This window comes from Thalassospira alkalitolerans (genome assembly GCF_002115745.1).
Lineage (GTDB): Bacteria > Pseudomonadota > Alphaproteobacteria > Rhodospirillales > Thalassospiraceae > Thalassospira > Thalassospira alkalitolerans.
Map to the genome: position 1 here is coordinate 173,014 of NZ_JFKB01000009.1, position 57,671 is coordinate 230,684.

Here is a 57,671-nt window from a genome sequence, read left to right on the forward strand (position 1 = left end):
CCGCCGTCACATTATCGGGGATAACCGCACCAAATGATTCGTCATCACGTTTTGCGTTGGCACGCATTTCCACCCGGCCCAGATTTTCACGGATCGCAACAAATTCCATTTCCGCAGTAACAATTCCAGCACGTGCATAAGCAAGCTGGGTGATCGCCCGACCATCAATCGCACGTAACGGCGCATGATTTTCGGGGAACAGCGGCACCGCATGACTTTCGCTTTCAACAAAGCCGTTATCTGCGGGTTTGATGCTACGCCCGGCATAACGTTGCGTATCGGCACGTGCGGCGATCCAGTTGCGGCGCAACCGCGGCAGGCCCCTTTCTATATCAATCACAATATCAGGATCAGTATAGGGCCCGGACGCATCATAAACTTTAAGCGGCGGCTCCCCCGATGTTGGATGAACTGAAATTTCGCGCATCGGCACGCGAATATCGGGATGATACGATCCGGCAATATGCAACTTGCGCGATGCGGGCAATGGCCCGGTAGTGACATCGGTTTTCGACGTTTTAACAGACATAAAAGGCCCCTTTGCAATCAAAGCAATGGAGACCCAGTTCTGCGATAAGGTGTCTGATGAGAAATGCCAACAAAACACCAACGAATGGACGTTGGGCCCATGATCACAAAACAGACTTTACCATGATGTGAAAACAGGTTTGAAAATGCCGGCATCTGCACCATCCCTACGCCAGTATGAACTGGATCAGGTTCAAAGGGTCACTGCGCTGCAAAGCCAGCAGAATCTCAGCCCCTTGTCGGAGCCCCCCTGGTGATCGATTGCACGATTGCAATTTATGCGGGTTATGTCAATCGGTGTCGCGCGCCAATACTATATCCGAAACTCTTTGGACTAGACCGCTTGGAAGCTTGGCCGCTAGCGGCCCATCGCCATTTCGCCGCTTGAAACAGGAATATCTTCCTGACCGGCCTTGCGCGCACGTCCAGTGTGCCAGAATTCCGGGTCTTCGGTATAACCAGTGAATTCATCAAGATGGATATCTTCGGGCGGCTCAGGGTGAATGGTGATATCAAGATCGGGATATTCTGATCGAATATTATCCATCACCTGATGGCAGATGGTATGTGCATCACGCATCAGCATCCCACCATCCATGATTAGCTCAATCTCGGCAAAACGGTGAACGCCCGATGATCGAGTCCGCAACCGGTGAATACCGATCACCGACGCATTTTTCATTGTCAGTTCAATAATCCGCTGGCTATCCGAATCGGGCAATTCCTGATCCATCAGGACCGAAACGGAATTCCGTCCGACTTTGACCGCAGAATACAAAAGAAACAGCGCAACCAATCCACCAATCAACGGATCGGCCCAATTGAAACCGGAAAATCCGGCAACAAGGGCAATAATCACCGCCAGATTGGCAAAAATATCGCTGCTGTAATGCAGGGAATCGGCATCAACCGCCAACGAACCGGACATGCGCACCGCTTTTCGTTGCAGCAACACCAAACCAACCGTCATCACCACCGACACTGCCATGATCCAGACACCTTCGATGGCAAATTTGACCGGCTGGGGTTCACTGATGCGCGATGCGGCCTCGGCCAAAACCAAAATTGCCGCACCGATCATAAAAGCAGACTGAAAAAGCCCGGCCAGTGGTTCGGCCTTGCCATGCCCAAAACGGTGATCGTGATCGGCGGGCCGCCATGCGCTTCGCACCGCCATGAAGTTGATCACAGACGTACCGACGTCAAGCATGCTATCGATCATGGATGATAACAGGCTAACCGAATCGGTCAGGAACCAGCCCACGGCTTTGATTGCAATCAGCGTCGCAGCTATGACAATGGAGGCCGTCGTTGCCCGACGTGCCCACATTTCCCTTTGCGCGATGTCAATGACAGGACATTGCATCATACTCTACAGACCCTTGGTCTTCATTTTCCGCTCGCTGATCGCGATTTTATATCGTGAATTAACGTAATATGTAATGACTATTGACATACTTTGACCTTCGTCTGCGCAGCAAATAGCGCATATTTGATATTCCGCAAGGTTTCCAAACCCGTGCCAAGCGATTATATCAGCCATACAGGCGGATAAGAAAAAACAACAGGTCCACTTATGATTGTTGAAATCGGACACTATGCTCTTGTGCTGTCACTTGTGATGGCAATGGCACAATCGACCATACCATTTATTGCCGCATCCCGACGCGATATTGTTCTTCTCAAAATAGCACCGCGTCTGGCAATTGCCTGCTTTGCACTGGTTGGAACCAGCTTTGCGGCTCTGACCTATGCCTATGTCACGTCCGATTTTTCAGTCGTCAATGTGATCGCCAACAGCCATACATCCAAACCACTGATCTATAAAATCACCGGCGTCTGGGCCAATCACGAGGGCTCGATGTTATTATGGGTGATGATCCTGACGCTGTTTGCGTCCGCCGTTGCCGCCTTTGGCCGCAACCTGCCGCCCAGCTTGCTGGCGCGCGTCATTGGCGTGATGGGCATCATCGCACTTGGCTTCCTGTTGTTCATCTTGCTGACATCAAATCCGTTTGAACGCGTGGTCAATCCGCCGCTAAATGGCGAAGGCATGAACCCCCTGTTGCAGGATCCGGGCATCGCCATTCACCCGCCCTTCTTGTACCTTGGCTACGTCGGTTTTTCGGTCGCCTTTGCCTTTGCGGTGGCGGCCCTGATCGAAGGCCGGGTTGATCCGGCATGGGCGCGCTGGGTCCGACCATGGACATTGGCGGCATGGGTCTTTTTAACGGCCGGGATCGGCCTTGGATCATGGTGGGCCTATTACGAACTGGGCTGGGGCGGCTGGTGGTTCTGGGATCCGGTTGAAAACGCATCCTTCATGCCATGGTTGGCCGGTACCGCCCTTTTGCATTCGGCCATTGTTGTTGAAAAGCGCGACGCTCTTAAAAGCTGGACAATCTTTCTGGCGATCCTTGCCTTTTCCTTCTCGTTGCTGGGGACCTTCCTTGTGCGTTCCGGCGCGCTGACATCGGTTCACGCCTTTGCCACCGATCCGACGCGCGGGGTGTTTATCCTGTTCCTACTCTGTCTGACAGTCGGTGGGTCGTTAATGCTATATGCTTGGCGCGCCCCAACCCTTAAGGGCGGCGGACTGTTTCAACCGATCTCACGCGAAGGGGCATTGGTGTTTAACAATGTCCTGCTGTCGATTGCCGCTGCCATGGTGCTGCTCGGAACACTCTATCCGCTGTTGCTGGAAACCGTGACCGGAGAAAAGATTTCAGTCGGCGCGCCATTCTTTAATTCGACATTCGTTCCGATCATGACTCCGGCCATTATCGCCATGGTCTTTGGCCCGTTAATGCCATGGAAACGTGCCGATCTGTTCGCCGTCCTGGGCAAGCTCAAGATCGCCATTGCCGCCGTTATACTGGTACTGCTGGTAACTTACTGGCTTGCCGGTGGACCGGCCTTTGCCCTGTTCGGTATGGGACTGGCCACATGGCTGTTTGTCGGCACTATTCTGGAATGGACAAGCCGCATCAAACTGTTCCGCGGACCGCTTAAAACCAGTTTGCGGCGCATGCGTAATTTGCCGCGCTCGGCCCATGGTACGATGCTGGCCCATGCCGGGGTCGCAATTGTTGTTGCGGGCATCACCGGGTCACAAGCCTGGACCGAAGAATCGGTTCAATCGCTCGGCATTGGCGACAGCACCGTGCTTTCGGGCCATACCTTTACACTCAGCAGCCTTCGCGAATACGAGGGGCCAAACTTTGTTGCCCGCGAAGCCACCATTACCATTGCAACGCCCGGCGAACGCACCATCACCCTGACCCCGGAAAAACGGGTCTATACGGTTGAAGGCATGCCAACGACCGAGGCCGGCATTCAGTCTGGCATCACCGGCGATATCTATGCAGTGATCGGTGACGAGGATGCCAATGGTAAATGGGTCACCCGCTTCTATGTCAAACCGATGATCCCCTGGATGTGGACTGGCGGATTGGTCATGGTTCTGGGTGGATTGATGTCATTATCAGACCGTCGTTATCGTGTCGGCGCACCGGCACGCTCCACCAAAGCCGCCCCTACTGTCCCGGCTGAATAAAGCGTTAGGAATTTCGATGACGATCTGGATTGTTCTTGGCGCCCTGACGCTTCTGGTGGGCGGTTATATTCTCTGGCCACTCTGGCGCGGAAATACAGTTTCTGCGCCAGATGCACCCGATACTGATAACGACGAATTGCAGCGCGATCTTGCCGTTTACCGTGATCAGCTTGCCGAAATTGACCGCGATATTGATCGTGGTGTTTTGACCACCGAACAGGCCGATGCGGCAAGAATTGAAGTCCAACGCCGCATTCTTTCTACCGATCAGCGCATCCAAAGCCGCAGCCTATCGGGCGAAGCAATGGCGCATGTCTCACGCCTGCGCCCAGTTGTTGCGGTGTTCACACTTGTCCTGCTTGTCGTCGGGATCGGGTTTTATATCAATCTTGGTCGACCGGATTTACCGGATCGCCCAATCGCCAGCCGTGGCGATGAAATCATGGCCGCCCGGCAGGCGCGCGACGTCGATTCCAACCGGACAACGGCATTTAACCGTGCTGTTCAGGATTTGTCTAACCGACTGCTTGAAAATCCCGATGACCTCAAAGGCTGGGAGCTTCTTGGCGCCAGCTTGATGGCGCTCGGCCGCGCCGAAGAAGCGCAAACCGCCTTCCTTGAAGCGGTAAAACGATCCGGTCGCGACGGAGACTATCTGGCAATGTATGCCGAAAGTGTCATTCGCGCCGAAAACGGGCAAGTCAACGTCATCGCACGCGGTGCATTGGAAGAAGCCGCCAAATCCGGCAGCAAGGATCCGCGCATCCAATATTTCCTGGGCCTGGCAGACGCACAAAATGGCAATGTTGCCGCAGCCATTGATCGCTGGATCATGCTGGTCAATGCGGCACCGGCCGATGCCAGCTGGCTTCCAATGGTTCTTGGCCGGATCGAAGAATCGGCAATTGCACAGGGCATAGATATCGCGGGCCGGATCACCATCACGCCACCAATGGTATCAAATACCCCCTCCGAGACAAACGGCCCCAACCGCGAAGAAATGGAAGCCGCCGCCGAGATGACACCGGAACAACGCCAGGAAATGATCCTTGGCATGGTGTCCCAGCTTGCCGACAGGCTGAAAGAAAACCCCGATAACCCCGAAGGATGGGCGCGTCTGATTCGGGCCTATGCCGTCATCAATAACCCGGACATGGCACAACAGGCCTATGACACTGCCCGTCATCAATTCGCTGACAATTCCGAACTATTGGCACAGTTTTCCAGCCTTGCCGCCGAGCTTGGCATTCCGGTGAACTGACATTGCGTCACGTGCCTTGATGCCGCGGGCTTGCTATAACTTCGCCCGATTCTCGCCATTTCGGCCCCTAAAATAAAGCGCACCGCGGTTCAGGCACGGTGCGCTTTTGCTTTGTCGGATGATATGGGACATGTACGGATTAATACGTAAGCATAGTATTAATCATATTTTTTTGCCCCCTATCCTATTGATTTGTCGTCAGACTTAGTCAATATGAAAACTGAACTACGTTCGAAAAGCTGCCGCACTGACCTACAATGTTGAAATTATTCTGTCTTTTTCTTCATTTTATGACAAAGATTGAGTATAATTTCTGACTATCAAAAGGGGTGCATTCGACAATACCCCATCCAAAAGAATAAGGACGATGCATGATCGCCGGTGCCAACGGGACCGTAAGCAATTTGCTGCTGATTGAAGACAATCCGGGGGACGCCCGGCTGGTTCAAGAAGCTCTGCGCGAATTCACCCATCCGGTTAATCTGCATCACGTCAAAGATGCGATGACAGCCCGTCAGTTCCTGCAACAGGATGGCCCCTATCGCAACGCCCCCAAACCCCGTCTGATTCTTCTGGATTTGAACATGCCGCGCAAGGATGGCCGGGAAATGTTGCGCGAAATCCGCAACGACCCGTCATCGGCATCGATCCCGGTTATCGTCCTGACCACATCCGGGGCTGAACACGATGTCGACCTTTGCTATGCTGCCGGGGCGAATTGCTATTTGCGCAAGCCGGTGGATGTCACCGAATTTATCGACCTTATGAAAATGATTGAATCTTTCTGGCTGGGCTTGGCTCTAACGCCGTCCCCCTGACACCTCGTCATCAGCACTTTGGTCCAGGCATCTTATATCCCCCCAACGTTCAGTGACATACCACGCCTCTGCGCCGCTTGACCGGTGCTGTGGATGGCACCTCCACCGGGATAGTCACTTGCTGACTTCAAATCACAGACTGACATCAAAAAAGGCCGCTGTTTCCACAGCGGCCCTTTCCATAAAATCGAAGATCGATGATCAGTTGGACAATGCAGCAATAAGTGCACGGGCAACGTCAAACGCACGTTCGGCATTTGCCTTGTCATGCGCCGTGGTTGCTGCCTTCAGATCGGCTTCGGCGGCTTCAAGACGCGCCTGGGCTTCATCGGCCTTGATGTCGGAAACCGGAACGGCTTCTTCGGCCAGAATGGTGCAACGTTCGGGGTTAACCTCGGCGACACCTCCGGCGACGAAGATACGCTCGGAAACCTTACCACCTGCATAGATGTCGATGACACCCGGACGAATGGTCGAGATCATCGGCGAATGCTTCGGCAGCACGCCAAAATTCCCGTCCGTGCCCGGAACAACGACCATCTCGACCGGCTCGGATTTGAGCAGGGCAGACGGCGAAACAAGTTCCAGTACAGTCGTATCAGTCATGACAGTCCTCGCTCCCTAGGCGGAGGGGGACCGAAACTGCCTTAGGCAGCTTCGGCCATCTTCTTGGCTTTCTCGATAGCTTCTTCGATGGTACCGACCATATAGAATGCCTGTTCAGGCAGGTGGTCGTATTCACCAGCGCAGATTGCCGCGAATGCCTTGATGGTGTCTTCAAGCTGAACGAACACACCCGGCGTACCAGTAAAGACTTCTGCAACGTGGAACGGTTGCGAAAGGAAACGCTGGATCTTACGGGCACGGGCCACGACCAGTTTGTCTTCTTCCGAAAGCTCGTCCATGCCGAGAATTGCGATGATGTCCTGAAGACCTTTATAGGTCTGCAGAATACGCTGAACTTCACGGGCGGTCTCGTAGTGTTCTTTACCAATAACGCCCGGATCAAGCGCACGCGAGGTACTATCGAGCGGATCAACTGCCGGATAGATGCCAAGCTCGGCAATCTGACGGTTGAGCGTCGTGGTCGCATCAAGGTGGGCAAACGAGGTTGCCGGCGCCGGGTCAGTCAAGTCATCGGCCGGAACGTAAATGGCCTGAACCGAGGTAATAGAACCTTTTTTGGTCGAGGTAATACGTTCCTGCAGCGCACCCATGTCGGTTGCCAGCGTTGGCTGATAACCCACAGCAGACGGGATACGACCCAGAAGTGCGGACACTTCCGAACCAGCCTGGGTGAAGCGGAAGATGTTATCGACGAAGAACAGAACGTCCTGGCCTTCTTCATCACGGAAATATTCCGCCAAAGTCAGACCGGTAAGAGCAACACGTGCGCGCGCTCCCGGGGGTTCGTTCATCTGGCCATAAACCAGTGCTGCTTTGGAAACGCCTTCCGGATTGATAACGCCCGAGTCCATCATCTCGTGATAGAGGTCGTTACCTTCACGGGTACGTTCACCAACACCGGCGAAAACCGAATAACCACCGTGGCCTTTTGCCACGTTGTTGATCAGTTCCATGATGAGAACGGTTTTACCCACGCCCGCACCACCGAACAGACCAATTTTACCACCCTTGGTATACGGTGCAATAAGGTCGATGACCTTAATACCGGTAACCAGGATTTCGGTGTCAGTTGCCTGATCGGTGAAGGACGGTGCTTCACGGTGGATCGGCAATTTCATTTTCGCATTGACCGGACCACGTTCGTCAACCGGCTCGCCGATGACGTTCAAGATACGACCAAGGGTTTCCGGACCAACCGGAACCATAATTGCATCGCCGGTATCGACGACTTTCTGGCCACGCTGCAAACCTTCGGTGGTATCCATCGCGATGGTACGGACGGCATTCTCACCAAGATGCTGTGCAACTTCAAGGACCAGACGCTGGCCATTGTTGTCAACAGTCAGCGCATTCAAAATGGGCGGCAACTCTCCGTCGAACTTAACGTCGACGACGGCGCCCTTTACCTGGGAAATTTTCCCCGTCTTCATATCAGCCATAAGTATTGTCTCCTGCTCGGACAAAACTATCCGTTAGTTCCTGCGACCCGCTTACAAAGCCTCGGCGCCGGAAATGATTTCAATCAGTTCATTGGTGATCTGGGCCTGACGTGAGCGGTTGTACTGGATGCTCAGTCGGTCGATCATATCGCCGGCGTTGCGGGTTGCGTTATCCATCGCGGACATACGCGCACCGTGCTCGGATGCACTGCTTTCCAGCATGGCACCGAAAATCTGGACACCAACATTGCGCGGCAGAAGATCAGCCAGAATGGCTTCTTCGGACGGTTCATAATCATAAACCGCAGAAGAACCGGTTGCTTCTTCCTGCCCGTCGGTTTCCGGCACCGCGAACGGCACCAGTTGCTGTGTGGTAACGACCTGCGAAATGGCTGACACGAACTTATTATAGATGATCGAGCAAACATCAAATTCGCCGGCGTCATACAGCGCCAGAATTTTATCAGCGACATCGGTAGCAGCAGAGAAATCAATCCCCTTCTTGCCTTCGACGCCGATATACCGGGCGACAATTGCGTCACCAAATTCACGCTTGAGCGCATCCGATGCCTTACGGCCAACACAGATCAGCTTCACCGTTTTTCCCGCGGCCTGAAGGGCGCGGACTTTAATACGGGTCGCTTTAATGATCGAAGCGTTGAAACCACCGCAAAGGCCACGATCCGAGGTAAAGACGACGAGCAGATGCACATCTTCTTTCCCTGTACCAGATAGAAGCTTCGGTGCCCCTTGTGATCCACCAACCGCAGCTGCGAGGCGGCCCAGCATCGTCCCCATGCGATCTGCATAAGGACGGGCTGCTTCCGCGGCATCTTGCGACCGGCGGAGCTTAGAGGCTGCCACCATCTTCATCGCCGAAGTAATTTTCTTCGTCGATTTGACGCTGGCAATGCGCGAGCGCAGATCCTTTAAACTAGCCATTGCGTTTCCTCCTTCGCCTTAAGTTCAGACTTACGCGAAGGTTTTCGCGAACTTGTCGAGGAACGCTCTCAGCTTGCTTTCGCTGTCTTCCGACAGAACTTTCTCGGTGCGGATTGCATCAAGAATGTCAGAGCCGGTTGAACGGATATCGTTCAGGAACTGCTCTTCGAATGCACGAATTTTGCCAACAGCTACGCCGTCAAGGTAACCCTTAACACCGGCATAGATCACGACAACCTGTTCTTCCACTTTAAGCGGCGAGTACTGCGCCTGCTTGAGCAGCTCGGTCAAACGTGCACCACGTGCCAGCAGTTTCTGGGTCGCCGGATCAAGATCCGATGCGAACTGTGCGAAAGCTTCCATTTCACGGTACTGCGCAAGTTCCAGCTTGATCGAACCGGCAACCTGTTTCATTGCCTTGATCTGAGCAGACGAACCCACACGCGAGACCGACAGACCGACGTTCACAGCCGGGCGAACGCCCTTATAGAACAGATCGGTCTCAAGGAAGATCTGACCATCGGTGATCGAAATCACGTTAGTCGGAATAAACGCCGAAACGTCGTTACCCTGGGTTTCAATAACCGGCAGTGCGGTCAGCGAACCAGCGCCGTTTTCGTCGTTCATTTTCGCCGCACGTTCCAGAAGACGGGAGTGCAGATAGAAAACGTCACCCGGGAACGCTTCACGTCCCGGTGGGCGGCGAAGCAACAGCGACATCTGACGATAGGCAACAGCCTGTTTCGACAAATCATCATAGAAGATGGTCGCGTGCATGCCGTTATCACGGAAATACTCGCCCATTGCGCAAGCAACAAACGGTGCCAGGAACTGCATCGGCGCCGGATCCGAAGCGGTAGCCGCAACAACGATGGTATTTTCCATCGCGCCGCGCTCTTCAAGAACCTTAACAACCTGTGCAACGGTCGACCGTTTCTGACCAACAGCAACATAGATGCAGAACATCTTGTCGCTGTCTTTTTTCGCAGCATCGTTCACCGGTTTCTGGTTCAGAATGGTGTCGATGATGATTGCGGTTTTACCAGTCTGACGGTCACCAATGATCAGCTCACGCTGGCCACGGCCAATCGGGATCAAAGCATCAATCGACTTGATACCGGTCTGTACCGGCTCATGAACCGATTTACGCGGGATAATGCCAGGTGCCTTGACGTCAGCAAGACGACGCTCTTTTACACCCAGATCACCCTTGCCGTCGATCGGGTTGCCAAGTGCGTCAACAACACGCCCCAGCAGCTCTTTACCAACCGGAGCATCAACGATGGCACCGGTACGCTTAACCTGGTCACCTTCTTTGATCGAACGGTCAGAGCCGAAAATAACGATACCGACGTTGTCTTCCTCAAGATTAAGGGCCATGCCCTTAATCCCACCGGGGAAGTCGACCAATTCACCGGCCTGAACATTGTCAAGACCATGAACACGGGCGATACCGTCACCGACAGAAAGAACCTGCCCGACTTCGGCAACTTCGGCTTCAGCACCAAAATTGGCGATCTGATCCTTAAGAATAGCGGAGATCTCCGCGGCGCGGATTTCCATCACGCAACCCCTTTCATAGCGAGCTCGAGCTTCTGCAATTTGGTGCGAAGCGAGGCATCAAAAACCCGGGAACCGACCTTGACAACAAGGCCGCCAAGAACCGCCGGATCGACATTCAGGTCCACTTTGACAGTGGCACCGACAACTTCTTTAAGAGCGCCGGTAACGGCTTCGATTTGCTCTTTCTTCAGCTCGGCAGCCGAGGTCACCTGTGCGGTCACTTCGCCCTTATGAGCTGAGAGCATGGAAAGGTAGGAATTTATAATGCTCGGCAGAACAAACAGACGGCGTTTCTGACACAGAACACCTACGGTCTTCTTGGTCAGCTCGGAAACACCAAGCTTGTCCAGAAGGGCCGCCATTGCCTTAGCCTGCACATCCCGGGAAATCACGGGACTACGGAGCACATTCCGCAGGTCATCGCTTTCGACGATGGCCTGGTCGAGCACGTCAAGATCGCTTTTGACAACATCAAGCTTATTGGCTGCAAGAGCCAATTCGAACAATGCTGTGGCGTAACGCCCTTGGAGCCCGGTCGCGGCAGTAATTTGGGACACCGTTGAAAGCCCTCAATTCTGGTTATGAGAACGACTCGGATACGTATAAAAAAATGTTCTCTCGGAAGGAGTTCCCGCCGAGAAGCGAGCGTTTGGTAGCACATGTCCATGACAGGGGCAACCCCCGCGCAACCCCATTTGGACCGACTTTTTCATTATGGGCAGAAGTTGGGGCAAATCCGTGCCCTATCTCAGACTTTTCATCGCTTTTTACGACTATTTTATAACACGCCCTCTCGCCCCTGCCGGGGATGTCCCGCCATCAAGATCGCTTTTTCAGGACGAATCCCCGACTTTTCCTGCAAAGCCGTCCGCACAACCCCTGATATTCAGGTGTTTTTCCTATCAACGATTGTAATCGACTTCACATAAAAATCGGCCAGACGACCATTTTGGGCACCGATGTCATCACGCAGAACACCAAAACAATCCGATATTGCCGATTAGATCAGAATGGAACCGCCACATGAACGGGACCCCAGCCCGAACTCCGATCATCAAAGGCCTGTCCGAGGCGCTGCTTAAATGGATGGTCGACAGCACCCCGCGCGGCATTGATATCGACATCATGGCAGAAGTCCTGCACGACATCAGCATTTCAGACCATGAAAAGCGACATTATCCTGACCCTGTCGCAAAATACGGACCGCACCGCATATCTGGATCCCCCACAAGAAGCCCATCTTTTGTTTGATTGGCGATTTGTGGTTCACGTCGAAGACCGGGAATCAATCCCTTTCAACGACTTTTCCGATCTTGCATATCTGCACATCGGTGCTGCCGCCGGATATTCCTAAGCCGAGACCTTTTGGCAATCGGGACTGGATTGATGACCGTCGCAATATCAAAACCAAATACAGGACTTACATAAAACTATAAGGATCGATATCAATTTGCACCCGGACACTGCTCGGTGTTTTGACCTTTGCCAGCCAATCATGGATCATTGCCTGTAGCCGGACCTGCTTATCTGTTCGGATCAAAAACCGCCTGCGATATCGTCCGCGCAGCAATGATAACGGGGCAGGGGCCGGCCCCAACACCATGATGCCATCCCCGCGCGGCGCGGCGCGCCCGATCCGCCAGGCCGCTTCATCGACCTCGTTTTCCTTTTTGCCCGATATGATCAGGGCGGCCAACCGGCCATGCGGCGGCATCCCATGCGTTAAACGTTGCGAAAGTTCGACCTCGTTAAACGCATCGCGATCCCCCGCGGCAATCGCCTTAATCACCCGGTTTGATGGATCGGCGGTCTGTAGCAAAACAGTCCCGGGGCGATCACCGCGCCCTGCGCGCCCGGCAACCTGGGTCATCAATTGATAACTGCGTTCGGCCGCACGTAAATCCCCGCCTGCCAAACCAAGATCGGCATCGACAACTCCGACCAGCGTCAGCATGGGAAAGTGATAGCCCTTTGCCAAAATCTGAGTCCCGATCAAAAGATCAACTTCATGATTATGCACACGATCGATTAATGCGGCCGCGGCCTTGGGACCGGCAATATTGTCCGATGTTGCAACCTCGATCCGCAATTGCGGAAATGTTTCAACCGCTTCCTCATAAAGCCGTTCAACACCGGGGCCACATGCCGACAGCTTTTCCTCTGCCCCGCAGGCAGGGCACGTATCAGGTGTCTTTGCCGTATAGCCGCAATGATGGCATTGCAACTTCCCCCACGCACGATGTTCAACCAACCAGGCCGTGCAATTTGGGCATTGGAACCGATGCCCGCAGGTACGGCATAATGTCAGCGGCGCATAACCGCGTCGGTTTAAAAACAACATCGCCTGTTCACCGGCGGCAAAGGTTTCCGCCAGTCGTTTTTTCAATGTCGGTGTGATCCAGCGTTGGCGTTCCGGTCGGTCTTGGCGGATATCGACAATCTCGACACTTGGCAAAACCGCAACACCGTGGCGCTCGGAAAGTTCCACCGTGCCATATCGCCCGGCCTCGACATTGGCCAGCGTTTCAAGCGACGGGGTTGCTGATGCCAAAATAACCGGAATGGCCCCGATATGGCCGCGCGCCACCGCCATATCACGCGCATGATAAATCACGCCGTCTTCTTGTTTGAAGGCATGTTCGTGTTCTTCATCGACAACGATCAGACCCAAATTGGCATAGGGCAAAAACAGCCCGGAACGCGCGCCAACCACCAATCGCGCCGAACCATCAGCCACCGCACGCCATGTTTCACGGCGGCGCGCCTGCCCAACCTCGGAATGCCACAGGGCCGGTTCAACACCGAACCGGTCTCGGAACCGTTGCAACCATTGCGCCGACAGGGCAATTTCCGGCAACAGGACCACCACCTGCTTGCCCGTTTCCAGTGCGATTCTTATGGCTTCAAAATACACTTCGGTTTTGCCAGACCCGGTCACACCATCAAGCAATGTGACGGAAAACCCATCATCGGCGACCTTGCGGCACAATTCATTGGCCGCATGTTCCTGCGCCTCGGAAAGATGCGGGCGCGGAATATCAAGATCGGGTGGATTAAACGGCGATGGCGGCGCCACCATCAAACGCCGGACAATACCGACCTCGACCAATCCTTTGATCACGCTGGCACCGGCACCGGTTTCGCGCATGATATCGGCCTGCTCCATCGGCGGATGATCGCGCAAAAAGGCCATAACGCGTTTTCGCGGCGGGGTCATGCGAATGCCAGGATCGGTCGACTCGCCATTGGGCTGGGCCAACGTAAAACGAAAAACCGGCTTGGGTGGCTCAAGCGCATCAGGGACACTCATGGCCATGCGCAACACCGCCCCTTGTGGGGACATGGTATAGGCCGAGACCCAATCAATAAATTTTCGGGTGACTTCCGCCATCGGCGGCACCTGCAAAACGCCATAAATCTCGCGCAATTTCGCCGGATCGACATCACCCTTGGCTTTGCCCCAAACAACCCCGCGCTGGGTTTGACGGCCCAGCGGGATTTCGACAAAATCGCCGGGCTGCACATTTAAACCCTCGGGAACAAGGTAATCATATGGCCCAGCCAAAGGCAGTGGCGGCAAGACACTGATTGTCTCGCCCGTCACCTGAAAGGCAGGATCGTCATCAAACAAATTTCCCGATATGGCCTTTGCGGCGCTCATATATTATAAACCCCGTCAGGATGCCTCTGGGTTGGTCGCATAACTATGCATGACCGGCTTGTGGCACAAAGAAAAACGGTCCCACAGCCTAGGTTGTCTGGCACCGTCATTTGAATGGCACCGGACCCTATCAGCTAACCGCATCATCGAACAACGATCTTCAAAAGCTCCCAAGCAGGAAATCCAATGAAGTTTTTCATCGACACCGCCGACATCGACGCGATCCGCGAAATTGCCAAATCCGGCCTCGTGGACGGCGTCACCACCAATCCGTCGCTGGTTGCAAAGACAGGTCAGCCGTTTCTCGAACTGATCAAGGAAATTTGTGACGTTGTTGACGGCCCGGTCAGCGCCGAAGTTGCCGCGACCGATTTTGAAACCATGGTTGCCGAAGGCCGCAAGCTTGCCAAAATCGCCGACAATGTCGTCGTCAAGCTGCCGCTGACCCCGGACGGGCTCAAAGCCTGCCGCACCTTCACCGACGAAGGCATCAAAACCAACGTCACCCTTTGCTTCTCGGTTGGTCAGGCCATCTTGGCTGCCAAAGCCGGCGCAACCTATGTTTCGCCGTTTGTTGGCCGCCTTGACGATATTTCGTCTGATGGCATGCAGCTGATTGCTGACATCGCCGAAGTTTATAACAACTATCCGAACTGGCAGACCGAAATCCTCGTCGCTTCGGCACGCGGTCCGCAACATGTTGTCGACTCGGCCCGTCTGGGTGCTGACGTTGTCACCATCCCGCCGCAGGTTCTGAACCAGTTGTTCAAACACCCGCTGACCGATAAAGGCCTTGAAACCTTTATCGCCGATTGGGCAAAAACCGGCCAGTCTATCCTCTAATACGGATAAACAAGCCCAAAGGCCGACATTATCACCGGCCTTTAACACGCATTTAACCCGGCAGCCCGCATTGTGGCTGCCGGGTTTTTCTTTCACTTTATATTATCGGATCCGATGGAAAAGACAGCATTGCGCGCCGACGACATTGCGGCCTATCTCGCGAAACATCCTGATTTTTTTGCCAACCGGCCGGAACTTCTCGATAGCCTTGACATGCCGGTTCGTGAAATGGGCACGGGCATTGCCGACATGCAGCAATATGTTGTTGCACGCCTACGTGACGAACGCGAAAAGTTACGCGGCGCCACCAGCGAACTGATCAACATTTCCAAATCAAACCTTGAAACTCAAAGTCGCATCCATCGCGCGGTTCTGGCGCTTTTGAACGCCCGCGGCTTCGAAACTTTTGTCGAAGCCTTGCAGGATCTTGTACCCGAGCTTCTTGATCTTGATGCAATTGCGCTTTGCTTTGAAGACAGCGACGAAGCATCCGTACCACGGTGTGGCGGGCGCGTGCGTCGCCTCACCGCAGGCGCCGTTGATCAGGTTCTTGGCGAAGAAAACGATGTCTGGCTGTTGCCTGACAATGCCGGGGACGAGGCCATCTTTGGCCCACAGGCCGATAATATCCGTTCGGCCGCCATTGTTCGCTTGGCCCCATTTTATGGCGATCCGGTTGGTCTGGTGGCGTTTGGCGTGGCCGAACCCGATTATTTCAGCCCGGCACAGGCCCATGATCTGATCATGTTTTTGGCCTCTGTTATTGAATTCGGTGCCCGCAGATGGTTAACCCCGGCGCAATGAAAGGCGGGCTGATCGCCCTGACCCTGCCGCAGGATGTGCGCGATGCCATTGCCGATTGGCGGCAATGGCTATCTGCAGAACGCCGCGCATCCAATCATACCACCGAAAATTATCTGGCCGATCTATATGCGTTCCTTGGTTTTATCCAGGTTCATTTGGGTGATGCGCCCGATATTCGCGACCTATTACGATTAAACCCGCGCGATTTCCGAAGCTGGCTGGCACGGCGCAGCATGGATGGCCTTGCCAAAAGCTCGACTGCGCGTGCGCTATCATCGCTGCGCAATTTTTATCGTTTTCTGGACCGCACCGGGCGCGGCCAGAACGCGGCGGTCAATTCGATCCGCAACCCAAAACTGCCGCAATCCGTGCCCAAACCGCTAAGCCCGCAAGACGCAATGGCGGTCCTTGATAATGCAGGGGCATGGCAGGATGAACCCTGGCTTGCCAAGCGTAATCTGGCGCTTTTTACCCTGCTATATGGCTGCGGTCTGCGTATTTCCGAGGCATTGGACCTGAATGCCAATCAACGTCCAACCGGCGATTCTTTGGTCATTACCGGTAAAGGCAACAAACAGCGTCTTGTCCCGGTGCTGCAAATCGTACGCGACGCGATTGATGATTATGCCAAAACCTGCCCCTATGCACCCGATGGCAACGATCCACTGTTTCTGGGGGCGCGCGGCAAACGTCTGGTCGCACAGGTCGCCCAACGCGAAATGCGCAAAATTCGCGGGCTTTTGAACCTGCCCGATACAGCGACACCGCACGCCATGCGCCATTCCTTTGCCACCCATCTTCTGGCAGGCGGCGGTGATTTACGCACCATTCAGGATTTACTGGGCCACGCATCGCTATCGACCACACAACGTTATACTGCGGTTGATACCGAACGCATGATGGCCGTTTATCAAGGCACGCATCCGCGCGCCCGGCGCTAAGCCAAATCCCCTCGCGGGCCAGATAAGGCGGGTTTTCCTGCTTTCCACAGGCGGTCCAGACAAAGCCCCTCTCAAAAATGGGACCTCGTATATGAAACTCTTCCTAAGCCGCCGCTTTGACGCCAGTTCACGCCACCGCCGGGTCTATAGCGCCTATGAAATCGCCTATACCACGGTCGATTGTCTTGCCGCCCTGCTGTTTATCATCGGCAGCGTCATGTTTCTTTACGATGATCTGATGCGAGCGGGCACATGGCTTTTCATCGTTGGTTCAGTGTTCTTTGCCCTTCGGCCCAGCATCCGTCTGGCACGCGAACTTCACCTTGCACGGCTTGGCAAGGCCGCCCGCCAAAAGATTGGTCGCAACCAAAAAACGGTGCCAACGGTCCGTCCTGAACCAACCCAAAAATGATCCATCGTAATGCATCTTGATAAATCGAAATTTTGGGGTTCTTTGAAATAGCATTTCTCCCTTACACTGCGACCAACTTGTTGAAAAACATCAAAGGAAACCCCCATGATCCTGCGCTCCAGCGATCCCTCGCCCTTTGGCCGCAAGGTTAAAATCACCGCCAAAATCCTTGGCATTTATGATCATCTAACCGTCGAAGCGGCCAATACCAATGACCCCGCCGATAGCCTGCGGGTCCAAAACCCGCTTGGCAAACTGCCGGTCCTGATCCTTGATGACGGCCGCAAAATTTATGATTCACGCGTGATCTGCGAATATCTTGACGCTCAGATCGACGGCAAAACCCTGCACCCGACCAATGGCAACGCCCGCTGGGATGCCCTGACGCTTCAGGCCCTTGGCGATGGCATGATCGATGCCTCGATCCTGCAGGTTTATGAAACCCGGATGCGCCCCGAAGAAAAACGTCATGCCGACTGGCTTTCCTACCAGTCTGACAAGGTCAAACGCGCACTCGATCAACTCGAAGCCAATCCCCCCGCACTTGACGGCGACCTTACCATTGGTCATGTCGCGATTGCCTGCGCGCTGGGCTATCTTGATCTGCGCTTTGATGGCAAATGGCGCTCAAGCTATGGCGGGTTGGTCGCATGGCTTGATGCCTTCCGCGCCCGCGTCCCAGCCTTTGACGCCACCGCGTTCAAAGGCTAACAGTGACAAAGCCACACGATGCAAAGCATGCTGGTGACTTTCAGATTGCATCGCTATTTTAAAAACCATCGGAGATCCCCACAATATGTCACGACTAAACAGCGTCATCCGCCGCCTGCAAGCCCAGCGCGATTGCCTGAACGCGGCGGCAGAAATGATCAAGGGACATGACGGGATCGTGCTTGAAGTCGGGCTTGGCAATGGCCGGACCTTTGATCACTTGCGTGAAATCATGCCGGATCGTGAAATCTTTGTCTTTGATCGCCAGATCGCCGCCCACCCCAAATGCATTCCCGATGATGATCACCTGTTTCTGGGGGATATCTTTGAAACCCTGCCGATGGCGGTTGAACGGTTCAAAGGCAAGGTCGCGCTGGTGCATTCTGATGTCGGCACCGGGGACGAGGCGCTCAACGCCAAAATCGCATCCTTTATCGGTCAAACCCTGCCACCGGCCCTGATCAACGGTGCGATTGTTGCATCCGATCAGAAAATCGATGTTCCGGGCACCATTACCGAACCCCTTCCCGAAGGCGTACCGCAAGATCGCTATTTTTTCCGCCGTTATCAGGGGTAATATCCCTGATCGTGATCCGCTTCAGATGCCGGGATTAATAAACGGCTCCACCATCAGGAATTCTTCTCGTGTCCACAGAAAATGCCCCGACCAGTTCATCACCCAGCGGATCAAACATCACCGAGGCAGAGGCTTTTCTGGCAAAATACCCTGATGTCGAAGCCATCGATATCATACTGACCGATTTTCATGGCATTGGCCGGGGCAAGACGATCCGTCGCCACGAATTGCTTTCGATCTATAAATCCGGGCGCGGATTGCCAAGCTCGATCTTTGGCCAGGATGTCACCGGGGAAGACGTGGATGATTGCGGCCTGGTGCAAACTGGCGGCGGTGGCGATTGCCGGTGCTGGCCGGTTCCGGGAACACTGGGCTATCTGCCCCATACCGGACGCGGGCAACTTTTGATCAGCATGTATAACGAAGATGGCTCTGCCCACGACGTTGACCCGCGCAATGTCTTTGTTGAACAAGTGAAACGTGCCGGTACATTGGGCTTTGCCCCAATGGGCGCGTTCGAACTGGAATTCTATCTGGTCAATAGCCAAGCCGATGCCACCGGAATGTATCATCCGGCAACCTATGCCTTGACCAAGCGACGTTCAAAACTGCGCAACACGATGTCGGTTGATGAAATTGATGAAATGTCGCCATTGTTTGATGCGGTCTATGAGGGGGCCAAACATCTTGATCTGACACTGGAAACCCTGATTTCGGAATATGGCCCCGGTCAGTATGAAATGACCATCCGTTATCGCGATTTGTTGCGCGCCGCCGATGACGTCATCATCGCCAAACGCCTGATCCGGACCTGTGCGCGGCGTTTCGGGATGGAGGCCGTGTTTATGCCCAAGCCATTTGGCGACGAAGCCGGATCGGGCATGCATCTGCATTTGTCACTGGCCGATGAAAACGGCAACAACCTGTTTGCCGATCAGGCCGATGGATCATTAAGCCCGCTGATGCTTAATGCGATTGGCGGTATCCGCAGCACGATTGGCGAAACCATGCTGCTGCTTGCCCCGTTCATGAATTCATGGCGTCGATTTGCATCGGCCATGTACTCGCCGGCATCGGATGACTGGGGTGTTGAAAATCGTACTGTGGCGCTGCGCGTCCCCGGCACACCGGGCAAAACTCGCCACTTCGAACATCGCATCGCCGGGGTTGATGCCAACCCCTATCTCGTGGCGGCTGTCACCCTCGGCGCGGCCCTTGATGGCATAGAAGGCAAAATTGATCCGGGCAAACCCTGCGAAGATGAAATCGGCCAAGCCAAGGCACCAAATGATCTTCCGCGTCATTGGTTAGATGCGATTGATCAATTCGGTGCATCTGATTTCAACAAACGCACCCTTGGGAGTCGCTTCCACACTGCCTTTACCAAAATCAAACAGGCAGAATACGAGCATATGGCGCTGAAGGTATCAGCGGCAGAGTGGGAATATTACGGATTTTCCATTTAATCCATTTCCGGCCTGGGTGCCCCGTAAAAAGTAAAGGCACCCGGCGCCGGATCAATATCAAAAGACGCGTTTGGCCCGATTATTTGATTTCCGGGCTGAAAACGCCACTTTGGGACGCGCATCAATCATTTTCTGATCACGCAAATGCGCGACTTCCAGATCGCGAGGATCGACGCTCATTGTCCGCGCTTCGTCCGGGCGATCCGATTTGGTATGCAGATGCATATGTGTCGAAACCCATTGATAGGTCGGATAGGTGACATTTTCGGTAAACGATTCTTCGGTAATCACCTTATAAGCCCCGGCGGGCAAGACTTCTGCAAGGCCACGCAGACTGAACGGCCTTACAAAATTCAATATTTTGGACGTGGTACGGTTTGTCAAAAGAACTCCTACCGCGCAAATGCGCGTTGGCTAAGAAAAACGAAAGGAAACAATCCTTGTCGCCAAACAATCAGGGTTTATTTCAGGTATGCACGATGATGCGAAATCACGATTGATTATTGGGAAATCAAGACCATTAAATCCGTGTCTATTGGTTTCGCCATCAAATAAAGAATATGTAATTTTTATAAAATTCGAAAATAACGCTCCAAGCTTTACTTATATGAACGGTTTTTGATATTTTGCAACGAACTTATTTTTATTTTCACCAAACATGCGACAACCAACCACCCCTCTTCCGCCCAAAATTCTAAAACTACCGACACCTATTCAAAGGCAGGGCCAAGCCGCAAAAGCAACGATATTACTAACGATCCCGGCAATGTTCCCCATTTCCTTGCCATCCTGCGCCAATGGCGATATTCAGGTTTCAAACTGTCATTAACTTGCAATGCCGGAATCCGCTGCTTATCTCCGGCTTGCAACAGGCGAGATGAGACGACGCCATGAACCAGATTGCCACCACCATCGAGGCATTGCCCGGTGCGATGTCCGAAAGACAGATTGATCCGACTCTTGATCTTGAGGCCGAAATTGCCCGCCTCAAGAAAGAGAAAAACGCGATCATTCTGGCCCATTATTATCAGGATGGGGAAATTCAGGATCTTGCCGATTTTGTTGGCGACAGCCTAGATTTGTCGCGCAAGGCGGCCGAAACCGATGCCGATGTCATCGTGTTCTGCGGCGTACGCTTTATGGCCGAAGTTGCCAAAATCCTAAGTCCGAACAAAACCGTTCTGCTGCCTGACAGCAAGGCGGGTTGTTCGCTCGAAGATTCTTGTCAGCCCGAGCCGTTTCGCAAGTTCCGCGAAGCCCATCCCGATCACGTATCGGTCACCTATATCAATTGCTCGGCCGAGGTAAAGGCCGCGTCTGATATCATCGTGACTTCATCCAACGCGGCCGAGATCATTGATCAAATCCCGCTTGATAAGCCGATCCTCTGGGCGCCGGATCGCCATCTTGGCAGCTATCTGGCCAAGAAGACCGGGCGCGATATGACGCTTTGGAATGGGTCATGCATTGTGCATGAGCAGTTTTCCGAACGCGAACTGATCCGTCTGAAAACCCAGAACCCCGATGCAATGATCGCCGCACACCCGGAATGCCATGATGGCATTCTGCGCCACGCGGACCACATCGGATCGACCCGCGCCATTCTGGAATATGTGATCAATGGCCCAGATCAGAAATACCTGATCGCGACCGAACCCCACATCATCCATCAGATGGAAAAGGCCGCCCCGCACAAGAAATTTATCCCGGTTCCCGGTGCCGATGGATCGTGCGCATGCAACAACTGCCCGTTCATGGAACTCAATACGCTTGAAAAGCTGTATCTGTGCCTGGTCAATAACGGCCCACAGATCATCATGCCCGAAGACCTTCGTCTCGCAGCGGTCAAGCCGCTGGAACGCATGCTGGAAATGTCAAAAGGCATTCCGCTGAAAAAAGATCACGCGGCCTAGGCCCGAACAGTCCAACAGCCCCCACAAGCATTGCCTTGCGGGGGCTGTTTTCCAATCCCCTGATCACAAAGATGCGCAAAGCCCACCATGACCGTCCTCACATCTGCGGAAATTTCGGAATTCATTGATCGCGCCTTTGCCGAAGATATCGGCACCGGCGATATCACATCCGACAATGTCGTGCCCATCGATGCACGCCTGCGTGTTGCCCTTGAAACCCGCGAAGATATCGTGGTTGCCGGTCTTGATATCGCGCTTGATTGCTTTCGCAAACTGGTGCCCGATGCCAAAATCACAAAACATTGCCAAGACGGTGATGCGATGGTGGCCAAAGGCATTCTGGCCGTGGTCGAAGGCAATGCACGTGGCATCCTGACGGCCGAGCGCACCGCGCTTAACACCCTGCAACATCTTTCCGGCATCGCCACCACGACGCGAACCTATGTCGCGGCGATGGGTGAAACCGGTGCCAAGCTGCTTGATACCCGCAAAACTCTTCCGGGTTGGCGCAAGCTTGAAAAATACGCCACCCGCATGGGCGGCGCACAGAACCACCGCATGGGGCTTTATGACGGGGTGATGATCAAGGACAACCATATTGGCGTCGTCGGGTCGATCACCAAATGCGTCGAAGCTGCGCGGGCGGCCAACCTGCCCAAAATCGAAGTCGAATGCGATACGCTTGATCAGGTTGCCGAAGCCACCCAAGCCGGTGCCGATATCATCCTGCTTGATAACATGGACCCGGATATGCTGCGCAAGGCGGTTGCAATTGTCGCAGGACGTTGCAAGACAGAAGCATCCGGCGGGGTCAATTTGCAAACCATCGGTGCCATTGCAGCAACCGGTGTTGATTATGTCTCGGTCGGGCGCATCACCCAATCGGCCCCGGCAGTCGATATCGGGCTGGATGTCGCCATCCTGTAAGAGGTCAACAACAATAGAACCCGAAACATCTCCAAAAATCATCCAGACCGCAAACTGGATCCTGCGCGATGGCGGGAATATCCTGTCAGTGCGCAGCCACGGGCGAGATCGGTTCTATCTGCCGGGTGGTAAAATTGATCCCGGTGAAACCGCGACACAGGGGCTGATCCGTGAAATTCACGAAGAACTTGGCGTTACCCTGATTGAAAAGTCGATCCGCCCGCTTGGCATTTTTTCCGGCCACGGCCATAACCTGCCCGGGGGTGTGATTGTTCGCATGCAATGCTTTACCGCACAATATAACGGCACCCTTGCCCCATCACGCGAAATTGCCGAAATGCGCTGGTTGTCACAGCGCGACCGCCATCTGATGGCCCCGATGGGGCAAAAAATCACGGCCGCACTGTTTGACATTTAATGGGGAAAACTAGCGTGGCGCATCGCCATCCGGCTCGCCCCCGGCATCGGGAATTTCACGTCCTGCCGCATCCCGATCCCTATTTTCATCCTTCGCTACGGATGGCAACGAAGCTGGCTTGATTCCGTCTGACGCTTCCCCAATGGCTTCAGAACCACGAACTTCCGGCAAAGACGCCTCATGATCTGCCGCCTTTCGGGGCCCCATACCCATTTCACGAATGGCGGCTTCCAGCCGGTCCATATCGCGCAAATGTACATCTTGTTGCGGGAACGGAATTTCGATGCCTTCAGCGCGGAACCGATCCAGCACTTCAAAGCGGACAATACTGGCCACCGCAAGCACATCCCCAATATCACGCAGGAAATAACGCAATTCGAAATCAAGCGAACTGGCGCCAAAATCAATAAAAACAACCTGTGGCGCAGGATAGCTCAGGATTTCACGGCGCTTGTCGGCGATATCAAGCAGGATTTCACGCACCTTGTTGGCATCCGCACCATAAGACGCCCCGATTTTGACAATACCCCGCCCAACCCGATCCTTAAGCGTCCAGTTCAATACGCGGTTGGAAATCAGTTCGGAGTTCGGAATAACAATCGATGACCGGTCAAAGGTTTCGATCTCGGTCGCACGCACGCGGATATCCTTGACCAAACCCTGATCGGCCCCCACCACGATCCAGTCCCCGACCTTGATCGGACGTTCGATCAACAGGATCAGACCGGAAACAAAGTTGCTGACGATACTTTGCAGACCAAAACCGATACCGACTGAAATCGCACCGGCAATAATCGCAAGGTTCGATAAATCCATCCCGGCGGCCGAGATCGCCAGCAATACGGCAAAGCAAATCCCCGCATAGCCAAAGATCGCCGAAACCGAATGCTGCAATCCTTCGTCAAGTTTGGTGTTCGGCAAAACCCGTGTATTCAACATGCGCTGGAAAAACCGCATGACCCCCAGAACAACCAGAAACAAAAGGATCGCAATCAGGATCGCACGCAGCGAAAAGTTGATTCCGCCCACCTGGATGCCGATAAAGGCCGTCTGGGCCGCATCCACCAGGTCTGCCAGCGCAATGTCGCTGAAAATAAGCACGGCAAGCGGCACCGCACAGGTAAACATCACCACATCAATCGTCACACGCAGCCAGAAGTGAAGCATTCCCTGAACCGCATCGCTGGCCCCGTCACCCGAAGGCGCTGGCCGAACCAGATAGGTATGAACCAACGCCCGCAGATACCCGCGCAGCAACCAGTAACTGGTCACAAACGCCAGCACCATCATCAGATTTTCAAGAATAAACCGCGCCAGTGCGACATATCCAATCAACGTCAAAACCGGCAGCACCAGTGAAATGATCCGAAGCCCCCGACGACAGCGCCGCTCGACCTTCGCCCACATTTCATGGCGGTCCTGTTCACCGTGCCCCCAGAAACACCCCAGCGAGCTGATCAAAAATGCAATCGAAATCAAACAAACGTTTGAAACGCTTTGCACCAAAGCAAGGTCAAGCGACGTCCCAAGCGACGTTGCCCCCTGAAGCAGAACCAAATCACCAGCATAAATAAGGGCTGCAAACAAACATAGCAGTCCGACAACACGGGTCCCGGATTCTGTCGTACCAACCCGGCGCAATTTCGGGGCAAAAGGCGAATAGATGCTGCGGACCGACGCACCAACAAACAACAAAAACAACAACGCCATCAGGCATTGGTGGATAAAATCCCCCATATTGCCGACCATAAGGTCAGGCTGGCGTTGCACCATGTGATAGACAATCAAAAGCGCAACCCCGGGCACCAGCGCGGTGAAGACAAAACGGGTCCCCGATATCAGCGAAACCCGGTCTTCCTTCGGGGCCTGTTGCCAGCGTTCCGGCAACCAGCGCAATACAACAACCTCGCCACCAATCAGCGTGGCGACGACCAAAGAGAACAACAACACCAGCCCCGGCGCAATTTCAGTCAGCTGGTCGCCAATTGCCCCATTCAGTTCAAGATCGGAATAACGGCTGCGAATAAGGTCGGGAATTTCAAAGGCCTCGCTAAAGGCTTTCCCCCAGATGGCAGAGTCCCATGGCACATCGACACGCCCAAGAATACGCTTGGTAAAACGATCACGTGAAATCTTGGCCAGCTGGTCTGAAATCTCGGCCGCCCGAAAATCGGCCAGCTCAACCTGCTTGATAATACCGCTGACCTGTTCGATCTCTTTATTAAGCCGCGATCGCTGTTCAGCAACGGCGAGAACTTCGGTTTGCCCCTCTGAAGGTGCTTCACCAAGCTTGCCAAGGGCAGCCTTTAACCGGCCAAGCTTTTCATTGGCCAGATTTTTCAGCCCCGAAAAACCCTGAAGGATTTTATCAAGCTGACCACGGCCTTCACTCAAAATCCGTCCGCTGACATCGCCGTCGTCCAGCGCGTGCTCGATGTTATCAAGTGCCTGCATCCATTGGCCAATGACCTTCTGGCTGTCTTCCAGCGTAACGGATGGTCCGTTTTCCGGGACTTCACCCTGCGCATACACCGCGCCGGCACCAAGGCAAACAAACAACATTGTTGCCACAATGAATGACAAAAACGGACGAATAAGCTTCATCTGGTATGTTCCATAAGATCTCTGACCGGGTTTCTGGCAATCTTTGGATTGCCTGCAAAACCCGTTTTTACTGAATTGCAGGCAGGTTACACTGTCCGCCATAACGAATCACGTATCGTTTCGTTCCGGATAAAACATCGTGGCCCGACCGGCCCGATCACACCATGCCCGACACCCGATTGTTTTCGCCAGGAGTTTCCAAATGTCCGCATCGGCCCTGATCAATGCCTTTAAAATCGACAACAATGGCACGGGTGTCCCCCTTGACTGGCAAAACATCCGCAACGGCATTCCCGGCACAGCGGAACATGAATTCATTTGGATACATCTTGATTGGATGGCCGATGGCGTTCAGGACTGGCTGATCAATGTCGTCGGACTGGACCAAACCATTGCCGATGCCCTGTCAACACGTGGCACAAGGCCATCGGTATTCTTTTATGATCATGGCTATTCGATGAACTTGCGCGGCGTAAACCTGAACGCCGAAAATGATCCGGCCGATATGATCTCGGCTCGTTTCTGGATTTCGGGAAATCTGGTCATTACGCTCCGCAATCAACCGCTCAAGGCGTTTGACGATATCCGCAATGCCATCGCCCAAAACAATGCCCCGCGCAATACCGATGATTTCATCCTGACTGCAGCCGAAAGGCTGATTTTCCGGGTCGATAATGTCGTGCGCGGGCTTGAGGAAGATGTCGACACCATCGAGGACGAACAGGAAAAAGTCCCCGAAAACAGAACCCTGCCCCTGCGCCGTCGCTGTTCTGATGTGCGCAATCAATTGCTGCGTCTGCGCCGCCATCTTGCCCCACAACGCGATGCGCTAAGCCAATATGTTGAACACAAAACCAGTTGGGCCGACAAACGATACAAACGCCGCGCCCGTTCGCTGACCGACAAGACCGTCCGTCTTGTCGAAGAATTCGATTCTTTGCGCGAACGCATTCAGATTGTGAATGAAAACATGATGGCACTTGAAACCGAACGCATGAACCGCACCATGTACTGGCTAACCGTGATTGCCGGTCTGTTCCTGCCAATCAGTTTTGTCACCGGTCTTCTGGGGATCAATGTCGGCGGCATTCCAGCAGCAGAAAGCCCGTTTGGCTTTGTCAGTGTGTCGCTGATTTTGTCGGCAATCGTCGCATTTGAAATCTGGCTATTTAAAAAGATGCGCCTGATCTAGATAAAAACAGACAAGCCATGTGCCACTGCCTTGTTGCATTGCAACGCGGCTTGGCGCTATGACTTTGACGGTTCCGATCCTTTTCATTCACGGCATTACGAGATCACTTGATGACTGACGGCCCGCTTTCCCGTTACCGCGCGAAAATCGCCTGTGGCGAGTTGTCCCATGATCCGATGCAGGAACTCTGCGCTGAAAAGCTGCAAAGCCTTTATAACGCCCTGGCCCATTACGAACCGCAAACCGGCTCAGGTGGCTGGCGCGAACGGTTTGGTCTAACCCGGCGGCGCGAAGAACCGCAGCCTCCACAGGGGCTTTATATTTACGGCGAAGTCGGCCGTGGCAAATCCATGCTGATGGATTTGTTCTACGATACCGTTCCGGTGGCTCAAAAACGCCGCGTGCATTTCCATGATTTCATGCAGGATGTGCATAATCGCATGCACCGTTTCCGCAAAACCAAATCCAAGGGCGAAACCGATCCAATTCTGAAGATTTCCCAAGACCTGGCAAAAGATGCGTGGCTTTTGTGTTTTGATGAAATGCAGGTTACCGACATCACCGATGCAATGATTCTGGGCCGCTTGTTCGAACAGTTGTTTGAACATGGCGTGGTGATCGTCACCACATCCAACCGCATGCCCGATGATCTGTACAAGGACGGCTTACAACGCCAGAACTTCCTGCCTTTTATCGAAATGATCAAACAAAAGCTCGACGTTCTGGAACTTGCCAGCCCGACCGATTATCGCATGCGCAATCTGACCGCCGCCGATGTCTTTCTGTTTCCGGCAGGGCCCGACGCGGCACAGAAAATCGATCAGATGTTTGCAACCGTCACCGAGGGCGCGCGCGTCGCCCCCGACAGCCTGACGGTCAAAGGTCGTCAGATTGATATCTCGGCTGCCGGGGCAGGTGTCGCGCGTTTTACATTCGACGAACTGTGCACCCAACCGCTCGGCCCTGGTGATTACATCGCAATTGCCACCCATTTCCATACCGTGGTGATCGATATGATCCCCAAATTGCCTGATTCCCGGCGCGACTGGGCAAAGCGTTTCGGAACGCTGGTCGATGCGATGTATGAACACAAAACCAAACTGATCTGCGCCATCGAGTGTGAACCGAACGATATTTATACCGACGGCGACTATTCATTCGAATTTCAACGTACCGTGTCGCGCCTGACTGAAATGCGCAGTCAGGAATATCTCGACATGCCGCATCTGACCTGATTGGCAGGTTGGTTTTGGGGTAAATTTGAAACCCTAAAAAACGACTCCGCCCATCTGGGTTTAATTGCAGCGCAAAAAATCACCAGCAGGTAACGATTGCAATGTCGATTCTTGCGCAAAAGGCCGTTTGGCAGGTTCAAAAACGCAGAATCTGTTCATAGCAACTTCTGCATACGCCCTATTGATCGCATGGCTGATGGCTGTTTCATGCAAGGCTGCGTACCAAAACAGGCGATCTCTCGTCCGAATTCATGGCAAACGTACGTTCTGCCTTTCCTTTAAGCAGCGCCAAGGAGCAAACAGGCTTTGACGTTGCGGCGATTTTGCATTTATTCGCACCGACAATATGATCGGTTTTTAAGCGTTTATACATTAGTTGCAACAAACCGCGAACCGGCGGTTTTCCTCATTAAAACAGCGGCGTTTCCCCTTGTAAAACCGGCCGAATCAGTTTACGACACTCGGTGTTTACGAACGAATATTTCGCGTTCACAGGTTTAAATTTTCAATCGCGCTCCCAAGTTGAGTTTTAACCCCCTGGAAGCGCAATAGGGAAGAAGGTAACGGAATGGCCCGCAACAAGATCGCGCTCGTAGGCGCCGGCAATATCGGTGGAACTCTGGCCCACCTCGTCGGCCTGAAAGAGCTTGGCGACGTCGTCCTTTTCGACATCGTTGATGGCATGCCACAGGGCAAGTCGCTCGACATTGCTGAATCCTCCCCCGTCGACATGTTTGATGCCGACTTCAAGGGCACCAGTGACTACAAAGACATCGCAGGCGCTGATGTCGTCATCGTCACCGCCGGTATCGCCCGCAAACCGGGTATGAGCCGTGATGACCTTATCGGCATCAACACCAAGGTCATGACCCAGGTTGGTCAGGGCATCAAAGAACATGCACCGAACGCATTCGTCATTGTTATCACCAACCCGCTTGATGCGATGGTCTGGGTGATGCAGCAGGCAACCGGCTTCGATCCGAAGAAAGTTGTCGGCATGGCTGGCGTTCTGGACTCTGCCCGTTTCCGTCACTTCCTCGCCGAAGAATTCAAAGTTTCGGTCAAGGACGTTACCGCCTTTGTTCTGGGTGGCCACGGCGACACCATGGTCCCGTCGATCCGTTATTCGACTGTTGCCGGCATCCCGGTTCCCGACCTGATCAAAATGGGCTGGACCACGCAGGAAAAGATCGATCAGATCGTTCAGCGCACCCGTGATGGCGGTGCGGAAATCGTCGCTCTTCTGAAAACCGGTTCTGCTTTCTACGCTCCGGCTGCTTCGGCAATCGCGATGGCGGAAAGCTACCTGAAAGACCAAAAACGCGTCATGCCTGTTGCTGCTTATCTCAGCGGCGAATACGGCGTTGACGGCATTTATGTCGGCGTCCCGGTCGTTCTGGGCGCTGGCGGTGTTGAACGCATCGTCGAGATCAATCTTGACGAGTCCGAGAAAGCAAACTTCGACAAATCCGTGACAGCTGTTCGCGGTCTCGTCGATGCTGCCAAGGGCATGCTCTAAGATCGCGAAGCGGGCTGGTCAGTGACCGGCCCGTTTTTCAATCATTGTTGTTATTGTGACTTCAATGATCGCGGGCCTCGCAACAACGTCCCCTGATCAAGCAGGGACATTGAAACCACGATTTCTGACCCACCGGAAATCGTACGGAAGGCAAGAAAGCGACCGAACATGAATATTCATGAGTACCAGGCGAAAGAAATTCTTCGCAAATACGGTGTGACCGTGCCGAACGGCAAGGTTGCCTACACCGCTCAGGAAGCCATCGAAGCTGCCCAGTCACAGGCTGGTCCGGTTTATGTGGTGAAATCCCAGATCCATGCAGGTGGCCGCGGCAAGGGCACCTTCAAAGAAGCAACCGCAGGCGATAAAGGCGGCGTTCGCGTTGTCAAAAGCGTCGAAGAAGTCGGCACCAATGCCGGCCAGATGTTGGGCGCAACACTCGTCACCCACCAGACGGGTCCAGATGGCAAAGAAGTCAAACGCGTCTATATCGAAGAAGGCTGCGACATCGCACGCGAACTTTACCTTTCGCTGCTTGTTGATCGTGCTACTTCGCGTGTGATCTTCATGGCATCGACCGAAGGTGGCATGGACATCGAAGAAGTCGCTGAAGCAACCCCGGAAAAGATCATCACTGTTGATATCGATCCGGCTGCTGGCTTCTCGGGCTTCCATGGTCGCAAACTGGCATTCGCGCTAGGCCTCGAAGGCAAGCAGGTTTCCAAGGCTGTCAAATTTATGGCCGCCATGTACAAATGCTTCCTCGAAACCGATGCTGCCATGGTTGAAATCAACCCGCTGGTCGTGACCGGCAGTGGCGATATCATTGCGCTTGATTGCAAAATGAACTTCGACGACAACGCATTGTTCCGTCATCCTGACATCGAAGAACTGCGCGACGAAGACGAAGAAAACCCGGCGGAACTCGAAGCCGCCAAGCACAGCCTGAACTACATCAAGCTCGATGGCACCATCGGCTGCATGGTCAACGGCGCAGGCCTTGCCATGGCAACCATGGACATCATCAAGCTTTATGGCGGAGCACCGGCAAACTTCCTCGACGTTGGCGGCGGCGCGACCAAAGAACGCGTTACCACGGCTTTCAAGCTGATCCTGTCTGATCCGAATGTCGAAGGCATTCTGGTCAACATCTTTGGTGGCATCATGCGTTGTGACGTGATCGCAGAAGGCGTTATCGCCGCTGCGCGCGAAGTCAGCCTGAATGTCCCGCTGGTGGTTCGTCTTGAAGGTACCAATGTTGAACTCGGCAAGAAGATTCTTAGCGAATCCGGTCTGCCGATCGTTTCGGCCGACAATCTTGCCGATGCCGCCGAAAAGGTGGTCAAAGCTGTGAAGGAGGCCGCGTAACCATGGCTGTTCTTGTCAATAAAAATACCAAAGTAATCTGCCAGGGTTTCACCGGTTCGCAGGGCACTTTCCACAGCGAACAGGCCATTGCCTATGGCACCAAAATGGTTGGCGGCGTTACCCCGGGCAAAGGCGGCACCAAGCACCTTGACCTGCCGGTTTTCAATACCGTTGATGAAGCGGTCCATGTTACCGGTGCCAATGCATCGGTGATCTATGTTCCGCCGCCCTTCGCCGCCGATGCCATTCTTGAAGCAATTGACGCCGGTATCGAACTGGCTGTTTGCATCACCGAAGGCATTCCGGTTGCCGACATGGTTCGCGTCAAGCGCGCCCTGACCGGCACCAAAACCCGCCTGATCGGTCCGAACTGCCCGGGTGTTATCACCCCGGACGAATGCAAAATCGGCATCATGCCCGGTCACATTCACCGTCGCGGCAAAATCGGGATCGTTTCGCGTTCCGGTACCCTGACCTACGAAGCAGTCGCCCAGACCACAGCCGCTGGCCTTGGCCAGTCGACCTGTATCGGTATTGGTGGTGACCCGGTCAACGGCACCAACTTCATCGATTGCCTCGACCTGTTCCTGCGGGATCCGGAAACCGAAGGTATCATCATGATTGGTGAAATCGGTGGTTCAGCCGAAGAAGAAGCATGTGAATTCCTGCAGTCTTCCAAGGTCAAAAAACCGATTGCCGGCTTCATCGCCGGTGTCACTGCGCCTCCGGGTAAACGCATGGGCCATGCCGGTGCGATTATTTCCGGCGGCAAAGGAACTGCGGATGCAAAAATGGATGCAATGCGCAGTGCAGGTATTCTTGTTGCCGATTCCCCGGCAAGCTTGGGCTCGACCATGCTCAAGGCTTTGAAAGGGTAATCTGGGTAGTCAGAGGAAAGGCATGGGGAGGCGTGGTTCCTTTCGGGACCATGCCTTCCAAGACCACAAATGAAACCTCAAGATATCGACACGATTCTCAACGAATCGAACGCAACCTACATCGCTGAACTTTATGCCCGATATCAGAACAGCCCGACTGCGGTTGATCCGAGCTGGGCAGAGTTTTTTGACGGGTTGCAAGACGACGCCGCCGATCTCCTTGCAGAAATGCAGGGGCCCAGCTGGCAGCCACGGGAAACCAAGGTTGTTGGCGGTATGGATGGCTATGATGTCTCTCAGGGTCACGCCGAACGCCCCGCCAATGGCGGGTATTCATCGGCTGCACCGTCGGCAAATCAGGCCGCAGTGGTTAATTCCGATGCGACCCGGGCTGCCGCACATGATTCCATTCGCGCACTGATGCTGATCCGTTCGTTCCGTGTGCGCGGACATCTGGAAGCCAATCTTGATCCGCTTGGCATCGCACCGCGCGATCCGCATCCGGAACTTGATCCCAAAACTTACGGCTTTACCGAAGACGATCTGGACCGTCCGATTTTCATTGCCAATGTCCTTGGCCTTGAAACCGCGACCATCCGCCAGATCGTATCGCTGGCACGCAAAACTTATTGCGGGTCGATCGGTATCGAATTCATGCATATTCAGGAACCCGAACAAAAATCCTGGATTCAGCAGCGAATCGAAAGCATCGGCAATCAGACGCAGTTTACCGCACGCGGCAAGGAAGCCATCCTTGAACGTCTGGTCGAAGCCGAAGGTTTTGAAAACTATCTCCACACCAAATATGTCGGCACCAAGCGTTTCGGCATTGATGGTGGCGAAGCCCTGATGCCGGCTCTTGAACAGATCCTCAAACGTGGCAGCCAGCTTGGCATCCGCGAGGTTGTGTTCGGCATGCCGCACCGTGGCCGTTTGAACGTTCTCGCGAACGTTTTAAACAAACCGTTCCAGGCAATCTTCTCGGAATTCATGGGCAATCCGTCCAAGCCGGAAGACGTGATGGGCTCGGGTGACGTTAAATATCACCTTGGCACATCGGCCGACCGCGAATTTGACGGCAACATTGTCCACCTGTCACTGACTGCGAACCCATCCCACCTCGAAGCGGTTAACACCGTCGTTCTGGGCAAGGTCCGCGCCAAACAGTCACAGCGCAAAGACACCGCCCGCGAGCAGGTTATGGGTATCCTTCTGCACGGGGATGCGGCCTTTGCCGGTCAGGGCCTTGTCGCTGAAACCTTCGATCTGTCGCACCTCAAGGGTTATCGTACCGGCGGTACGATCCACTTTGTGGTCAACAACCAGATCGGGTTCACGACCAAGCCGACCGACAGTCGTTCATCGCCGTATTGTTCGGATATTGCCAAAGTCGTTCAGGCACCGATCATCCATGTGAATGGTGATGATCCCGAAGCAGTGGTTCACGCCGCACGCATCGCGACCGAATTCCGTCAGGAATTCAAACAAGACGTCGTGATCGACATGTTCTGCTATCGCCGCTTTGGTCATAACGAAAGCGACGAACCGGCCTTCACCCAGCCAAAAATGTACGATGTGATCGGTAAACATCCGACCACCAAGGACATTTATGCACAAAAGCTGATCAAGGAAGGCCTGCTGACCGAAGAACGCGTCAAGGAACTGGACAAGAAATTCCAGAACCATCTTGATGACGAGTTCAAAGCTTCCGAAGCATACCGCCCGAACAAGGCGGACTGGCTCGAAGGCAAATGGTCAGGCATGGCGTCAAGCCATGGCGAAGACGCGGACTGGATCGGTGAAACCGGTGTCGACAATGAACTTCTTGCAGACGTTGGCCGGGCTCTTTCAACCCCGCCCAGCGAATACGACATCAACAAAAAGATCCTTCGCCAGCTAAAAGCCAAGGCGAAGATGTTTGAAACCGGCGAAGGCATTGACTGGGCAACCGGTGAAGCACTCGCATTCGGCACCCTGATGTGCGAAGGCACTCCGGTTCGTTTGTCCGGTCAGGATTGCCAGCGTGGGACCTTCTCCCAACGTCATGCCATGCTGATCGATCAGACCAACGAGGCAAAATACACCCCGCTCAACAACATCCGAACCGGTCAGGCCGAAGCTGAGATTCTCAACTCGCCCCTGTCCGAAGCCGGTGTTCTGGGCTTTGAATACGGGATCACTCTTGCTGAACCACACTCGCTGGTTCTGTGGGAAGCCCAATTCGGTGATTTTGCCAATGGCGCACAGGTCATCATTGACCAGTTCATCAGCTCGGGCGAAGCCAAATGGCTGCGTATGTCGGGTCTGGTGATGTTGTTGCCGCATGGATACGAAGGTCAGGGTCCGGAACATAGTTCCGCCCGTCTGGAACGGTATCTGCAGCTTTGTGGTGAAAATAACATGCAGGTGGCCAACGTCACGACCCCTGCAAACTATTACCACATTCTGCGTCGCCAGATCCGTCGTTCGTTCCGTAAACCGCTGATCCTGATGACGCCGAAATCGCTTCTGCGTCACAAACAGGCTGTGTCCCCACTGGTCGAATTTGGCCCGGGGACCACATTCAAACCTGTGATCAGTGAAACTGGCAAACTGACCGACGCGAAAAAAGTCAAACGCATCGTCCTGTCGGCTGGCAAGATCTACTACGACCTTGCAGCAGAACGCGAAAACCGTGGCATCGACGACGTTGCCCTGGTTCGCGTTGAACAGCTTTATCCGTGGCCGGCCAAGGAATTGGCAGAAGAATTTGCCAAATATCCGAACGCTGACGTGGTCTGGTGTCAGGAAGAACCCGAAAATATGGGTTCCTGGTATTTCGTCGATCGTCGTATCGAAGGCGTGCTGTCTGACGTCAAACACAAAACCAGCCGCCCGACCTATGTCGGTCGTGCCGCTGCCGCTTCGCCGGCAACCGGCCTGCTTAAGGCCCATCTGCGCGAACAGGCAGCCTTGGTTGATGCCGCACTAAGCGTAAAATGATTTTACGGACGGGCGAGAAATCGCCCGTCCGACTGCGCACATTCAGAATTCATTCGCATTCAGACATACCCACACTGTCTGATTGAAAAACGGTCGAGGAAAAAATGGCGACTGAAGTTAAAGTTCCCGCACTGGGCGAGTCTGTTACCGAAGCAACGATTGCAAAATGGTACAAAAAAGTCGGTGATGCTGTTGCTGCCGATGAACCAATTGTCGAACTCGAAACCGACAAAGTCACCGTCGAAGTCAACGCCCCGGTTTCCGGCGCGATTGCCGAGCTGATCGTTGCCGAAGGCGACGAAGTTGAAGTCGGCGCCCTGATCGCCATGATCACCGAAGGTGCCGCAGGCACGACTGCTGCTGCGGCTCCGGCCAAAGAAGAAGCCCCGGCACCAAAAGCAGCAGCCACACCGGCGGCTGCTCCGGCCAAAGCTGCTCCGGCGGCGGCGACCACAGCCAATACCGATCATCCGTTGCCGCCTGCTGTGCGCAAACTGGTCGAAGATAATAATCTTGATCCGGCCGCCATTCCGGCAACCGGCAAAGACGGCCGCCTGACCAAGGGCGACGTGATGGATTATCTTGCTGGTGGCAAACCGGCACCGCGTGCCGCTGCACCGGTTGCTGCGGCCCCGGCAGCGCCGAAACCAGAGCGCGACCTGCGCGACGGTGAAGAACGCGTCAAAATGTCCAAGCTGCGCCAGACCATCGCGCGCCGCCTGAAAGAAGCCCAGAACACTGCGGCCATGCTGACCACTTATAACGAAGTGGACATGACCAACCTTCTGGCATGCCGGAACAAATACAAAGACGGTTTCGAGAAAAAGCACGGTGTAAAGCTTGGCTTTATGTCGTTCTTTATCAAAGCGTGCACCACGGCCCTTAATGAATGGCCGGCAGTGAATGCTGAAATCGATGGCACCAGCTTCATCTACAAAAACTACTGCGATATCGGCGTTGCCGTTGGTACTCCGCAGGGTCTTGTGGTTCCGGTGATCCGTTCTGCCGAAAAGAAAAACTTTGCTGAACTCGAAAGCACCATTGTTGATTTCGGCAAACGTGCCCGTGACGGCAAACTTGGCATGGACGAAATGACCGGCGGCTCCTTCACCATCTCGAACGGTGGTGTCTTTGGGTCGCTTCTGTCATCCCCGATCCTCAATGCGCCGCAGTCCGGTATCCTCGGCATGCACAAAACCCAGATGCGCCCGGTCGCAATCGACGGCAAAGTCGAAATTCGTCCGATGATGTATCTGGCTCTGTCCTATGACCACCGTGTCATTGATGGCCGCGAAGCGGTTTCGTTCCTGGTACGCGTCAAGGAATGCATCGAGAACCCAGAACGCATTCTGCTCGACATCTGATCAGACAAAAGGATCACAGAACTCATGAGTGAGAACTACGACGTTGTCGTGATCGGTGGCGGCCCTGGCGGTTATGTTTGCGCCATCCGCGCCGCACAGCTTGGTCTTAAGGTTGCCTGCGTTGAAAAACGCGGCACCCTTGGCGGTACCTGCCTTAATGTCGGCTGCATTCCGTCCAAGGCATTGCTGCATTCCTCGCACCTGTTCGAGGAAGCCGAAAAACATTTTGATACCCATGGCATCGAAGTCAGCAAACCCAAGGTCAATCTTGAAAAGATGATGGCCCGCAAGGACAAGGTTGTTGACAGTAATGTTAAGGGCATCGAATTCCTGTTCAAAAAGAACAAGGTAACCTATGTCAAAGGTGCTGGCGAAATCACGTCGGCAACCACGGTCAAGGTTGCCCTTCTTGATGGCGGCGAAGAAACCATCACTGCCAAGAACATCGTGATCGCCACGGGTTCGGAAGTCACCCCATTGCCGGGTGTCGAGATCGACGAGAAAAACATCGTCTCCTCGACCGGTGGTCTGGTTCTTTCGAAAGTGCCGAAAAAGATGGTTGTCATCGGTGCCGGTGTTATCGGTCTGGAATTGGGTTCGGTTTGGCGTCGTCTTGGTGCCGAAGTCACCGTGATCGAATTCCTGGATCGCATTCTGCCGGGTATGGATGGCGAACTGGTCAAACAGACCCAGCGCATCTTTGCCAAACAGGGGCTCAACTTCAAACTGGGCCATAAAGTTACCGGTGCAAAATCGACCAAGTCCGGCGTGACCCTGACGGTTGAACCGTCCAAAGGCGGCGATGCCGAGGAAATCAAGGCAGACGTCGTTCTGGTGGCCATCGGTCGTCGTCCGTTTGTCACCGGCCTTGGTCTTGACAAAGCGGGTGTCGAACTTGACGAACGCGGTCGGGTTAAAACCGACGAGCACTTCCAGACCAACGTACAGGGCATCTTTGCCATCGGCGATGCAATCGTCGGTCCGATGCTGGCCCACAAAGCCGAAGAAGATGGCGTTGCCCTTGCTGAAATGCTGGCTGGCGAAGCAGGCCATGTCGATTACGACAAGGTCCCGGGTGTTGTTTACACCTGGCCGGAAGTTGCATCTGTTGGCAAAACCGAAGAGCAGCTGAAGGAAGAAGGCGTTGACTATAAAGTTGGCAAATTCCCCTTCACCGCCAATGGTCGCGCCAAAGCAATGGAAAGCACCGAAGGCTTTGTCAAAATCCTTGAAGACAAGAAAACGCTCCGTGTTGTCGGCGCGCATATTGTCGGCCCGGCTGCTGGCGATCTGATTGCCGAAGTGGTTCTGGCGATGGAATACGGCGCATCCGCCGAAGACATCGCACGCACCTGCCACGCCCATCCCTGCCTTGGCGAAGCTGTCAAGGAAGCGGCAATGGACGCGGACAAACGCGCAATCCACATGTAATATTATCCGTCATCGGATAATCGAAACGGTCGTCCCGATGGGACGGCCGTTTTATTTTGTATGATGATTAAATAAGCCCTGCCAGATACGGGCTTATTTTGTATGATGATTTAGAATTCCAGCCAGAGGATCGCATCAATGACTTTATCGATCGGACTTGTTGCCCATGATCGCCGCAAACGTGAAATGGCCGACTGGCTGGCAACCCACAAGGCACAATTCGCCGGTAGCCGGATTTTTGCGACCGGCACCACCGGTCGCGTGCTTCAGGAACGCTTCCCCGATCTTGATATTGTCGCGCTTAAAAGCGGGCCTTTTGGCGGCGATCAGCAATTGGGTTCGATGATTGCCCATGGTGAATTACAGGCCATGTTCTTTTTCACCGATCCGATGACACCTCAACCCCATGACGTTGATGTCCGCGCCCTGATCCGGCTGGCCAATATGTATGAAGTGCCGATTGCGTGTAATCGCAGCACCGCAGACCTTTTGATCAGCAATCCAAAATTCGAAGAAATCTGCGAAGAATATCGCGGCCATTCCCCGGAACAGGTTTTTGCCGACTACCAAAACCGCAAACTCTGAGGATCCGGTTATTTAGCCCCCTCAGCCCCCCATCGCCCGCCCCATTGGCTTTGACCGTCATCCTGACAAAACGGCGACCACCCCATGCAACTTGCTTATGACCTGATCGCTGCCATCTTCCCGATCTTTGCCGCCATTCTTGTCGGTGCGGCGCTGAAACGCTATCTGATCACCGGGTCCGATATCTGGGCCGGAATTGATCGGCTAACATATTACCTGTTGTTGCCGTCGCTTCTGATGGTGGAAATCTATCGGGCCGATTTCAGTTCCGGCCACGCGGGTACTGCGGTGACGATAACACTTGCCGCGACCCTTGGTCTGGCTGCCGCCCTGTTATTGCTGCGCCCTCTGATCACACGCAACACGCCGCTTTTCACATCCATCTTTCAGGGATCAGTACGTTACAACAGCTATGTCTTGCTGGCCGTTGCCGATGCGCTTTATGGCAGCGATGGCTTGGCGCTGGCGATTGTCTTTGTTGCGATTATGGTGATTGTGACCAATATGCTCGGTGTTATCGTGCTCAATGCCTTTGCCGGGGGCACAGGCAGCTTTAAACGCATCCTGATGGGGCTTGCCAAAAACCCGATCATTATTGCTGCGGGGGCGGGTGCCATCCTGAATATCAGCAATATTCACGTGCCCCTGCCGATTGAAAATACCGCCGCCCTGTTTAAAACTGCGGCCTTGCCGCTCAGCCTGTTATCGGTCGGGGCCGGTCTTCGCTTTGTCCTTGATAAACAGGCGCTTGGTGCAATTGCACTGTCCACGTCCATCAAGCTGGCCGTGCTGCCGTTCATCACCGGCATTGCCCTGCATCTTGCCGGAATTGACGGTATGGTCCTGGCGATGGGTGTGCTTTACGCCGGAATGCCCTGCGCGGGGAATGCCTATATTCTGGCACGACAGCTCAAAGGTGACGCCGAAGCCATGGCCTCAATCGTCACTATCGAGACTCTCCTGTCCGCTTTCAGCGTCTCCGTCATCGCCGCTATACTGAGCATCAATTGACGCCGCATGCAGGGCAAAGTCCCCGTCATAGCCGCATGCCTCTAAACCCGGCCGCATTAATTCCGGCGGCGGAGCATCAACCACCACCGGATCACGATCTGCATGGAATGGTATGATGATTTGCCGTGACAGCAACATCAAGGTCGGTGGTGCGCCAAAAATCGGCGCTTCATCGCCCCGACCATAGAACGGATCACCGATCACCGGGTGCCCGATATGATCCAGATGCACACGCAGCTGATGCGTGCGCCCTGTATGCGGCGTTAAGGCCAGCCATGTGATATCGCCACCATCCGCATCCTTACCACGCCCCAGCACCTGATATTCGGTTTTCGATGGCTGCCCGTCTTCATGCACCAGCATGCGCCAGCCGCTTTTATCATTGGTCTTGCCAATCGGCGCATCGATAAAGCCATGTTCGTCGGCCATCGCACCGCGCACCACTGCCCAATAGGTTTTGCTGATCAACTTTTCCGTAAACAGGCGAGTGATCTTTTTTGATGATTTCGGATGACGGCACAGTAACAGGCATCCCGCCGTATCGCGATCCAACCGGTGTGCAAGTGTTGGCTCGGGCTGAATGCCAAACTTCAGGTCCGGCAAATAGGCATCGACGTGGAAATAGGTTTTTGGCCCGCCATGCGACGCCAATCCGGGCGGCTTGTTTAAAACGATGACGTTTGAATCGCGATGCAAAACATGGGCGATCAGGTCTTCGGCAATCGGATGGAGCATGAAACGGCCTTTCATTGTTGGGCCTGCTTTACCCTAAAGCCCGCCGCATCGCAATGCGTGACGGGGCCTGCACATGAAAACACAGAACCCCAGCCTAACCAACATACGAACCTTGTTTGTCGCCATCACGACCCCGGCAAGGATCAACAACCCAAATCCCAATGTAAAAAGGCCCCTGACATCAACACGATGTCAGGGGCCTTTTGTTTTACGACAGGCTTTCGGCGCCAGTTACTGCGACGGTACGAGCCACTGAGTCCGATGCGTTGCCGGGCCGGGCAGTTTCACCGCATCACACAACCATTGGCCGATTTCATCAAATTGTTGATCGAACCCGTATGGCGGATTGATGATCAACAACCCGGTGCCGCGCATGCGCCCTTTGGCACCGCCCTGATTGGTCGACAGTTCCGCGCACAGCACGCCGCCCTTGGCCTTGATCTGGGTAAAGTTTTCGCGCAATTCAGCATCAAACCCCGCCTCAAGGATCGGATACCACAGCATGAACATGCCATTTTCCCAGCGTTCCCAAGCACGCTTGATTGAACTTGCCGCTTTTTGGTAATCCTGTTTGACGTCATAACTTGGATCCATCAGGACAAGCCCGCGACGAATGGCGGGCGGCATCATACCAACCAACCCTTCGTAACCATCACGTTTATGCAGGTGAATACGCGGGTCGCGTTCAACACTGTATTCCAGCAAATCATATTCACGCGGATGCAATTCCATCAGGATCATTTCATCATGATCGCGCAAAACTTCGCGCATGATAAAGGGCGATCCGGGATAAAACGGGCCGGTTAGATTATCATCTTCAAACACGCCATAATCCCGCCCCTTGGCGATTGGATCAAAGGCTGCGATCTGATCAAGGAAAGGCTGCATTTGTTTGGGTGGATTGGCTTTTTGCTGCACCGCTGCGATGCCGTTTTTCCATTCGCCGGTCTTGGCCGATTGCTTGCTGCCAAGATCGTACCATCCTGATCCGGCATGGGTATCGATCACACAAAATGGTTTTTCCTTTGTGCACAGATAATCAAGGATGATCCGCATGGCAGCATGCTTGTGAACATCAGCAAAATTACCTGCGTGAAAGCCGTGCAAATAGCTCAGCATTTGCCTTTATCCTTTTGGTGTGCGCGGCTTGCCACCGCGCGGCTGTTTATATTTGCGTGATTTTTGTAGCTGCGCAGGCCGCACGACATTATCACCGTTTCCCGGTTTTCGGTCCTGGGGTTTGCGATCCTGTACTTTGCGCAACGGCGTGATGCGCAGCGGGCCCGGTTCCGGGGCAGAAACCTCAATCGCGCGCCAATTACCCGGCACCAAATCATCAAGCGTCCAATCCCCAATAGAATAGCGGATCAACCGCAAGGTCGGAAACCCCACCGCCGCCGTCATGCGCCGAACTTGCCGATTGCGGCCTTCGGTGATGCTAAGTTCAATCCAGCTTGTCGGGACGGATTTGCGAAACCGCACCGGGGGATCGCGTGGCCACAGATTTTCCGGTTCGTCCATCAGACGCACCTTCGCCGGGCGGGTCATATCGTCTTTCAGCTCAACCCCATTGCGAAGGGCGTCCAAGGCTGCATCCGTCGGTTCGCCTTCGACCTGAACCCAATAGGTTTTCGGTTTTTTGAATTTCGGATGGGCGATCTCGGCATTAAGCGGCCCGTTATCGGTCAGCAGCAGTAATCCTTCGCTGTCACGGTCCAAACGCCCGGCGGCATAGACGCCGGGCTGATTGATATAATCAGCCAAAGTCGCCCGACCGTTTTCACGATCGGTAAACTGAGTCAAAACGCCATACGGCTTATTAAAAAGGATCAGCTGCACCATGGGGCGCATAGAAGCATTTTTATCGCGCAAGTCAACCGGGCAAGCGATATCCCTGATCAATCCTCGATCAGATATTCCATGGTCGTGACGACGCGCACGGTTTTATTGATCTGCTGGCTTTCCATCATATTAGGCGCGCCATCCGCCGGAAGAATTTGAAACAATCCCTGGGTTGCGCGGCGAATACCACCCAAATGCCCCCCGGAATCAATGGCAAATTGTTGTGCACTTTCACGCGCATTCGCCGTGGCCGCCGCGATCATTTGCGGTTTGATGTCGTTAAGCTTCGTGAACATAAAGCTTGGCCCGGGGTTATAGCCCTGTCCGCCCAAAACGATGCCACCCTGCAACAGTTTGCCGATATCCTGAGTTGCCGCGACAATCGCATCGACATTATCGGTCCGCACCTGGATCGTCTGGCTGACGATATACCGGCTTTCAATCGGGCCCGAACGATAGGATTGCGCCAGTTGATCGGTCACCTGCAAGCTTTGAAGTTCGGTCATGTCCTTGGTAATGCCGTGTGTGTCAAGAAACGCCAGAAGGGCCGTGGTATCGCTTTCGATCTTGGCCTGCGCATTTTGCAGCACATCATCGGTTGCAACATAGGTAATCGGCCAAACCGCACGATCCGCGATCACATCGCGTTCGGCCAACCCCTTGACCGTGACAAAACGATCAAGAGCGCGCATATCCGACAAACCCTTGCCGACCAACCAACCGGCTCCGGCGATACCGGCACTGACCACCAAGGCGGCGATAAATTTTGCAAAACCCGAAGAAGACGACATGCCGATGTTTCCCTGATTATTGTTGCTTGGCTGAACATAGAATTTTTGTATTTGAAAGTTTATCAGACGCAACAATATCGACAAAATCAGGGCCGTCATTTCAGATCGAAACTGAACGAAATACTCCATGATTGAATGCATTCAAATTCAGTCGCATTCAAAGACCTATCATGTTAAAAGCCTGCAACGCCTGCGCATCGCGCGGCCAAATCATTTTAAACATGCACAAGTTTTACGAGGTCGTCCATGCGCCGTTCCGATATCAATGCACATATCACGCATGCCAAGGAACTGTTCGAATCCATTTCCTTTAAGTTACCTTTTTGGGGGCATTATTCCCCGGCGCAATGGGACGAAAACCCCGATCTTGCAAAATGGTGCCGAACCCATCAGATGGGCTGGGATGTTACCGATTACGGCGAAGGCGATTTTGCAAAACGCGGCCTGATCCTGTTTTGCCTGCGCAATGGTATTCTGCGCCAGCCGGGCGAAGTGCCCTATGCCGAAAAAATCATGATTGTCGGTGAAAATCAGGAATGCCCTTGGCACTACCACAAAGTCAAAATGGAAGACATCATTGTACGCGGTGGCGGCAATCTGGTGATTGAACTGTGTAACCTGACCGATGATGGCAAAATGGATATGGTCAATGATGTTCATGTCCGAACCGATGGCAAGCTCAATATTCTGCCCGCTGGTGGCAAAGTTGTGCTTGAAGCCGGACAAAGCGTGACATTGCCACGCACCCTTGTGCATCGTTTTTACGGTGAAGAAGGCAAGGGCCCGGTTATCGTTGGCGAAGTTTCACAGGTCAATGACGACCTTGCTGATAACTTCTTCTTTGATTGCGATGCCCGGTTCAGCGAGATTGAGAACGACGTTGCGCCGATCCATCCGCTTTGGAACGAACTGGCCAGTTAACCCGACCTGACGGTTTGATGATCTCCCCCCCGGCGATCCATATTGCCGGGGGTTTTTCGTACAGCCACACCATTCAAAACGAGCAAAAACCACCCCCATTTTCCGGATAATTACGGGTGATCTATTCACCAGGTGATGGGGGCTAGCTTGGGGGCTGGGCCGGGTTATAATTTGGTGCCCGATCCTGACCACCCAGAATTTCCTCAAACTCCTTCAAATCACGAAGCGGTTCAAACTCAACCTCGGTCCAGGCCGGTTGGCGCATGGCATCGGAAAGGGCGACCGCACGCTGCAAATCAGCAAGAGCAGCTTCCTTGTAACCAAGACCGGCATTGGCACAGGCGCGCTGGTAATAGCCATTGGCATTATCAGGGGCCTCGGCCAGAAGCCGGTTACACAGGCTAAGCGCCCAATCGCGATCCCCCAGTTGCAGGGCGGCATCGGCCTTATAGGCCATGACTTCCGGATCGCCCGGTGACAGTTCAAGAATCTGGTCGTAGATCTCGATCTTGGAGCGCGGATTGGTTACCTTATCGGCCTGCAGCCAAAAAGCATGGATGGCTTGGGTGCGTTCAATTTCATGCTGATGATCGTTGATCATCATGCTTTTTTCGCGCAATTCGTCCTCTAGCGTGCTCAGACGGACCTCAAATTCGCCAGCCAGACGGCGCAATTCGGTATCCGCAAGATTTCGAACACTTGATTTCAGCTCCCGCAAAGACTGCCAACCCAGCATGGTCAGCAACGCACCAACGGCCGCCACAAAATAGAAGAAATAAGTCACCGTGTTCGAAGAATAGGAAATTGCCTTGTCGATTGCTTCAAGCTGACGATTGACAACTTCGCGCAACAATTCAGCACGCATCCCCTGCATTTCCGTACGCAGAGACTTCAGTTCGTCCAAAACATAACGTTCCATCAGGGGCGGAAAATTAGTCCGTTCCACCGGATCAAGCGGGCGATAATCAACCGGTGGAAAAGCATCGCTTGATGTGTTCTCGGTTTTTTCAGAAACAGCCCCCATACCCTCCTGTGCCGTGACCGGTGGTGCAATCAACACAACCATTGTCATGAACACCAAAGTGGCGAACTGCTTGAACCGTAACGTCATATCGCGCTGTATCCCTGTATCGATTTTATTTTCTGTCGGGTTCCTTATGAACCAAATTCAATCATGATCCAAATCAACGTTATTCTTGGACTGTAACGATATATTGCCACTACCCAAACATACATTTTTTGGAAATTCGCACAGGTATTCATGGTTGACTACGCCACCAGCCCGGATAAGGCACAGGAGTTGTCAAAAACCGCGCTCGCCCTAATGGCCGAGCTGGGCGTTGTTGCGCATCCCAACAATTTCACGATCTTTTACAATTACCTGTCCGGAGAGAAACCCGACCTGCGGCAAACGATTGATATCCTGCGCAGCAATCATCGCGAATTTGACGAATTGCAATGCCGCGATCTGTTTGCGCGCTTTTTTGACAATGTGCGCGAACGCGAAATCGTTTCCCAGATATCCGAAGACCTGCGCATTCAACTGACATCCATTCTGGAAACCGTCCGCAATGCCGGGATTGATACCCGGGCCTATGGTCTGGCGCTGGATCATTTTTGTGAATATATCGGCGACAAGGATTTCAACAATCTTGAACAGGCGTTAACCACGCTTTTGGGCGCCACACGCGAGATTGAAGACGTAAACCACATCCTTGAAACCCGTCTTGATCATACGTCGAGCGAAATTTCAAAACTGCGCCAGGACCTTGAAGACATGAAGCGCGAGGCAATGACCGACGCGCTCACCGGGATTGCCAATCGCAAGGCATTTGACCTGCAATTGCGTGATGCCGCCATGCAATCGATGGAATCGGGTAAACCGCTGAGCTTGCTGTTGATCGATATTGATCACTTCAAGACTTTTAACGATACCCATGGCCATCAGGCCGGGGATCAGGTCATCCGCCTGATGGCGCAAACCCTGCAACAAAATGTCAAAGGCCGCGATACCGCCGCACGTTATGGCGGCGAGGAATTCGCCGTCATCCTGCCAAAGACCGGCCTTGGCTGTGCCCGTCAATTGGCCGAACATATCCGGCACAACATTGAAACCCGCAAGGTCGTCAGCCGCAGCCGTCATCAGGAACTGGGCCAGGTCACCGTATCGATCGGCGCCAGTACATTTGAACTCGGTGAACCGTTGGGGCGTTTTATCGAACGGGCCGACAAGGCACTTTATCTTGCCAAGGCAAGGGGCCGCAATCAGGTTGCAACCGAACGTCAAATCACCGAGGACGACACATCCTCACCGGCAAGCCAACCCGGCATCGACAAGCAACGTTACGCCTGAGACATCCCTCGCAAACATTTCATGACGCCAACAACCACGGACAAACGCTGACAGAGTGCCATTTTGTTCGTATAAGGCAGGTCTGTTTCCCCAAGAGATTGGCCTTGTTGCGTGAAGAAGATTGATGTCCTTGTAATCGGCGCCGGTGCCGCCGGTCTGATGTGTGCGATTGAAGCCGGCAAGCGCGGCCGATCCGTCGTGGTTGTTGACCATTCCGAAAAACCGGCCGAAAAAATCCGGATTTCCGGTGGCGGGCGCTGCAACTTCACCAATTTGCATGCCAGCCCGGAAAACTTCCTGTCACAAAACAAACGGTTCTGTGTTTCGGCACTCAAACGTTACACCCAGTATGATTTCCTTGAACTGGTGAATCACTATAACATTGCCTGGCACGAAAAAACGCTGGGCCAGCTGTTTTGCGATGACTCATCCTTTCAGATCATTGATATGCTGCTTGATGAATGCGACGCGGCAGATGTCGAGCTGCGCATGAATACCGAAATCAGCAATATCATCAAACGCGATGATGACGGGTTTGATGTGACGACGCGCACCGGCGCACAATGGACCTGCCAATCACTTGTCGTGGCCTGCGGTGGTTTGTCGATCCCGAAAATCGGCGCAACCGGTTTTGGCTATCAGATTGCCCGTCAATTCGGGATTGATATTGTGCCCACACGCGCGGCCCTTGTGCCATTGACCTTTGATCCCGACACGCGGGCCGATCTGGGCCAGCTTTCAGGTATTTCGGTTGATGCAATTGTTCAATGCAACAAAAAGCAGTTCCGGGAAGGCTTGCTGTTTACCCATCGCGGCCTAAGCGGCCCATCGATCCTGCAAATTTCGTCCTATTGGGATGAAGGCGATGCGATCACCGTCAACCTTAATCCCGAAGAAGACGCGTTTGACGTTCTAAAATCGGCCAAATCTGAAAACCCGAAACAAGCGGTGCATAATGTGCTGTCGCGTATCCTGCCCAACCGTCTGGCGCAAATGATTACGGCCCGCCATGGCCTTGACCGCCCGATTGGCGAAACTGGCGACAAGGCCCTGCGCGCCCTTGCCACTGACGTCAATCAATGGTCGGTCATGCCACAGGGATCCGAAGGATACCGCACGGCCGAGGTCACGATTGGCGGGGTCGATACCAATGCACTGTCATCAAAAACCATGGAATGTCGCGATGTGCCCGGCCTTTATTTCATCGGCGAGGTCGTCGATGTTACCGGCCATCTTGGCGGTTTCAATTTCCAATGGGCTTGGTCATCAGGCTGGTCCGCCGGACAGGTCGCCTAAAACATATTCCGTGTCGGCCACAATCCAGACACAGGTCGATCCCATATTGTGAAAACAATTTATCCGGGAACAACTTTCGATCCCAATCGTTTGGGTCATAGGAATACCGAATGGAATGAATGTCTTTTGACACATAAAAACGAGGTTGGGTTATGCTTGAATATGGTGGAATTCTTGGACTGATCATTCTGATTGCCGATATCTGGGCAATCATCAATGTAATGGGCAGCGGTGCCAGCACCGGATCAAAAGTCCTGTGGACGGTTTTGATTCTGGTCCTGCCGGTTCTTGGTCTGATTATCTGGTTCTTTGCCGGGCCGCGAAGTGGCCGGGTTTAACCCGATGCATAAACAAAAAATGGCCGACGTGAAAATCGTCGGCCATTTTTTTATCTTTAGAACCCCACCGCAAAAATTGCGATCATGCCTATCGTAACCAATCCGATCCGGGTCACAATGTGCCGGGGTGAAATAATGCCATAGGAAATCGCCGTCAGACCGACCGCGACCTTAAGCCCGGCGGCAATCGCCCAAAGCGGATGCCCCCCAAGATCAATCAGTGATCCGTTCGCCACCATCGCCAGTGGCACAATATAAAGCCCAATGCCAAGCGCCATTGCGGTGCCCGCAACCTTAAGCCAGTTTTCCTCGACCATGCCAGCGGCGATAAACACCGCCCCGCAAACTGGCGGGGTAATGGTCGAAAGCAAGGCAAACCAGAACACAAATAAATGCGCCTGAAGCGGATCAAGCCCCAGTTCAATCAAGGCAGGCCCGGCAACCGAAACACAAATCACATAGGCCGCGGTGGTCGGAACTTCCATACCAAGAATAAGGCACGCCAACGCAGTTAACAGCAATGCTGGCCAAAGCATCCCACCCGACCCGGACAACAAAAGCGATGTGATCTTAACTCCAAGCCCGGTCAGGCCCAGAACCCCGATCACAATGGATGCACATAAGATAATCGAAGCAATCATCGATACCTGTCGGCCTGCACTAAGACAAACCTCGGTAAAACGTTCACCTGTGCGCTTAAGGTCAAACTGCAATCTACCGTCAAAAAACAGCAAGACCGCCCCGGCCAACATCGCCAGACAGGCGGCATATTGCGGTGTATATCCACCGCCAAACATGCCCCATAACAAAACACCAAACGGCACAAGGAAGAAGGCCGATGTCACAATCACCGCACGTGTATCAGGCCGATCGTGTTCGGGGACACCCGGCAGGTCATATCGCTGGGCAAAAGCATTAATCCCGACCCAAACGGCCAGGAAATACAGGGTCGCGGGCAAGATTGCCGCAACCATGATATCGACATAGGGACGCCCGGTCAGTTCAACCATGACAAAGGCACCCGCCCCCATCAAAGGCGGCATGATCTGTCCGCCCGACGATGCAACCGCTTCAACCGCCGCCGCCAGACGTTTGGGATAGCCAAGCTTGGTCATCGCCGGAAGAGTAATCGCCCCGGTGGAGGCCACATTGGCCGATGCCGACCCGGAAATCGATCCAAACAAGGCAGAGGAAATCACCGAAACCTTGGCCGCACCACCGCGCAAACGGCCCGCCGCCGCACCGGCAACATTCATAAAGCCCTGACCGGCTTCGCCCGCGTTAAGTATCGCGCCAAAGATCACAAAGATCGCAACGATACTAACCGAAACACCGGTCAAACTGCCCCAAAGGCCGCCTTCGGCAATCGTCAGAGTGCCCAACATGCTTTCAAGTGGCAGTCCGGCATGGCCAAATTCGCCGGGAACCCATTCGCCGTAAAACCCGTAAAGCAGTGCAATTGTCGCCACCATCGGCAAGGGCCAGCCAATCGCACGGCGCGCCATTTCAAGAACAATGAGTAAAAGAGCAAAGGATATTGCGATCTGCATATTGCCGATCAGGAACCCGTATTGGTCGCCCAGCATGCTGTGATTGATCGCCACCCACAAACATGCACCAAGTCCGATCACCGTCAGGATCAGTCCGCTGATCTTTTGCAGGGGTGTTTTGGCAACAAAAACCAACGCCCATGGCAAGGCCAGCGCCATATGCAGCGGCCGGCTGATCAGATTGGGCACAAGCCCGGAAAAAATCAGCCAAAGATGAAAACCGATGGAAACCGCGCCAAGCGCAATCCAGAAGGGCCGGGAAACAGCAGACATTGTCATCCTGAACGTCAGTCTCAGATAAAGAACGGCCCGGCTGGGATTGCCGGGCCTGTCATCAACACTATTTCGATCTGCGATTAACGCTGATCATCGCCAACCGGAAAACCGGATTCGGCATAAAAACGCAGTGCACCGGGATGGATTTTGCCTTTGATATTAACAAGCATGTCCTGGGTAACACCCTTCCACCATGCGGCATTTGCGCCCATTTTCGATTTCTGATCCCAATAGGTTTTGGTCAACTGATAGGCGGTTTCATCATCCATCTGGGTCGTCGCATAGGCAACAACGGACAAGGATGAAGTCCGGATATCACTGTCCTGACCATTATAAGTACCGGCCGGGATCACCGTCAGATCGCGTTTGGTTTTGGCAAGTTCGTCATCAGAAAGCGACAGAACGGTCACATCGGTTCCCGCTGCGGCTTCGATCACATTCGGCGCAGGCCAGGAACCGGCCGTTACAAACCCGTCAATCTGACCGTTTTTAAGGGCGGCAACCGCGTTAGAAAGTTCAGCCTCGGCCAATTTAACCGTATCGGTCAAACCAAACAGACCAAGATATTTCTCGCCTTCCTTGGCGCCAAACGATCCCTTGCCCAGCAAAATGGTTTTGCCCGCAAGACCGGCAAAATCGGTAACACCCGCATCGGCACGCATAACAAAATGCATGGTCAGCGATGGAATCGGGAACAGGGCACGGATTTCGTTGAATTTTTCGGTCGGGCGCCCTTCAAAGGCCCCCTTGCCAGCCTGTGCCAAGCCAATCAGGGCGGGCGGGCTGGTGAAAACGTAATTGCCCGGACGCACCGATGCTTCCATCACGTTCTGGACGGATCCCTGACTTTCTTCGACGGTCACAATGATGTTGCCATCCGTGCCGGTTTTCATGGCTTCGGCGAATTGGGCGGCCATCTGATAGTAAGATGAAGCTGCCTTGGCCGATTTCAGAGTCACACGGGTTTCTGCCTGTGCGGCAGTCACGGATGAAAAGGCAATGATACCGGTCGCAATCGCGCCGATTGTACGAAGAATTTTCAAGGTTTCCTCCCCTTGCTGGTCCCGAACGCCGGTCGGTTTGCAATTACCGAACTTGGATGCGGATCGGGCCATTGGTGGCGATCAACGCAAAAACCCGCCTCTTTTCCGGCTGATTTTGGCAAATTGTATCCAATTGAAAATCATAGAGCCCATCGGGCACGCCAAGGTCAAGCCGGTTATTTGCAAAACCTGACTTTGCACTGCCGAGTTTCACGCAATTTTACATAGCAGTTGCGCAAAACCCGTGCTATTCGCGGCAGAGCTTTGGTTCTAAAGCAATCTGCGCATTTCACGGGAACATTATAGTTACCGCAACGTTCGATCCGTCAGATGCCCCTTACATGCCACAACGCCTTTCGTATCAGCACCTTGTAAAGATTGACAGGGTTCCAGACCTTTGCGCAGGGTAGTGCCTGTAACGCCATACCACCGCGAGGATTCGATGCCGCGTTCGCCGGTTGCCCTACTTATTGCATTGTCTGCAACACTGTTTGCAGCCTTCACGCTTAATACCGGGGCATCCTTGCAATCCTCGTTGCTGGCACTGCGTGCCTCGGCCGAGGGATTTGCACCGATTTATACCGGTATCATCATGGCATCCTATTATGCCGGTTTTATCGGCGGCATCATCTGGGGCGCCGGGCTTGTGAACCGGGTTGGTCATATCCGCACCTTTGCGGCCCTGGCATCGACCGGGTCGGCAATTACACTTTTACATGCCGTTTTTGTCGATCCCCTGACATGGTCTTTGTTCCGCGCGATGACCGGTCTGTGCGTTTCGGCACTTTATCTGGTGATTGAAAGCTGGCTGAACGAACAGGTCGACAACAAGTCACGCGGCAGCATGATTGCCGCCTATATGACCGTATCGCTGGCCGGGTTGGCGATTGGGCAGTTGTTATTGAATGTTTCCCCGATTCGCAGTTTTGAACTGTTTACACTTGCATCGGTTCTTTTGTCTTTGTCTCTGGTGCCAATTGCCCTGACACGGCAACCACCGCCCGCCGCCGTCAGTGGCGAACGCATGAAGTTCCGCCGCTTGTATAGTATTTCCCCACTTGGCTTTGTTGCCGCCGCTGGCAGCGGGTTCCTGTCTGGCGCCATTTACGGTGTTGGACCAATCTTTGCCGCCGAACTTGGCCTTGCAACCAATGACGTTGCCAGTTTCATGGCCTTTGTCATTTTTGGCGGCATGATCATGCAGTGGCCGATTGGCCGCCTTTCCGACATTGTCCCGCGCCAATACGTGATGATTGCCGTGTTAATCGGCCTTGCGATCAGCGGGGCCTTTCCCCTGATCGCACCGGAAATTGTCCGCAATAACCTGACCATCTGGGGCGGTATCATTGGCGTGTTCATCATGCCGATTTACGGCCTGTCGGTTGCCTATGTGAACGACTACCTTGAACCGGATCAGATCGTATCAGCATCGGGTGGTCTTTTGATCATTTACGGGGCCACTGCGGCAACCGGGCCAATCATCGGGTCACTTGCCATTGGCCATTTCGGACCATGGGCCATGCCGGTACTGTTTTCGATTGTCGGCGTATTGGTCGGAAGCTTTGCGATATATCGCGCAGGCTTTGGCCGTAGCATCACAATCGCGGAACAGGGGCATTTCGTTGCCGTGCCGCGGACAACCCCTATGGCACTTGAAATGTCCCCGATCACGGATGACATTATCGAAGAGACTGATGGCAGTGAATCTGTTGCGAGTGATCGGGCTGGTGATATTGCCCATCCAGAAACAGAAACCCGTGACGCGCAAACCAGCGATATGATGAATATCAACGCAGGCATCACAGACCCGAACGACAACAAACGCTAGGGTCAGGACCTATAACCACACAGTGCTACACCTGTATGACAGCGCGCAGCACTGAATTTACCGGCTTCGGGATTGTTTCCACAATATGGAAAACATCCCATAAATTTGAAACCGCCTGTGGACCCGGCCCGCATCCAGCCCATATGTTGTGACAAACATATGCGTCCGGTCACATCCGGCCTTGCGCAAGACCCAAGCCTGTCGAGAGGAAATATGACCCAACGCATCAAAAAAGGCGGCCTTCAGATCGCAACGGTTCTGCATGATCTGATTGCCAACGAAATCATCCCCGGCACCGGTCTTTCGGCCGATCAGTTCTGGGCATCGTTTGAAAAGCTGGTGACCGAGCTGGGTCCACGTAACCAGGCATTGCTGGCAAAGCGCGACGAATTGCAGGCCAAAATCGACGATTGGCATTTATCGCGTCAGGATCAGGCCCGTGACCCGGTTGCCTATAAGGAATTCCTGACCGAGATTGGCTATCTCCTGCCCGAGGGCGAAGACTTTTATATTTCGACCACCAATGTCGATCCCGAAGTCGCCCGCGTTGCCGGTCCGCAGCTTGTTGTGCCGGTGATGAATGCACGTTATGCCCTGAACGCTGCAAATGCGCGCTGGGGCAGCCTGTATGACGCACTCTATGGCACCGATGTCATCGGTGACGAAGACGGCAAGGAAAAGACCGCAGGCTTTAACGCCAAGCGCGGGGCTGCGGTTGTTGCCTATGCCGCTAAATTCCTTGATCAGGCAACGCCACTTGCCAATGGCAATCATGCCGACGTCACCAAATACGAAGTTCGCGAAGATGGTTCTGGCTGGTGGACACTGGTTGTGACCCTTTCGGACGGATCTGAAACCTCGCTTGCACAGCCGTCGCAATTCATCGGTTATAATGAAAAAGACGGTGCACTTTCAGAAATCTTGCTGCGCAATCATGGCCTGCATCTCGAAATTCGGATTGATCCATCCCACCCGATTGGCAAAACCCATGCCGCGGGCGTTTGTGATGTGATCATGGAATCCGCCCTGACAACCATTCAGGATTGCGAAGATTCCGTCGCCGCCGTCGATGCCGAGGACAAAGTTGTTGTCTATCGCAACTGGCTTGGCCTGATGAAAGGTACGCTTTCCGAAAGCTTCGAGAAAGGTGGCAAGACAGTCACGCGCCGTCTGAACCCGGACCGGACCTATCAGGGGTTTGATGGCAATGATGTTGTCCTGCCCGGACGCAGCCTGATGCTGGTGCGCAATGTCGGCCATCTGATGACATCCGATGCCATCCTTGATGCCAAAGGCAACGAAGTGCCCGAAGGTTTCATGGATGCGATGATCACCGGGTTGATCGCCAAGCATGACGTCGAAGGCAAGAACGAGCTTTCAAATTCCCGTCATGGCAGCGTCTATATCGTTAAACCGAAAATGCACGGTCCCGAAGAAGTCCAGTTGACCAACGATCTGTTTGCCTTTGTCGAAAAGACAATCGAGGTGCCAGAAAACACCCTTAAGGTTGGCATCATGGACGAGGAACGCCGCACAACGGTGAACCTTAAGGAATGCATCCGTGCAGCACAGGAGCGTGTTGTTTTCATCAACACCGGGTTCCTTGATCGAACTGGCGATGAAATCCACACCAGCATGGAAGCAGGCCCGGTCGTTCGCAAGGAAGCGATGAAAGACCAGTACTGGATTTCAGCCTATGAAAACTGGAATGTCGATGTCGGCCTTGAATGCGGCATGAAAGGCATTGCCCAGATTGGCAAAGGCATGTGGGCCAAACCGGACCGTATGGCCGAAATGATGACCGCCAAAATCGGCCATCCAAAAGCCGGGGCAAATTGCGCATGGGTTCCATCGCCAACCGCCGCGACCTTGCATGCCATGCATTATCATCAGATTGATGTTCGTGCGGTTCAGGACGAAATCGGCAAGCGTGACCGCGCCAGCCTTGATGATATCCTGTCGATCCCGCGCCTTGGCGACATCAACCCGATGCCAAGCGAAATCCAGGCTGAACTTGATAACAACGCCCAAGGCATCCTTGGCTATGTTGTTCGCTGGATCGATAGCGGGGTTGGCTGTTCCAAAGTACCCGACATTAATAATGTCGGCCTGATGGAAGACCGGGCAACACTTCGTATTTCCAGCCAGCACATTGCCAACTGGCTCCATCACGGGCTTTGCAGCAAAGAACAAGTGATGGAAACCATGAAGCGCATGGCCGCCATCGTTGACAAACAAAACGAAGGCGATCCGGAATACCGCAACATGGCCCCGAATTTCGATGACAGCGTTGCCTTTGCCGCGGCCTGTGATCTGGTGTTCAAGGGTCGCGAACAGCCAAACGGCTATACCGAACCGGTTCTGCATGCACGCCGCCGCGAAGCCAAGGCCCGATACGGCGCCTGATTGCCCGCAAGGCATGTGGCATCAAACCATGAATCAAAAGGCCGTCCGGATGGTTTCGGACGGCCTTTTCATATTTGGAGATGCGGCGCGCTATAAAAACGCGGATCCACGATCTAGGCGCTCAGGGTCATGATCTCGTGGCCGCGCGGTGTTACCACAAGGGTATGTTCGTATTGCACCGTGGGCGCACCGGTATCGGCAAGAAGCGTCCAACCATCCTCGCCCTCAAGCGCCCAATTCGCGCCATAGGACAGGAACGGTTCAATCGTGATCACCTGCCCCTTTTTAAGGGACCGCCGTTCCTGTGGGTCATCCCATGTCGGGATGGTATGGGGATGTTCGTGCAATGATTTTCCAATGCCATGACTGGCAAGGTTTTTAATCAGGCTATAACCACCCTTGTTGGCAAAATTTTCGATCCGAAGCCCAATTTCACGGATCGGGGCCTTGTCGCGCACAACCTTGATCCCCGCCCACATTGCCTTTTTGCCATCAAAACACAGCTTTTCGATTTCCGGGCGCGGCGTTCCGACAATAAAACTGGCTCCAGTATCGGAAAAATAGCCCTCGAGTGAGGCTGAAACATCGATGTTGATCAAATCACCATCGGCCAGAACCCGATCACCGGGAATGCCATGGGCAACTTCTTCGTTCACACTGATGCAGGTTGCCCCGGGAAAATCATACTGACTTTCGGGTGCAGATATCGCCCCAGCATCTGCAAGGATTTTGCGGCCAATGGCATCAAGTTCAGCAGTTGTTATGCCAACAACTGCTGCCGCACCCATCACATCGCGGGCGCGCGCGCAAATCCGTCCAATACGGCGCAAATGTTCCAGTTCGGTTTCTGATGAAATGGTCATGTTTTGCTTAATGCGCAGCAATGCCCGCCAAGTCAAGTATTTGAGTACCCAACAAAGAATATTACGGCAACACCGCCTTAGGCGCGTGAACCGGAATTTTGGTTGCGCTGTTCCTCACCATAGATCACGTAACAATGCTTGCCCTTGCTTTTCGCCACATAAAGCGCTTGGTCTGCTTTTTCCAACAGAGTGTCTGCTGACATGGCGTGTTCGGGATAAATGCCAATGCCTATACTGACATTGATCGACGCACGATGACCGCCCGTGATGAATGGCATCACAATGTCACCAAGAATGCGTTCGGCAAACACACGCACTTCCTGTTCGCCACCGTCGCCCAAATGGGCAACAATAACCATTTCGTCCCCACCGATACGTGCGGCCAGATCACCACCGCGCACACATCGGCGCAACCGGCGAGCAACTTCACACAAAACTTCATCCCCAGCGGCATGCCCCAGCCGATCATTGATCAACTTGAAATCATCAAGATCAAGGGCAAGAATACCCAATCTGCTACGCTGGCGATTGGCTTGTGCCAATGCATGTTCCAAATAAACATCCAGCGCCAGCCGATTGCCCAACCCGGTAAGCGGATCGTGATGCGCGATATGCTTCATCTCGCCAAGGGCAGTGTCCTTTTCGGTTAACTTGATCACCAAACTGCGCAAACTATGCGACAGAATATTAATCTCACGCGCGCCTGTTACGTCCGGCAAGTTGTCAATTTCGCCGCGTTTGAGCTGTCCGGCGGCATGGGCGATTTTCACCAACGGGCCAACAACATAGCCCGCCCCCCACCAGGCAATCAGACTGAACAAAGCCGCAAGACCAAGCCCAACACCCAGAATATCAGTTCGCAATTCGGTCACAGGCGTTAAAGCCGTTTCCACGTTCTGACGAGCCAGAACCGACCACCCAAGTCCGGCATAATCAAGATGGCCGTCTGCGGGGCCAAACCCGGTCAGGTAATCCTTACCATCGGGCCATTCTGCAATTTTCCAACCGACATGAGATTTCCGAGCTTCATCAAAAATATCAAGTTCAAGCGTTTGCCCCCTCATCACAATATCGGGCGCCAGCAAGATTGTGCCATTTGCACTAATGACAAAAATATCAACATTACGATGCAATCCCAGACCGGAAAACAGACTGCGTCGGACGATATTTGCCCATTCCCAACTAAGATGAGTCGCCAGAACACCATTGAAATGCCCGGCATCGTTTAACAGCGGTGCGGCAATATCAACAAACTGCAAGGGCTCGCCGGTCGGGGTGGGGAATTCCTTGGCCAATAGTTTTGCGTCATGAACATCACCGATGAACACTTCCTTGCTGCCATATTGATAGATTGGTCGAGCCGAAATATTTTTGCCTAATAAAATATCACCGGTCGCCGCCACGACATTTCCCTCGGCATCAAGAACACCAATCCAGGTAAAGATCGACAATTCATGCTGCAACCGACTGATAAGGACATTGACCTGATCAATATCATCAAGATTGCGCAAGGCACGAAGGGTGCTAAGAACTGCAACCTCGCCACGATGTGTCCACATGGTGCGGTCAAGTTCATCAGCCATTTGCAAGGCAATATCGGACATGCCAGTCCCGATCTGCTTCATCAGATCATTAGTTGATCTTTGTCCGATGACATAGCTCATGGCACCAGCCAGAGCAACGACAAGCACCGCCGTCGCCAATGCGATCTGGATACGAATACCGACCCCCGAAAGACTTTTCAAAGTCGATCCTCACCCTTATTGGCATACAGCAGTTCATGTGTTGGCGGTGCTTATGCCGTCATTTGTATGGACGTTGTTGCTGATGGCCATATAAGAGCGCGTGCACGA

At 53.8% G+C, this 57,671-nt stretch carries 49 protein-coding genes and 1 riboswitch (1 of these 50 running past the window's edge); of the genes, 30 read left to right on the forward strand and 19 right to left on the reverse strand.

Annotated elements, in window-relative coordinates; translation table 11 throughout:
• Together thiC and TALK_RS14295 are read right to left on the reverse strand one after the other, a co-directional pair.
• Positions 1–529 carry the beginning of a phosphomethylpyrimidine synthase ThiC gene (thiC, locus tag TALK_RS14290; protein ID WP_085619805.1) on the reverse strand. 1,286 nt of this gene lie to the left of the window's left edge, so only the first 529 of its 1,815 coding nucleotides appear in the window; the start codon lies at positions 527–529; the stop codon falls past the left edge of the window.
• 145 nt (positions 530–674) lie between these two features.
• Positions 675–790: riboswitch (TPP riboswitch) on the reverse strand.
• Positions 791–886: 96 nt separating this feature from the next.
• Positions 887–1,858 (reverse strand): cation diffusion facilitator family transporter, encoded by a 972-nt coding sequence (locus TALK_RS14295; RefSeq protein ID WP_245829923.1) that lies wholly within the window; start codon positions 1,856–1,858, stop codon positions 887–889.
• Between the two features lie 246 nt (positions 1,859–2,104).
• Between TALK_RS14295 and TALK_RS14300 the strand changes: the two genes are divergently transcribed.
• The 3 genes from TALK_RS14300 to TALK_RS14310 all read left to right on the forward strand — a co-directional run bounded on the left by TALK_RS14300 (position 2,105) and on the right by TALK_RS14310 (position 6,163).
• The gene (locus tag TALK_RS14300; protein ID WP_085619807.1) at positions 2,105–4,084 is read left to right on the forward strand and encodes a heme lyase CcmF/NrfE family subunit; all 1,980 of its coding nucleotides are present in this window, start codon (positions 2,105–2,107) and stop codon (positions 4,082–4,084) included.
• A gap of 16 nt (positions 4,085–4,100) precedes the next feature.
• Positions 4,101–5,345, forward strand: coding sequence for a c-type cytochrome biogenesis protein CcmI (ccmI, locus tag TALK_RS14305; protein ID WP_085619808.1), 1,245 nt, complete (start codon positions 4,101–4,103; stop codon positions 5,343–5,345).
• A gap of 371 nt (positions 5,346–5,716) precedes the next feature.
• The gene (locus TALK_RS14310) at positions 5,717–6,163 is read left to right on the forward strand and encodes a response regulator (protein ID WP_085619809.1); all 447 of its coding nucleotides are present in this window, start codon (positions 5,717–5,719) and stop codon (positions 6,161–6,163) included.
• Positions 6,164–6,364: 201 nt separating this feature from the next.
• Here TALK_RS14310 and atpC read toward each other — a convergent pair whose 3' ends face one another.
• The 5 genes from atpC to TALK_RS14335 are packed head-to-tail and all read right to left on the reverse strand — an operon-like array spanning position 6,365 to position 11,291.
• Positions 6,365–6,769, reverse strand: coding sequence for an ATP synthase F1 subunit epsilon (gene atpC, locus TALK_RS14315; RefSeq protein ID WP_085619810.1), 405 nt, complete (start codon positions 6,767–6,769; stop codon positions 6,365–6,367).
• Between the two features lie 41 nt (positions 6,770–6,810).
• The gene (atpD, locus tag TALK_RS14320) at positions 6,811–8,229 is read right to left on the reverse strand and encodes a F0F1 ATP synthase subunit beta (protein WP_085619811.1); all 1,419 of its coding nucleotides are present in this window, start codon (positions 8,227–8,229) and stop codon (positions 6,811–6,813) included.
• 51 nt (positions 8,230–8,280) lie between these two features.
• Entirely contained in the window at positions 8,281–9,171 is an 891-nt protein-coding gene (locus tag TALK_RS14325; RefSeq protein ID WP_085619812.1) for a F0F1 ATP synthase subunit gamma, read from the reverse strand.
• Positions 9,172–9,201: 30 nt separating this feature from the next.
• On the reverse strand, positions 9,202–10,734 hold the full coding sequence (atpA, locus tag TALK_RS14330; RefSeq protein ID WP_085619813.1) for a F0F1 ATP synthase subunit alpha: 1,533 nt from the start codon (positions 10,732–10,734) through the stop codon (positions 9,202–9,204).
• Positions 10,734–11,291 (reverse strand): F0F1 ATP synthase subunit delta, encoded by a 558-nt coding sequence (locus TALK_RS14335; protein ID WP_085619814.1) that lies wholly within the window; start codon positions 11,289–11,291, stop codon positions 10,734–10,736. The genes atpA and TALK_RS14335 overlap by 1 nt, the downstream gene beginning before the upstream one ends.
• Before the next feature lie 466 nt (positions 11,292–11,757).
• On the opposite strand from TALK_RS14335, the gene TALK_RS22025 reads away from it, so the two are divergent.
• The gene (locus TALK_RS22025; RefSeq protein WP_139833840.1) at positions 11,758–11,985 is read left to right on the forward strand and encodes a hypothetical protein; all 228 of its coding nucleotides are present in this window, start codon (positions 11,758–11,760) and stop codon (positions 11,983–11,985) included.
• Positions 11,986–12,154: 169 nt separating this feature from the next.
• On the opposite strand, the gene TALK_RS14345 is transcribed toward TALK_RS22025, so the two are convergent.
• Positions 12,155–14,395, reverse strand: coding sequence for a primosomal protein N' (locus tag TALK_RS14345; RefSeq protein WP_085619816.1), 2,241 nt, complete (start codon positions 14,393–14,395; stop codon positions 12,155–12,157).
• 186 nt (positions 14,396–14,581) lie between these two features.
• Here TALK_RS14345 and fsa point away from each other — a divergent pair, with 186 nt between their 5' ends.
• From fsa to TALK_RS14380, 7 genes are all read left to right on the forward strand, one after another.
• Positions 14,582–15,238, forward strand: a complete 657-nt coding sequence (gene fsa / locus TALK_RS14350; protein ID WP_085619817.1) for a fructose-6-phosphate aldolase — start codon at positions 14,582–14,584, stop codon at positions 15,236–15,238.
• A 114-nt stretch (positions 15,239–15,352) separates the two neighbouring features.
• Entirely contained in the window at positions 15,353–16,042 is a 690-nt protein-coding gene (locus TALK_RS14355; protein WP_085619818.1) for a DUF484 family protein, read from the forward strand.
• A complete protein-coding gene (locus TALK_RS14360; RefSeq protein WP_085619819.1) occupies positions 16,021–16,983 on the forward strand; it encodes a tyrosine recombinase XerC in 963 nt (320 codons plus the stop codon). Before TALK_RS14355 ends, TALK_RS14360 begins: the two co-directional genes overlap by 22 nt.
• A gap of 91 nt (positions 16,984–17,074) precedes the next feature.
• On the forward strand, positions 17,075–17,395 hold the full coding sequence (locus TALK_RS14365; protein ID WP_085619820.1) for a YrhK family protein: 321 nt from the start codon (positions 17,075–17,077) through the stop codon (positions 17,393–17,395).
• A gap of 105 nt (positions 17,396–17,500) precedes the next feature.
• The gene (locus TALK_RS14370) at positions 17,501–18,106 is read left to right on the forward strand and encodes a glutathione S-transferase (protein WP_085619821.1); all 606 of its coding nucleotides are present in this window, start codon (positions 17,501–17,503) and stop codon (positions 18,104–18,106) included.
• An 85-nt stretch (positions 18,107–18,191) separates the two neighbouring features.
• Positions 18,192–18,683 carry a class I SAM-dependent methyltransferase gene (locus TALK_RS14375; protein WP_085619822.1) on the forward strand — a complete coding sequence of 164 codons (492 nt, stop codon included), beginning with the start codon at positions 18,192–18,194 and terminating at the stop codon, positions 18,681–18,683.
• A gap of 68 nt (positions 18,684–18,751) precedes the next feature.
• Complete coding sequence (locus TALK_RS14380) at positions 18,752–20,149, forward strand: glutamine synthetase family protein (RefSeq protein ID WP_085619823.1); 1,398 nt, start codon at positions 18,752–18,754, stop codon at positions 20,147–20,149.
• 57 nt (positions 20,150–20,206) lie between these two features.
• On the opposite strand, the gene TALK_RS14385 is transcribed toward TALK_RS14380, so the two are convergent.
• Positions 20,207–20,533, reverse strand: a complete 327-nt coding sequence (locus TALK_RS14385) for a hypothetical protein (protein ID WP_085619824.1) — start codon at positions 20,531–20,533, stop codon at positions 20,207–20,209.
• Positions 20,534–21,039: 506 nt separating this feature from the next.
• Here TALK_RS14385 and nadA point away from each other — a divergent pair.
• The 3 genes from nadA (at position 21,040) to TALK_RS14400 (ending at position 23,407) form a co-directional block, all read left to right on the forward strand.
• Complete coding sequence (nadA, locus tag TALK_RS14390) at positions 21,040–22,062, forward strand: quinolinate synthase NadA (protein ID WP_139833841.1); 1,023 nt, start codon at positions 21,040–21,042, stop codon at positions 22,060–22,062.
• Positions 22,063–22,149: 87 nt separating this feature from the next.
• The gene (nadC, locus tag TALK_RS14395) at positions 22,150–22,989 is read left to right on the forward strand and encodes a carboxylating nicotinate-nucleotide diphosphorylase (protein WP_085619825.1); all 840 of its coding nucleotides are present in this window, start codon (positions 22,150–22,152) and stop codon (positions 22,987–22,989) included.
• The gene (locus TALK_RS14400; protein WP_085619826.1) at positions 22,973–23,407 is read left to right on the forward strand and encodes an NUDIX hydrolase; all 435 of its coding nucleotides are present in this window, start codon (positions 22,973–22,975) and stop codon (positions 23,405–23,407) included. The genes nadC and TALK_RS14400 overlap by 17 nt, the downstream gene beginning before the upstream one ends.
• Positions 23,408–23,416: 9 nt before the next feature.
• Here the strand turns inward: TALK_RS14400 and TALK_RS14405 are convergent, their stop codons facing one another.
• Positions 23,417–26,011 (reverse strand): DUF3772 domain-containing protein, encoded by a 2,595-nt coding sequence (locus tag TALK_RS14405; RefSeq protein WP_245829925.1) that lies wholly within the window; start codon positions 26,009–26,011, stop codon positions 23,417–23,419.
• Positions 26,012–26,213: 202 nt separating this feature from the next.
• On the opposite strand from TALK_RS14405, the gene TALK_RS14410 reads away from it, so the two are divergent.
• The 10 genes from TALK_RS14410 to TALK_RS14455 all read left to right on the forward strand — a co-directional run bounded on the left by TALK_RS14410 (position 26,214) and on the right by TALK_RS14455 (position 39,576).
• Positions 26,214–27,203: a zinc transporter ZntB gene (locus TALK_RS14410; RefSeq protein ID WP_085619827.1), complete on the forward strand. Its 990-nt coding sequence runs from the start codon at positions 26,214–26,216 to the stop codon at positions 27,201–27,203.
• Between the two features lie 110 nt (positions 27,204–27,313).
• On the forward strand, positions 27,314–28,438 hold the full coding sequence (gene zapE / locus TALK_RS14415; RefSeq protein ID WP_085619828.1) for a cell division protein ZapE: 1,125 nt from the start codon (positions 27,314–27,316) through the stop codon (positions 28,436–28,438).
• A 568-nt stretch (positions 28,439–29,006) separates the two neighbouring features.
• A complete protein-coding gene (mdh, locus tag TALK_RS14420) occupies positions 29,007–29,957 on the forward strand; it encodes a malate dehydrogenase (protein WP_085619829.1) in 951 nt (316 codons plus the stop codon).
• A 138-nt stretch (positions 29,958–30,095) separates the two neighbouring features.
• Positions 30,096–31,325, forward strand: coding sequence for an ADP-forming succinate--CoA ligase subunit beta (gene sucC / locus TALK_RS14425; RefSeq protein ID WP_281251301.1), 1,230 nt, complete (start codon positions 30,096–30,098; stop codon positions 31,323–31,325).
• 2 nt (positions 31,326–31,327) lie between these two features.
• Positions 31,328–32,203 (forward strand): succinate--CoA ligase subunit alpha, encoded by an 876-nt coding sequence (sucD, locus tag TALK_RS14430; protein WP_085619831.1) that lies wholly within the window; start codon positions 31,328–31,330, stop codon positions 32,201–32,203.
• Positions 32,204–32,272: 69 nt separating this feature from the next.
• On the forward strand, positions 32,273–35,185 hold the full coding sequence (locus TALK_RS14435) for a 2-oxoglutarate dehydrogenase E1 component (protein ID WP_085619832.1): 2,913 nt from the start codon (positions 32,273–32,275) through the stop codon (positions 35,183–35,185).
• A 104-nt stretch (positions 35,186–35,289) separates the two neighbouring features.
• On the forward strand, positions 35,290–36,549 hold the full coding sequence (gene odhB / locus TALK_RS14440) for a 2-oxoglutarate dehydrogenase complex dihydrolipoyllysine-residue succinyltransferase (protein WP_085619833.1): 1,260 nt from the start codon (positions 35,290–35,292) through the stop codon (positions 36,547–36,549).
• Between the two features lie 24 nt (positions 36,550–36,573).
• Positions 36,574–37,980: a dihydrolipoyl dehydrogenase gene (gene lpdA, locus TALK_RS14445; protein WP_085619834.1), complete on the forward strand. Its 1,407-nt coding sequence runs from the start codon at positions 36,574–36,576 to the stop codon at positions 37,978–37,980.
• Between the two features lie 138 nt (positions 37,981–38,118).
• Positions 38,119–38,565: a methylglyoxal synthase gene (locus TALK_RS14450; RefSeq protein ID WP_085619835.1), complete on the forward strand. Its 447-nt coding sequence runs from the start codon at positions 38,119–38,121 to the stop codon at positions 38,563–38,565.
• Positions 38,566–38,649: 84 nt separating this feature from the next.
• Positions 38,650–39,576 (forward strand): AEC family transporter, encoded by a 927-nt coding sequence (locus tag TALK_RS14455; protein WP_085619836.1) that lies wholly within the window; start codon positions 38,650–38,652, stop codon positions 39,574–39,576.
• On the opposite strand, the gene TALK_RS14460 is transcribed toward TALK_RS14455, so the two are convergent.
• The 4 genes from TALK_RS14460 to TALK_RS14475 form a co-directional block, all read right to left on the reverse strand.
• Positions 39,502–40,326: an RluA family pseudouridine synthase gene (locus TALK_RS14460; protein WP_085619837.1), complete on the reverse strand. Its 825-nt coding sequence runs from the start codon at positions 40,324–40,326 to the stop codon at positions 39,502–39,504. The genes TALK_RS14455 and TALK_RS14460 overlap by 75 nt on opposite strands.
• Positions 40,327–40,542: 216 nt before the next feature.
• On the reverse strand, positions 40,543–41,430 hold the full coding sequence (locus tag TALK_RS14465) for a 23S rRNA (adenine(2030)-N(6))-methyltransferase RlmJ (RefSeq protein WP_085619838.1): 888 nt from the start codon (positions 41,428–41,430) through the stop codon (positions 40,543–40,545).
• A 6-nt stretch (positions 41,431–41,436) separates the two neighbouring features.
• Entirely contained in the window at positions 41,437–42,114 is a 678-nt protein-coding gene (locus TALK_RS14470) for a pseudouridine synthase (RefSeq protein ID WP_245829927.1), read from the reverse strand.
• Between the two features lie 95 nt (positions 42,115–42,209).
• Entirely contained in the window at positions 42,210–42,944 is a 735-nt protein-coding gene (locus tag TALK_RS14475; RefSeq protein WP_085619890.1) for an SIMPL domain-containing protein, read from the reverse strand.
• Positions 42,945–43,190: 246 nt separating this feature from the next.
• Here TALK_RS14475 and TALK_RS14480 point away from each other — a divergent pair, with 246 nt between their 5' ends.
• Entirely contained in the window at positions 43,191–43,865 is a 675-nt protein-coding gene (locus tag TALK_RS14480) for a D-lyxose/D-mannose family sugar isomerase (RefSeq protein ID WP_085619839.1), read from the forward strand.
• A 142-nt stretch (positions 43,866–44,007) separates the two neighbouring features.
• On the opposite strand, the gene TALK_RS14485 is transcribed toward TALK_RS14480, so the two are convergent.
• On the reverse strand, positions 44,008–44,976 hold the full coding sequence (locus tag TALK_RS14485) for a TPR end-of-group domain-containing protein (protein WP_085619840.1): 969 nt from the start codon (positions 44,974–44,976) through the stop codon (positions 44,008–44,010).
• A 150-nt stretch (positions 44,977–45,126) separates the two neighbouring features.
• On the opposite strand from TALK_RS14485, the gene TALK_RS14490 reads away from it, so the two are divergent.
• The 3 genes from TALK_RS14490 to TALK_RS14500 all read left to right on the forward strand — a co-directional run bounded on the left by TALK_RS14490 (position 45,127) and on the right by TALK_RS14500 (position 47,852).
• Positions 45,127–46,218, forward strand: coding sequence for a GGDEF domain-containing protein (locus tag TALK_RS14490; protein WP_085619841.1), 1,092 nt, complete (start codon positions 45,127–45,129; stop codon positions 46,216–46,218).
• Positions 46,219–46,329: 111 nt separating this feature from the next.
• Positions 46,330–47,514, forward strand: coding sequence for a BaiN/RdsA family NAD(P)/FAD-dependent oxidoreductase (locus TALK_RS14495; protein ID WP_085619842.1), 1,185 nt, complete (start codon positions 46,330–46,332; stop codon positions 47,512–47,514).
• Between the two features lie 152 nt (positions 47,515–47,666).
• Entirely contained in the window at positions 47,667–47,852 is a 186-nt protein-coding gene (locus TALK_RS14500; RefSeq protein ID WP_085619843.1) for a PLD nuclease N-terminal domain-containing protein, read from the forward strand.
• Between the two features lie 56 nt (positions 47,853–47,908).
• Here TALK_RS14500 and TALK_RS14505 read toward each other — a convergent pair whose 3' ends face one another.
• Complete coding sequence (locus tag TALK_RS14505; RefSeq protein ID WP_085619844.1) at positions 47,909–49,675, reverse strand: TRAP transporter permease; 1,767 nt, start codon at positions 49,673–49,675, stop codon at positions 47,909–47,911.
• Positions 49,676–49,758: 83 nt separating this feature from the next.
• Positions 49,759–50,721, reverse strand: coding sequence for a TAXI family TRAP transporter solute-binding subunit (locus TALK_RS14510; protein WP_245829929.1), 963 nt, complete (start codon positions 50,719–50,721; stop codon positions 49,759–49,761).
• 442 nt (positions 50,722–51,163) lie between these two features.
• On the opposite strand from TALK_RS14510, the gene TALK_RS14515 reads away from it, so the two are divergent.
• Complete coding sequence (locus TALK_RS14515; protein WP_245829931.1) at positions 51,164–52,549, forward strand: MFS transporter; 1,386 nt, start codon at positions 51,164–51,166, stop codon at positions 52,547–52,549.
• A gap of 213 nt (positions 52,550–52,762) precedes the next feature.
• Positions 52,763–54,955 carry a malate synthase G gene (locus TALK_RS14520; RefSeq protein WP_085619846.1) on the forward strand — a complete coding sequence of 731 codons (2,193 nt, stop codon included), beginning with the start codon at positions 52,763–52,765 and terminating at the stop codon, positions 54,953–54,955.
• A gap of 113 nt (positions 54,956–55,068) precedes the next feature.
• Here the strand turns inward: TALK_RS14520 and map are convergent, their stop codons facing one another.
• Together map and TALK_RS14530 are read right to left on the reverse strand one after the other, a co-directional pair.
• Positions 55,069–55,818, reverse strand: coding sequence for a type I methionyl aminopeptidase (gene map / locus TALK_RS14525; RefSeq protein WP_085619847.1), 750 nt, complete (start codon positions 55,816–55,818; stop codon positions 55,069–55,071).
• A gap of 77 nt (positions 55,819–55,895) precedes the next feature.
• Entirely contained in the window at positions 55,896–57,563 is a 1,668-nt protein-coding gene (locus TALK_RS14530; RefSeq protein WP_085619848.1) for a sensor domain-containing diguanylate cyclase, read from the reverse strand.
• Positions 57,564–57,671 lie beyond the last annotated feature (108 nt).

What these genes read in the sequence shown, in the direction of transcription:
- odhB (WP_085619833.1), top strand. Translation starts at nt 35,290, where the DNA reads ATGGCGACTGAAGTTAAAGTTCCCGCACTGGGCGAGTCTGTTACCGAA.
- TALK_RS14400 (WP_085619826.1), top strand. Translation starts at nt 22,973, where the DNA reads ATGTCGCCATCCTGTAAGAGGTCAACAACAATAGAACCCGAAACATCT.
- TALK_RS14370 (WP_085619821.1), top strand. Translation starts at nt 17,501, where the DNA reads ATGATCCTGCGCTCCAGCGATCCCTCGCCCTTTGGCCGCAAGGTTAAA.
- nadA (WP_139833841.1), top strand. Translation starts at nt 21,040, where the DNA reads ATGAACCAGATTGCCACCACCATCGAGGCATTGCCCGGTGCGATGTCC.
- zapE (WP_085619828.1), top strand. Translation starts at nt 27,314, where the DNA reads ATGACTGACGGCCCGCTTTCCCGTTACCGCGCGAAAATCGCCTGTGGC.
- TALK_RS14520 (WP_085619846.1), top strand. Translation starts at nt 52,763, where the DNA reads ATGACCCAACGCATCAAAAAAGGCGGCCTTCAGATCGCAACGGTTCTG.
- TALK_RS14360 (WP_085619819.1), top strand. Translation starts at nt 16,021, where the DNA reads ATGGTTAACCCCGGCGCAATGAAAGGCGGGCTGATCGCCCTGACCCTG.
- nadC (WP_085619825.1), top strand. Translation starts at nt 22,150, where the DNA reads ATGACCGTCCTCACATCTGCGGAAATTTCGGAATTCATTGATCGCGCC.
- TALK_RS22025 (WP_139833840.1), top strand. Translation starts at nt 11,758, where the DNA reads ATGAACGGGACCCCAGCCCGAACTCCGATCATCAAAGGCCTGTCCGAG.
- TALK_RS14300 (WP_085619807.1), top strand. Translation starts at nt 2,105, where the DNA reads ATGATTGTTGAAATCGGACACTATGCTCTTGTGCTGTCACTTGTGATG.
- lpdA (WP_085619834.1), top strand. Translation starts at nt 36,574, where the DNA reads ATGAGTGAGAACTACGACGTTGTCGTGATCGGTGGCGGCCCTGGCGGT.
- mdh (WP_085619829.1), top strand. Translation starts at nt 29,007, where the DNA reads ATGGCCCGCAACAAGATCGCGCTCGTAGGCGCCGGCAATATCGGTGGA.
- TALK_RS14345 (WP_085619816.1), bottom strand. Translation starts at nt 14,395, where the DNA reads ATGAGCGCCGCAAAGGCCATATCGGGAAATTTGTTTGATGACGATCCT.
- TALK_RS14325 (WP_085619812.1), bottom strand. Translation starts at nt 9,171, where the DNA reads ATGGCTAGTTTAAAGGATCTGCGCTCGCGCATTGCCAGCGTCAAATCG.
- TALK_RS14450 (WP_085619835.1), top strand. Translation starts at nt 38,119, where the DNA reads ATGACTTTATCGATCGGACTTGTTGCCCATGATCGCCGCAAACGTGAA.
- atpD (WP_085619811.1), bottom strand. Translation starts at nt 8,229, where the DNA reads ATGGCTGATATGAAGACGGGGAAAATTTCCCAGGTAAAGGGCGCCGTC.
- TALK_RS14295 (WP_245829923.1), bottom strand. Translation starts at nt 1,858, where the DNA reads ATGTGGGCACGTCGGGCAACGACGGCCTCCATTGTCATAGCTGCGACG.
- TALK_RS14515 (WP_245829931.1), top strand. Translation starts at nt 51,164, where the DNA reads ATGCCGCGTTCGCCGGTTGCCCTACTTATTGCATTGTCTGCAACACTG.
- TALK_RS14355 (WP_085619818.1), top strand. Translation starts at nt 15,353, where the DNA reads ATGGAAAAGACAGCATTGCGCGCCGACGACATTGCGGCCTATCTCGCG.
- TALK_RS14405 (WP_245829925.1), bottom strand. Translation starts at nt 26,011, where the DNA reads ATGAAGCTTATTCGTCCGTTTTTGTCATTCATTGTGGCAACAATGTTG.
- TALK_RS14455 (WP_085619836.1), top strand. Translation starts at nt 38,650, where the DNA reads ATGCAACTTGCTTATGACCTGATCGCTGCCATCTTCCCGATCTTTGCC.
- TALK_RS14465 (WP_085619838.1), bottom strand. Translation starts at nt 41,430, where the DNA reads ATGCTGAGCTATTTGCACGGCTTTCACGCAGGTAATTTTGCTGATGTT.
- TALK_RS14500 (WP_085619843.1), top strand. Translation starts at nt 47,667, where the DNA reads ATGCTTGAATATGGTGGAATTCTTGGACTGATCATTCTGATTGCCGAT.
- TALK_RS14480 (WP_085619839.1), top strand. Translation starts at nt 43,191, where the DNA reads ATGCGCCGTTCCGATATCAATGCACATATCACGCATGCCAAGGAACTG.
- sucD (WP_085619831.1), top strand. Translation starts at nt 31,328, where the DNA reads ATGGCTGTTCTTGTCAATAAAAATACCAAAGTAATCTGCCAGGGTTTC.
- ccmI (WP_085619808.1), top strand. Translation starts at nt 4,101, where the DNA reads ATGACGATCTGGATTGTTCTTGGCGCCCTGACGCTTCTGGTGGGCGGT.
- atpA (WP_085619813.1), bottom strand. Translation starts at nt 10,734, where the DNA reads ATGGAAATCCGCGCCGCGGAGATCTCCGCTATTCTTAAGGATCAGATC.
- TALK_RS14505 (WP_085619844.1), bottom strand. Translation starts at nt 49,675, where the DNA reads ATGTCTGCTGTTTCCCGGCCCTTCTGGATTGCGCTTGGCGCGGTTTCC.
- TALK_RS14435 (WP_085619832.1), top strand. Translation starts at nt 32,273, where the DNA reads ATGAAACCTCAAGATATCGACACGATTCTCAACGAATCGAACGCAACC.
- fsa (WP_085619817.1), top strand. Translation starts at nt 14,582, where the DNA reads ATGAAGTTTTTCATCGACACCGCCGACATCGACGCGATCCGCGAAATT.
- TALK_RS14460 (WP_085619837.1), bottom strand. Translation starts at nt 40,326, where the DNA reads ATGAAAGGCCGTTTCATGCTCCATCCGATTGCCGAAGACCTGATCGCC.
- TALK_RS14490 (WP_085619841.1), top strand. Translation starts at nt 45,127, where the DNA reads ATGGTTGACTACGCCACCAGCCCGGATAAGGCACAGGAGTTGTCAAAA.
- TALK_RS14475 (WP_085619890.1), bottom strand. Translation starts at nt 42,944, where the DNA reads ATGTCGTCTTCTTCGGGTTTTGCAAAATTTATCGCCGCCTTGGTGGTC.
- TALK_RS14485 (WP_085619840.1), bottom strand. Translation starts at nt 44,976, where the DNA reads ATGACGTTACGGTTCAAGCAGTTCGCCACTTTGGTGTTCATGACAATG.
- map (WP_085619847.1), bottom strand. Translation starts at nt 55,818, where the DNA reads ATGACCATTTCATCAGAAACCGAACTGGAACATTTGCGCCGTATTGGA.
- TALK_RS14310 (WP_085619809.1), top strand. Translation starts at nt 5,717, where the DNA reads ATGATCGCCGGTGCCAACGGGACCGTAAGCAATTTGCTGCTGATTGAA.
- TALK_RS14365 (WP_085619820.1), top strand. Translation starts at nt 17,075, where the DNA reads ATGAAACTCTTCCTAAGCCGCCGCTTTGACGCCAGTTCACGCCACCGC.
- atpC (WP_085619810.1), bottom strand. Translation starts at nt 6,769, where the DNA reads ATGACTGATACGACTGTACTGGAACTTGTTTCGCCGTCTGCCCTGCTC.
- TALK_RS14375 (WP_085619822.1), top strand. Translation starts at nt 18,192, where the DNA reads ATGTCACGACTAAACAGCGTCATCCGCCGCCTGCAAGCCCAGCGCGAT.
- TALK_RS14410 (WP_085619827.1), top strand. Translation starts at nt 26,214, where the DNA reads ATGTCCGCATCGGCCCTGATCAATGCCTTTAAAATCGACAACAATGGC.